This is a genomic window from Aliiroseovarius marinus (assembly GCF_004360145.1).
Taxonomy (GTDB): Bacteria; Pseudomonadota; Alphaproteobacteria; order Rhodobacterales; family Rhodobacteraceae; genus Aliiroseovarius; species Aliiroseovarius marinus.
Genome location: NZ_SAIT01000011.1, coordinates 111,494 through 167,965, shown reverse-complemented (window position 1 = coordinate 167,965; position 56,472 = coordinate 111,494). Strand labels below are relative to the sequence as shown.

The window sequence follows — 56,472 nt, the reverse complement described above, 5'->3', positions numbered from 1 at the left end:
TGATTGCCGCCCTGTTCGAAAGCGCCGGTGCGCTTTTGGCGGGGGGCGACGTGGTCTCGACCATCTCGAAGGGGATTATCGACCCGTCGGGCTTTGACCACTCGCGCACCTTTGTCTGGGCGATGATGGCGGCGCTGATCTCGTCCGCGCTGTGGGTGAACCTTGCCACGTGGGTTGGCGCTCCGGTCTCGACCACACACTCGGTCGTGGGCGGCGTCATGGGCGCGGGCATCGCGGCGGCTGGTTTTGCTGCGGTCAGCTGGCCCACCATGGGTAAGATTGCCGCCAGCTGGGTGATCTCGCCGGTTCTGGGTGGCGTGATTGCGGCCTGTTTCCTTGCCCTGATCAAACACAAGATCGTCTATCAGGAAGACAAGATTGCTGCTGCAAAACGCTGGGTGCCGATCCTGATCGGGATCATGGCTGCAGCTTTCGGTGCCTATCTGTCGATCAAAGGCTTGAAGAAGATCATCAAGATTGACCTTGGCACTGCCCTGCTGATCGGTGCCGCCGTGGGTGGCGCGGCATATGTCATCACCGCCCCGCTGATCGCCCGTCAGGCCGAAGGGCTTGAGAACCGCACCAAATCGCTGAAGACGTTGTTTGCCCTGCCGCTGATTTTCTCGGCCGCGCTTCTGTCCTTCGCACACGGCGCCAACGACGTGGCGAACGCGGTTGGCCCGCTGGCCGCCATCGTACACGTGGAAAGCGTGGGCGACTTCGCCGCGAAAGTCTCGATCCCCACATGGGTCATGGTGATCGGCGCGTTCGGCATCAGCTTTGGCTTGATGCTGTTCGGCCCGAAGCTGATCCGCATGGTCGGCAGCCAGATCACCAAGCTGAACCCGATGCGCGCCTATTGCGTAGCACTGTCCGCCGCGATCACTGTGATCGTCGCCAGCTGGCTGGGCCTGCCCGTAAGCTCAACCCACATCGCTGTGGGGGGCGTCTTCGGCGTGGGCTTCTATCGCGAGTTCCACATGGAGCGCCGCCTGCGCAAATCGCGCGAAGCACGCCCTGCAGCAAAACGCATCGCCCCCGAGGAACGCCGCCGCCGCAAACTGGTGCGCCGTTCGCATTTCATGACCATCGTTGCTGCGTGGGTGATCACCGTGCCTGCCGCTGCGATGATGTCGGCTGTGATTTTCTTCCTGCTGAACTCCATCGTGGCGTGATCCACAGGACAGTCGAACCAAAAAGGGCGCCCAGTGAGGCGCCCTTTTCTATTGGATGATCGTCAGGCTTACTTGCCCAAACACCAGCGCATGACGGCCTTCTGGGCATGCAGGCGGTTTTCGGCCTCGTCAAAGATCACCGATTGCGGGCCGTCCATGACCGAGTTCGTCACTTCCTCTTCCCGGTGTGCGGGCAGGCAGTGCATGAACAGCGCGTCGGGTTTGGCGTGCGCCATCAGCTCGTCATTGATCTGATAGGGACGCAGCAGGTTGTGGCGACGCTCGCGGGCCGAGGGCGCATCATGCATCGACACCCAGGTATCGGCGACCAAAAGATCCGCACCTTCCACGGCCTTCACCGGATCGCGCACGATCTCGACATTCACGCCTTTGGCGCGGGCTTCCTCGACAAAGGCCATTTCCGGGTCCAGAGGTTCCGGACCGGTGAATGTCAGGTCAAAGCCGAACTGGCCTGCGGCGTGCAGGAACGAGGCGCAGACATTGTTGCCGTCACCCGCCCAGACCACTTTCTTGCCCTCGATCGAGCCGCGATGTTCCTCATACGTCAGGATGTCGGCCATGATCTGGCAGGGGTGCGAGCGGTTGGTCAGCCCGTTGATCACCGGCACGTCGGCATATTCTGCCATCTCGAGCAGGGTCGCTTCTTCGAAGGTCCGGATCATGATCATGTCAACATAGCGGGACAGCACCTTGGCGGTGTCGGCAACAGTTTCACCATGACCCAGCTGCATTTCAGAGCCGGACAGAACCATGGTTTCACCGCCCATTTGGCGTACACCCACGTCAAAGCTGACGCGCGTCCGGGTCGAGGGCTTTTCGAAAATCAGCGCGACCATGTGGCCGTCCAGCGGCTTTTCGTCGTCCAGGGCGCCTTTGGGGCGGCCCGCACGCGCGGCTTTGATCCGGTGCGCTTCCGAGATGATGTTTTTCAGCTCGCCCGTTTCCGTGGCGTTGATGTCGAGGAAATGTTTCATGTGCTCTGGCCCTCCACGGCCTTGGCAGCGGTTTCAAGGCGGGTGATCGCCTCGGCAATATCTTCGTCTTCGATGGTCAGCGCGGGCAGGATACGCAGCACGTTGTCGCCTGCAGGCACGCAGAGCAGCTGCGCGTCATAGCATTTCGCCAAAACATCCATATTGGTCGCTTTGCATTTCAGGCCCAGCATCAGACCCGACCCACGCACGCCTTCAAAGACGTCCGGGTGCGCGGCGACAAGGCCCTCCAGCTTCTGACGGAACAGACCGGCCTTGCGGCTGACCTCGGCCAGAAATTCGGGATCGGCGACGATCTCGGTCACTTTCGAACCGACGGCACAAGCCAGCGGGTTGCCGCCATAGGTGGACCCATGGGTGCCCGCGACCATGCCGCTGGCGGCCTCTTCAGTTGCCAGAACAGCACCCAGCGGGAAGCCCCCGCCGATGCCTTTGGCGACCATCATGATATCCGGCGTGACGCCCGAGAACTCGTGCGCGAAGAGCTTGCCGGTCCGGCCCATGCCGCATTGCACTTCGTCAAAGATCAGAAGCGCACCTGCGTTGTCACAGGCAGCGCGGATGGCTTTCAGCTCGTCATCGGGGACGGGGCGGATGCCACCCTCGCCCTGTACGGGTTCGATGATCACGGCGGCGACGTCGCCTTCGGCCAACTCGTTGGTCAGACCGTCGAGGTCGCCAAAGGGCAGGTGGGTGAAACCGGGCAGCAGCGGGCCGAAGCCAGCAGTCAGCTTTTCGCCACCCGCGGCGGCGATGCCTGCGGACGACCGTCCGTGGAACGAGCCCTCAAAGCCGATGATCCGCGCGCGGTCTTCGCCTTTGTCCGACCAGTACTTCCGCGCCATCTTCACCGCCAGCTCGCAGGCTTCGGTGCCCGAGTTCGTAAAGAACACCGTGTCAGCAAAGGTCAAGTCGACCAGCTGATCGGCCAGCGTCTGTTGCTGCGGGATCTTATAGAGGTTCGACACATGCCACAGCTTCGCGCCCTGCTCGGTCAGAGCCTCGACCAGTGCAGGATGGGCATGGCCCAGCGCGTTCACCGCGATGCCCGCGCCCAGATCCAGGTATCGCTCGCCCCCATCCGTGACAAGCCAGCTGCCCTGACCACGCTCAAACGCAAGGTCAACACGGTTATAGGTCGGCAAAAGCGACGGGATCATGGTGGTATCCTCTTCAAAAAGAAGCCTTTGGGTGCCGGATGGCGGGCCTCAAGTCAACAATTTCCAGATGGTTTTGGATGGGTTTGCGCAAACGTTGCGCAGGAACAAACGAACGGGACGTCAGGCGCGGGTGCGTCGGCGTCGGGTTTCAGCGATATGCAGGCGTTTGTTCATGGGGGCGGGATAGGGGATCGCGCCTGTTCTGTCCAGCCTTTTCAATCGGGATGCGCGCGCGTAGAGGGAAAGGATGGAAACGCGCAACTCTCCCCTCGCTGCTGTTGGCTTCATGCTGGTGGCCACCGTGTTCATCGCGGGCACGACGCTGATGGCGAAGCTGGCGGGGAAGGATCTTCTGGGCGATCCCCTACACCCGTTTCAGATCACCCACGGGCGGTTTACCTTCGCTTTTCTGGCGATCGGCAGCTTCGCGCTGTTTCGACGGCTGCGCATCACGCGCCCCAACCTGAAACTCCACGCCGCGCGGTCTGCTGCTGGGTTTGCGGGTGTGACGCTGATGTTTGCCGCCGCCACGCTGATCCCACTGGCGGATGCCACGGCAATCTCGTTCCTGAACCCTGTCTTCGCCATGCTGCTAGCGATCCCTCTGCTGGGCGAACGGGTTGGCCCGTGGCGCTGGCTATCGGTCGCGATGGCACTGACCGGTGCGCTGATCCTGATCCGCCCGGGTGCCTCCAGCTTCGACCCGGCGGCGCTGCTCGCCCTTGGGGCCGCAGCAATCTTGGGGCTCGAAACCATCTTCATTAAACGACTGGCAGGGCGCGAGGCACCCCTGCAGATCCTCGTCATCAACAATGCGATCGGCCTAACCATTGCCTCTTGTGCGGTGCTGTTCGTGTGGCAAGCCCCCACCCCCGCGCAATGGGCCGTGCTGGCAGCGCTTGGCTTCATGATGGCCGCGGCGCAGGCGTGCTATGTGCAGGCGATCCGGCGCGCGGATGCCAGCTTTGTCGTGCCGTTTTCCTACGCCACACTGATCTTCGCCGCCCTCTATGATTTCGGCCTGTTCGGCGTGGCACCGGGCTGGGTCAGCGCGCTTGGCGCGGCCATTATCGTGGCGGGCGGCGCCATTCTGGCGTGGCGCGAAGGACGACAGGCCAAGTAAAGCGGCTTCTTGGCTTGTATCCCCCGCGCGGGTGACTAGTATAGGGGCTTGTGAATTCAAAGGGGCCCTGACCGGATCCGGCCACCCCCAAGCAGACGGGAAGTAAGCATGTCCTGGACCGACGAGCGCGTAGAAATCCTGAAAAAGATGTGGGGCGAGGGTCAATCGGCCTCGGTCATCGCAAAGGAACTTGGTGGTGTGACCCGCAATGCGGTCATCGGTAAGGTGCATCGTCTGGGCCTGTCCAACCGCTCGGCAGGCGGCACCAAAGCGCCTGCTGCGGACAAGGCCAAGGCAGCCGCCAAACCCAAACCCGCCGCCAAGCCCAAGGCAGCGCCGAAGAAGGCCGCCGAACCCGCGCCGAAAGTCGAAGAGGCTCCTGCCGCGGAAGCCAAGCCCGCAACGCCCGCACGCAAGGCGATCATTCCGGCAGGCCAACCCCTGCCCCCGCAACCCTCGGCCAATGAAATCAGCCCCGAGGCCCTGGCCAAGGTCAGTGAAGTGGAAAAAGGCGCCAAGCGTCTGAACCTGATGGAGCTGACCGAGAAGACCTGCAAATGGCCCGTGGGCGACCCGGCCACCGATGACTTCTGGTTCTGCGGTCTGGCCGTGCAGCAAGGCAAGCCCTATTGCGAAGCCCACGTGGGCGTGGCGTTCCAGCCGATGTCCTCGCGTCGCGACCGCAAGCGGTAAGCATCCGCGACACAGCATTTCGAAAGCGCGTCCCACCGGGCGCGCTTTTGCATTCCGGCCCCGCGCCCTTCCCATAACGTCCAGCTTTAGCTATACGGCCCGCCATGACAGATCCTGTAAATCCGCCCAACCTGCGTCCCGACCTTGCCCCCAAGGCCCGCTTTTCCGAGCCTGCCCGCGATGGCCAGCCCACCGTGGGCATGGTCAGCCTTGGCTGCCCGAAAGCGCTGGTCGACAGCGAACGCATCCTGACGCGCCTGCGTGCCGAAGGCTATGCGATCAGCCCGGACTATTCCGGCGCGGATGCTGTGATCGTGAACACCTGCGGGTTTCTGGATTCAGCGAAGGCCGAAAGCCTTGAAGCGATCGGGGAAGCCCTGAACGAAAACGGCAAAGTGATCGTCACCGGCTGTCTAGGCGCGGAAGAGGACTATATCCGCGGCACCCATCCCAGCGTCTTGGCCGTCACTGGCCCGCATCAATACGAGCAGGTGCTGGACGCCGTGCACGGCGCCGTACCACCCAGCCCCGATCCCTTCATCGACCTGCTGCCCGCCACCGGCGTCAGCCTGACCCCGCGCCACTACAGCTATCTGAAGATTTCCGAGGGCTGTAACCACAAGTGCAAATTCTGCATCATTCCCGACATGCGCGGGAAGCTCGCCAGCCGTCCGGCCCACGCGGTGATCCGCGAGGCCGGGAAACTGGTGGATGCCGGCGTGAAAGAGCTGTTGGTAATCTCGCAAGACACCTCGGCCTATGGCGTCGACATCAAACACGCCGAGGAACGCGGCCACCGCGCCCACATCACCGATCTGGCGCGTGACCTTGGGGCGCTCGGCGCGGGCAAGGACCTGTGGGTGCGCCTGCACTATGTCTATCCCTATCCGCATGTGCGCAATCTGATCCCGCTGATGGCCGAAGGGCTGATCCTGCCTTATCTGGACATCCCGTTTCAGCACGCCCACCCGGACACGCTGAAGCGCATGGCCCGCCCGGCGGCAGCCTCGAAAACGCTCGACGAAATCGCCGCGTGGCGCGCGGACTGCCCCGACATCACCCTGCGCTCAACCTTCATCGTCGGCTACCCCGGCGAGACCGAGGAAGAATTCCAAACCCTTCTGGACTGGATGGACGAGGCGCAACTGGATCGCGTTGGCTGCTTCCAATACGAAAACGTCGATGGCGCACGCTCCAACGACCTGCCCGATCACGTCCCCGCCGAGGTCAAACAAGACCGCTGGGAACGCTTCATGGAAAAGGCGCAGGCGATTTCCGAAGCCAAACTGGCCGCTAAGGTCGGTCAGGTAATGGACGTGATCGTCGACGACATCGACGAAGACGGCATCGCCACCTGCCGCACCAAAGCCGACGCGCCCGAGATCGACGGCAACCTGTTCATCGACGACGGCACCGAGGGGCTGTCGGTCGGGGATATCGTGTCCGTCGAGGTCGACGAGGCGGGGGAATATGATCTGTGGGGACAGCTCAAGTCATAATCCAAGACTTGCCCCTGCCATCCCCTCGGCTAAATTGATGCCGGACTTATCGGGAGCATTTGCACATGAAGCTACGTATCGGAATGGCGTTCGCCTTTACTCTGGCCGCATTGGCGGGGTGCAAGTCCACCGGTGGGCTGGAAAGCCAGTTTATGCTTAGAACCTCCACCGCGACAGCATGTGGTCCAATGGCGGCGGCGCGGGTCGAGCAAGAGCTGGCGGCGGTTGAAACGTTGCGCCGTGGCTATGACCGGTTCCAGATTCTGCGCAACACCGTAGCCAACAGCACCCGCGCGACCGTAACGGGGCCGACCCATGCGAACCCCTATGCCACTGCCGACACCTCCAGCCCCTCGGCCAATGGGAACGTCACATATTTCGGCAATCAGCGGGTCGCCATGTCCGGCGCGCATGAGGCCATGATGTATGTCCAAATGTTCAAGCCACGCGACAAAGGCTATAAGACCGCGATCGACGCCCGTGAAGTTCTGGGCCCAGATTGGAAAGCGATCGTCGCGCGCGGCATCTATTCCTGCAACTGATCCAAACCGCACCTCGCACCGTAATCGTCTTCGTAAAGGAGGTGATACACATGAGGTTTCCGACATCTCTTCTGCTGGGTTTGGCGCTGATGCTGACCCCAGCCTACGCACAGGATCAAAGCATCGAGGATGTGATCTCGTCCCAGATCGACGCGTTCGGGGCGCAGGATACGGACAAGGCGTTTTCTTATGCGTCGCCCAACATCCAGAACCTGTTCGGCACGCCTGAAAACTTCGGCATGATGGTGCAAAACGGCTATCCGATGGTGCAAAATCCGGCCGAGCTGGAATATGTCGATCAGATCACCAATGGCAGCTACACGCTTCAACGTCTGCGCATTCAGGACCAGTCCGGCAAGGACCATTGGTTCGCCTACGAAATGATCGTCATTGACGGCAAATGGCGGATCAACGGCGTCTATCGGATCGAGCCAATCGGGCTGAGCGCCTGAGCTTTGGTGCACTCTCGCCAAACGAGAGTTCCCCACATATTCCAGAATTCGCTTGATATGTTGACCCGATAGTCTATCGGAATGGCCTACCACCACAAAAGTAGGCCCATGACAGAGCTCTCAAACATTCCGCTGCCGAACGACGAAGACCTTACAGCCCGTGATTGGGTCAGAACGCTGGCAAAGTATCGCGAACCCAGCACGCTGCGCAGCTCGTTCGAGCTGGTCGTCAGCGCGGTTCCGTTTCTGCTTCTTTGGGCGCTTGCGTGGTATTGCCTGTCGATTAGCCCGTGGCTGAGCCTTGGCATCGCGCTATTCAACGCGGCCTTCCTTCTGCGCCTGTTCGCCATCCAGCATGACTGCGGACATGGCTCGGTCTTCAAAAACCGCACGGTGAGCGATTGGGTTGGCCGCGTGATCGGCGTCGTCACCCTGACGCCCTATGATGTCTGGAAGCGCACGCATTCGATCCACCACAACTCGGCCGGCAATCTGGGCAAGCGTGGGATTGGCGACATCATGACCCTGACTGTGGACGAGTACAACGCGCTGTCGCCGCTGCGCAAATTCCAGTACCGGCTCTATCGCAACCCGATCACGCTGTTCGGCTTTGCGCCCGGATACCTGTTCCTGCTGCAAAACCGCCTGCCCTTCGGGTTGATGAATGCCGCGAAGTATTGGGTCAGTGCGATGGCGACGAACATCGTGATTGTCGCGGCGCTTGTGTTGATCTGGTATTTCGGCGGGCTGATGCCCGTCCTGCTGATCTTCCTGCCCACCACGTTGCTGGCCGCCACCGCGGGCATGTGGCTGTTCTATATCCAGCACCAGTTTGAAGAAACGCACTGGAAGGCCGAGGAAGACTGGCAGCTGCACGACGCGGCCCTGCATGGCAGCTCGCACTACGTGATGCCCGCGATCCTGCAATGGTTCAGTGCGAATATCGGCATTCACCACGTGCATCACCTGCACAGCCGTATCCCGTTCTATCGCCTGACCGAAGTGCTGAAAGACCACGAGTATCTGTCGACGGTGAACCGCATGACGATCCGCGAGAGCCTTGCCAGCGTGCGCCTGCATCTGTGGGACGAGAAAAGCAAGAAGCTGATGTCGTTCACGCAGGCGCAGCAGCTGTACGGTTAAGACCCACTGGGAACGCTGAACAGAACCCAGCCGTCAATCCGCGCGACCTCGATGCCGCCGGTATCCACTTGGAACACGCCCAGACCTTCATAGTCTGCCGGGCAGCCGACCAAGGTGGCCGTGTGGTCCAGATAGTTGATGGTCAGCTCGTTCTCGCCCAGCTTTTCGCATTCATCCGCAGGGCTGCGATACCCGCCCATCAGCGGAAGGTCCGTGACGTTGGTGGTGGGCGTGGTGGTTGGTTGCATCGCCTGACATCCGGACAGAAGGCCGACAAGTGCGACGGGCAAGATCATGGGGGCAAAGGGTTTCATCACTGCTCTCCTTCTTGTTGAGGAAAGCATAGCACAGCCCACGCAAATCGAACGAGATTTTCACCCAGCCACGAAAAAGGGCGCGGAATTGCCGCGCCCTTTGTTCTGTCTGTGCTGAGGGACTTACGCCTCTTGCAGCGCTTTCACCGTGATCTCGCGTTCGCCGCGGGTCTTCATGGCGCGGGCAGCGGCGTGGCTGCCGGCCAGCGTGGTGAAGTAGGGGATCTTGTCCATCAGGGCGACGTTGCGCATTTCGCGGCTGTCGCTGACGGATTGCGCGCCCTCGGTCGTGTTCATGACCAGATGCACTTCGCCATCTTTCATGATGTCGATGATCATGCGGCCCGGTTCATAGGCTTTCGCAACCACATCCGCCTCGACCGCGTTTTCAGCCAAGAACTTGGCCGTGCCCGAGGTCGCGATGATGCGGAAGCCTTGCTCGATCAGCATCTGAGCGGTTTCGACCAGCTGCGGGGTCTTGTCGCCATCCTTGATCGACAGGAACACAGTGCCTTCGGTCGGCAGCATGGTGCCTGCGCCCAGCTGTGCCTTCAGGAAGGCCATGGCGAAGTCCTTGTCTGCGCCCATAACCTCGCCGGTGGAACGCATCTCCGGGCCAAGGATCGTGTCCACACCGGGGAAGCGGGCGAAGGGCAGAACCGCCTCTTTCACTGCGTAGGTGTCGATGTTCGGATCAACCAGATCGAACGCATCCAGCTTCTCGCCCGCCATGACGCGTGCTGCGATCGAGGCGATGGGCGACAAAACCGCCTTGGCCACGAACGGCACGGTGCGCGAGGCACGCGGGTTCACTTCGATCAGATAGATCTCGCCATCTTTCACGGCGAACTGCACGTTCATCAGGCCAACCACGTTCAGGGCCAGCGCAAGCTCGCGCGACTGGCGGCGCAGTTCGGCAATGATGTCTTCCGACAGGCTGTAGGGCGGCAGCGAGCAGCCCGAGTCGCCCGAGTGGACGCCAGCTTCTTCGATGTGCTGCATGATGCCAGCAACGTGGACCTTCTCGCCGTCACACAGCGCGTCCACGTCAACCTCGATCGCGCCGGCCAGATAGCTGTCCAGCAGAACCGGGCTGTCGCCCGACACCACAACGGCCTCGGCGATGTAGCGCTTCAACTGGCCCATGTCGCGCACGATCTCCATCGCGCGGCCACCCAGAACGTAAGACGGGCGAATGACCAGCGGGAAGCCGATTTCCTCGGCGATTTCCAGCGCCTGTTCGTCGGTCGAGGCGATGCCGTTTTTCGGCTGCTTCAGGCCCAGCTTGTTGACCAGATCCTGGAACCGCTCGCGGTCTTCGGCCAGATCGATCGCATCCGGGGTGGTGCCCAGGATCGGAATGCCCTCGGCTTCCAGCGCGTTGGCCAGCTTCAGCGGGGTTTGACCGCCGAACTGAACGATCACGCCGTGCAGCGTGCCGTTGTCTTGCTCGACACGCAGGATTTCCATCACGTGTTCGAAGGTCAGCGGCTCGAAATACAGACGATCCGAGGTGTCATAGTCGGTCGACACGGTTTCAGGGTTACAGTTGACCATGATGGTCTCGTAACCCGCGTCGGTCAGCGCGAAACAGGCGTGACAGCAGCAGTAATCGAACTCGATCCCCTGCCCGATGCGGTTCGGACCACCGCCCAGAATGACGACCTTTTTGCGGTCGGACGGGCGGGCCTCACACTCTACTTCGCCCATCATCGGGGCTTCATAGGTCGAGTACATATAGGGCGTCTGCGCTTCGAATTCCGCCGCGCAGGTGTCGATGCGCTTGAACACTGCGTTCACACCAGCGTTCCGGCGTACATCGCGCACGTCTTTTTCGGTGCGGCCCGACAAATTGGCCAGGCGGGCATCGGTGAAGCCCAGCATCTTCAGCTTGCGCAAACCGGCTTCGTCCAGCGGCAGGCCGTTTTCACGCACAACGTTTTCAGCATCCACGATCTCGCGGATACGGTCCAGGAACCACGGGTCAAACGCGGTCACACGCTGGATGTCAGAGTTCGACATGCCAAGGCGCATGGCCTGCGCGATCTGCAAGATGCGGTCGGGGCGCTGTTCCGAGAGGGCCTTGATGATAGCAGCCTCTTCCGGGGCGCCTTCGATCTCGACCTCGTCAAATCCGGTCAGGCCCGATTCCATCGACGCCAGAGCCTTCTGCATCGATTCGTGGATGGTGCGGCCAATCGACATCGCCTCGCCCACGGATTTCATCGCGGTGGTCAGTTCGGGCTTGGAGCCGGGGAACTTCTCGAACGCGAATTTCGGGATCTTGGTGACGACATAGTCGATGGTCGGCTCGAACGAGGCGGGGGTGACCTTGGTGATGTCGTTGTCCAGCTCGTCCAGCGTATAGCCCACGGCCAGCTTCGCCGCGATCTTGGCGATCGGGAAACCGGTCGCTTTCGAGGCCAGCGCCGAGGAGCGCGACACGCGCGGGTTCATTTCGATGACGACCATACGGCCATCGGCGGGGTTCACGGCCCACTGTACGTTCGATCCGCCGGTTTCCACGCCGATCTCGCGCAGCACGTTGATCGAGTGCGTGCGCATCAGCTGGTATTCCTTGTCGGTCAGCGTCAGCGCGGGCGCGACGGTGATCGAGTCGCCGGTGTGTACACCCATCGGATCCACGTTTTCGATGGAACAGACGATGATGGCGTTGTCGGCAGTGTCGCGCACAACCTCCATCTCGTATTCTTTCCAACCCAGCAGGCTTTCATCCACAAGGATCTGGTTCACCGGCGAGGCATCCATGCCGGTGCGGCAGTAATGTTCGTATTCTTCGCGGTTATACGCCACACCACCGCCGGTGCCGCCCAAGGTAAAGGCGGGGCGGATGATCGCGGGCAGACCGATTTCGTCCAGCGTCTCGAGCGCCATCTTCACGCCAGCGTCCAGATCCGCGTGACCCTTTTCGTTGGTCGGTGCGGTGACGATGGTTGCGCGGGGGTTTTCGATGCCCAGACGGTCCATCGCTTCGCGGAACAGTTTGCGGTCTTCTGCCATCTCGATGGCGTCGCGCTTGGCGCCGATCAGTTCCACGTTGAACTTGTCCAGAACACCCAGATCGTCCAGTTCCAGCGCGGTGTTCAGACCGGTCTGACCACCCATGGTGGGTAGCAACGCATCGGGGCGCTCTTTCTCGATGATTTTGGCGACGACTTCGGCGGTGATCGGCTCGATATATGTCGCGTCGGCCAGACCGGGGTCGGTCATGATCGTCGCCGGGTTCGAGTTCACCAGAATGACGCGGTAGCCTTCTTCGCGCAGCGCCTTACAAGCTTGGGCACCCGAGTAGTCAAACTCGCAGGCTTGCCCAATAATGATGGGCCCCGCGCCGATGATCATGATCGAGTTGATATCGGTTCTTTTAGGCATGGTATCCCCCATCGGCAGACTGAACGCGCGCGGGAATCCCTGCCGCACGCAAATTGTCGTGGGTTATAGACACCAGCGGGGTTTCTGCAAGCCCTGTTTGCGCATTCATATACGATGTTTTCGCGCTGCCTGCAAAAGCGCCAGCGCTGTGGCCATAATTAAGGCCAAATGCAGATAGACTTCACCGTAGCCAGCAAGCGGCGTGTCCAGCAGCCACAGGTAGACCGGCAAGCAGGTAAGAACGGCGCCGCCCAGCAAAACAAGGCGCACGCCGCGGCCGGGGGCAAGGCTTGCCGCGACCAGCGCCAAAAGCGCGGGCAAGACCAGATAGTGAAGCCATGACAGCGACGCGGTTGTGACGACCAGCAGAAAGATCAGCGTGAACCGGACCCACAGGCGGACGGGTGGAAGCACCGCACAGGTGCTGGACCAAATCGCAAGCAGGCCAGCGATAAGAAGGGCACGGGTGCTGATGCCCAGCCATGCGGGTTTCTCTATCAATTCAGGGCGTTCGATCTGCCATTGGCCATCACCCGTTGCCACCTGCCCGAAATGATAAAGCACGGTCTCGATCCCGATCCCCAGCCGACTGATCGAGATTTGCGACGTCAGGTGCCCAATCCGCTCGAGCAAGGCCTGATGCATTGGCCACCCGGCCACAATAACAGACATTCCGGCCAACAGCGCCCCCGCCACGACGAAGGCCCCCAACGCCCGCCAACGGCGCTCCATGATGAACAGCACCACCAGTATCGCGGGCATCAGTTTGATCGCCGCCGCGAAAGCCAACACGACACCCGCCGACAGATCGTTGTTGCAGCTAAGCAGATACAGGCACAGCATCAGCAGGAACGAGACCAATATCTGCGGTTGCCCCAATTGAAAAGAAAGCGAGCCGTAGGACGTAGACCCGGCCAGAAAGGCACCGATCAGGCAAAAGAGCGCAAAGGGAATCAGGGGCGTGCCTGCGGCCTCTGCAATCCGGCGGGCCATTTGGTAGGTCATCAGGATCATTCCGATGATCGCCCCCAGAAAGACCAAAAGGAACGTATTCGCAAAGCTGGTGAAACTCACGACGCTGGCCCACGGCCCCAAGACCGCCGCCCATAGCGGAGGATAGACATAGGCCGGAAGCAGGGTCGCCTCGTACCCCTGTGATCGCGCCAGCGCGCGCCACTCTGGATAGGCCTGATCCCAGAACGCCTGACCGTCGGGCGCATAGACCAGCTCATAGGCGCCCGCATCAAAGAAGTAAGCCGCGAAGTACAGCGCCGACAGGTCGACCGGCCAATTGCCCCAATAGCTGTGCAGCATCAGGCCAAGGAAACCCCCAAGGATGAAGATGCCCAGAGCCTTGTCCATGCGATCTGTCATGGGGCCAGCCTTTCAAGGCGGCCCATTCCGGCGGATCTATTCCCGTGATCAAATTGCCCGACCATTCGGTCTTTGCCTCGAAACCTCTGCCCACCTGCTGGTGGGGATGAATAGGAGTTTTCTAGCCAGCGCTGCGCCCCACGCCAAGAAAATTGCACCTTGTGGCGGCTCTTTTGCGCCATTGGTGCCACTGCGCCTTGACTTTGCCCGCCAAGGCAGGTGTATCGGCCCGAGACTTAAATCCGCTCGTGGGAGCCTGACATGCACGCCTATCGCAGCCACACCTGTGCTGAACTGAACAAATCCAACGTCGGTGAGACCGTCCGCCTGTCGGGCTGGGTCCATCGTGTCCGCGACCATGGCGGCATCCTGTTCATCGACCTGCGCGACCATTACGGCGTGACGCAGGTTCTGTGTGACCCCGACAGCCCCGTCTTTGCCGAGATGGAGAAGGTGCGCTCGGAATGGTGTATCCGCATCGACGGCAACGTAAAAGCGCGCGACGAAGACCTGATCAACGAAAAGATCCCGACCGGTGAAGTCGAAGTCTTCGTCCGTGATCTGGAGGTTCTGGGCGCCGCTGACGAACTGCCGCTGATGGTGTTCGGCGATCAGGAATACCCGGAAGAAACCCGTCTGAAGTACCGCTTCCTGGACCTGCGTCGTGAGGTGATGCAGGAAAACATGAAGCTGCGTTCGGACGTTGTGGCCTCGATGCGCAAGCGTATGTGGGATCAGGGCTTCCGCGAATACCAGACCCCGATCATCACAGCCTCGTCGCCGGAAGGTGCGCGTGACTTCCTTGTGCCGTCGCGTCTGCACCCGGGCAAGTTCTATGCGCTGCCACAGGCCCCGCAGCAGTTCAAACAGCTGATGATGGTTGCTGGCTTCGACAAGTATTTCCAGATCGCGCCGTGCTTCCGCGACGAAGACCCGCGTGCCGACCGCTCGCCCACCGACTTCTATCAGTTGGACATGGAGATGAGCTTCGTCACCCAGCAGGACGTGTTCGACACGATCGAGCCGGTTCTGCGCGGCATCTTCGAAGAATTCGGCAAAGGCCGCAAAGTCGACCAGACATGGGAGCAGATCTCGTACGCAGATTCCGCCCTGTGGTATGGCACCGACAAGCCGGACCTGCGCAACCCGATCAAAATGCAGATCGTCTCGGACCACTTCCGTGGCTCGGGCTTCGCGATCTTCGCCAAGCTGCTGGAACAGGACGGTACTGAAATCCGCGCCATCCCGGCCCCCAAAGGTGGCTCGCGCAAGTTCTGCGACCGCATGAACAAATTCGCGCAGCAAGAAGGTCTGCCCGGCATGGGCTATATCTTCTGGCGCGAGAAGACCGCAGATGCCGTGGCGCAAGAGCTGGGCATCACCGTGAAAGAAGCCCAAGCCAAGCTGAAATCCGGCGAAGTCGAAGGCGGCATGGAAGCGGCCGGTCCGCTGGCCAAGAACATCGGCCCCGAGCGCACCGAAGCCATCCGCCAACAACTGGGTCTGGACATCGGCGACGCGGCCTTCTTCCTGGGCGGCAAGCCGAAAGCCTTCGAAGGCGTCGCGGGCCGCGCCCGTACCGTCATCGGTGACGAGCTTGGCCTGACCGACAAGGACCGTTTCGCCTTTGCTTGGATCGTCGACTTCCCGATCTTCCAGCTGGACGAAGAAAACGGTGGTCTGGACTTCGACCACAACCCGTTCTCGATGCCGCAAGGCGGTCTGGACGCGCTGCTGGGCGATCCGCTGCACGTCAAAGGCTTCCAGTATGACTTGGCCTGTAACGGCTACGAACTAGTGTCGGGCGCGATCCGGAACCACCAGCCTGAGATCATGTTCAAGGCCTTCGAACTGGCCGGCTATGGTAAAAGCGAAGTGATCAAACGCTTCGGCGGTATGGTCAACGCGTTCCAGTACGGCGCACCCCCGCACGGTGGCTGTGCTGCTGGTGTCGACCGCATCGTCATGCTGCTGGCCGATCAGGAAAACATCCGCGAAGTGATGATGTTCCCGATGAACCAGCGCGCCGAAGACCTGATGATGAACGCCCCTTCCGAACCGCAGAACGAACAGCTGCGCGAACTGCACCTGCGGGTCATTCCGCAAGAGTGATCTCGTCACTGTCATCGTATATCAATAATTCCCCTGGCACACTCTGACTTGCCCGCACATGCTGTGCGCGCCAGTCTGGTGCCAGGAGAACAGAATGTCATTCGACCCACGCATTGCACAAAACCGGTTTGGGTATGGGCCGGGGCCGGGCTTTGAGCCGCCGCGCTCGGTCCAGCACATGTTGGCTCGTCTGGCCGGGCCAGACACGCAGGCCACCCGCTTTCCGATCTCGGGCTTCGTTGATGTGTTCGGCGATCTTCAAGAAATCCGCGACCTCACCGCCGCCTTTCGCAAGGCGCGCAACAAAGGTGGGGACGCGGTCGAAACCACCAAAGCCGCCCGCAAAGAAAAATATCGCGAGATGAACCGCAAGCGGGACGCATGGTTTCTGGCCACCGTCGCGCGCTGCGCCACGGCTGAGGATGCGTTTCGCGAGCGCTTGGTGCGCTTCTGGGCTGACCATTTTACGGTCGTCGGCAAGGGGCCGCTTTTCCAAAGCGTGGTTGCGACTTTTCCCGAGGATGTCGTGCGTCCCCACATCACCGGCCGTTTCGCCGATATGCTGCGCGCCAGCACCACCCATCCGGTGATGCTGCACTATCTGGACCAGTTCGCCTCGGCCGGGGAAGGCAGCAAGCTGGCAATGAAAGGCAAGCGCAGCCTGAACGAAAACTTGGCACGCGAAATCTTGGAACTGCACACGTTGGGGGTGGACGGCAGCTATACCCAGACCGATGTGCGCGCCTTTGCCAATCTTCTGGCCGGATTCGCCCCGGGGAAAGAAGGCCGTGCCGCCTATCGCCCGAACTGGGGTAATCCGGGGCCAGAAGTCGTTCTGGGCAAGTCCTATGGCGGTCAGAAACCTCGGGTCGAAGATGTCTTCGAGGCGCTGGACGACATTGCCCGCCACCCGGACACCGCACGCCATATTGCCCGCAAACTGGCCACGCATTTCGTGTCGGATGACCCTGACCCCGATTTGATCGATGCCCTGAGCACCAGCTTCACCGATAGCGATGGAGACCTGATGGCGCTCTATGGCGCGCTGCTAAACCACCCCGCTGCGTGGGCACCGGCGCAGAAGAAGATCAAGCAACCCTTCGACTACATTGCATCCGCCGTGCGGGCCTTGGACGTGTCGGTTGACACGCTGGCATCCCTGAAACGCAAGGATCGTAATCTCTTGTTCTTCGGGCCGCTGAAGCTGATGGGGCAACCGTGGGAACGTCCCAGCGGCCCTGATGGCTGGCCCGAGGACGCTGCACATTGGATCACACCTCAAGGACTGGCCGCACGCATTCAGTGGGCGGTCTCGGCCCCGTCAGCTTTGAACGCCAAGCTGCCCGACCCACGCAACTTTGTTCAGACGGCGCTGGCCGGTCAAGCGTCTGAGGCAACCCAATTCGCAGCCCGCGCCGCAGAAACCCGCTGGGAGGGGATCGGCATCATCCTGTCCTCGCCCGAGTTTCAGCGCCGCTAGGAAGGAGATCGCCATGACGAAACACAGTTCCCTTTCCCGACGCTCGTTTCTGAAGAACGCAGGCGTTCTGGGCTGCTCGCTCGCCGCAAGCCCGCTGGTCACACCGGTCAGTCTGGCCGCCGCCCCCGGCGATCACCGGTTGGTGGTGATTGTCTTGCGCGGTGGCATGGATGGGCTGGACCTTGTGCGCCCGGTCGGCGATCCCCTGTTTGCCGGTCTCAGGCCGAACCTGTCTTCGGCGGACCCGAAACTTCCCCTGACGGACTTCTATGCCCTGCACCCAGAGGCGGACAAACTGCACGCTCTTTGGATGGCGGGCGAGCTGGCGTTTGGTCAAGCGGTCTCGACCCCCTATCGCGACAAGCGCAGCCATTTCGACGGGCAGGATATACTCGAGGCCGGTGTCGGTGCGGGCGGTGCAATCCGGGATGGATGGCTGAACCGGTTGGTGCAGACCATGCCCGACACTCAGCTGCGCACCGCGCTGGCGGTGGGACGCGAAGATCTGCTTATTCTCAGTGGGGATGCTACCACGTCCGGATGGTCGCCGGATGTGACCCTCCCCCTGTCCGAGGCGTCCCGGCTGTTGATGGCACGGGTGTATGACGGTGACCCGCTGTTCTCTTCCGCCTTGGGCGAAGCGATGGACCTGACCGATGTGCTGCGCCCGGAGCTTCTGCGGAACGCGGATGACGCCCCGAACGATCCGTCTGAAGTCATGTCAGACGCCATGATGATGGCCAAAGCGCACCGCGGAACGACAGGCATCGCCACGTTCACTGCCGAGATGTTGAAACAGGACACCCGCATTGCGTCCTTCTCGATCGGCGGATGGGACACGCATGTGGGGCAGACGTCGGGCTTCAAACGGCCACTGAAAAACCTGCAAGACGCGATCATGACCCTGAAAACCGAGCTTGGTCCGATCTGGGGCAAGACCACTGTGCTGGCCATGACCGAATTCGGGCGCACGGTCCGTCAGAACGGCAGCAAGGGGACGGATCACGGAACCGGTGGCACCGTGATCGTCGCGGGTGGTGCGATTCGCGGCGGCAAGATTTACGGAGACTGGCCCGGACTGGCGGAAGAGGATCTGTACAACCGCCGTGACCTAATGCCGACGGCTGACATCCGCCTTTATGCGGCGGCAGCGATGCAGGGACTGTTCAACGCCACCGCGTCGCAGATTGAAGGCACCATTTTCCCGGGGTTGGATCTGTCACCCGGGCTTCCCGGGATCATTGCCTGATGGGTGAAATAGAATAGGGCGCGCTTCTAAGGCGCGCCCGATACTCATAACAGCAGAACGTTTACAATAAGGTCAGGTCAACCCGCCAAGGGCTGCACTTCAATGATATAGCCCGACGCCTCGCTCACCGGCGCATTGGGTTCGACCACCGCAAGAACCACCGCAGTTACCATCATGACCGCGCCCGCAATCAATACGGTCCAGTCAATTACGGCATTGCCCAGCTCTTCATCAGCAAATTTCTTGATCAGGTCTTTCACGACATCAACCTCGCAAATTGATTCAAATACCTTTCCTCATTCTTAAGAGTGCCCCCGAAAAAGGGCGGAAATGAGGAGGGCCGAGGTTTATTTCGTGCCGGATTTCTCTGACGTCGCAGCTTAAAGTTGTCGTCTTTCCCTTAGCCGATCTTCCACCAGATGCGCCACATGGGCCATGTCAGCCCCCGTGGATCGACCGGCATCCCGGGCGGCGGCAAGCCGTTTGGCTGCAGCCGCAAGCCCCTGATCATGGGCCGACAAGGCCAATCCCCCCAGAAACTGCGCGATATAGTCTTGTGTCGCGCCATCGTCCCCGTCACGCATGATCTGGGCCAGGTGCGACAGGTCGTCCTGCAGCGCCAAAGCATCCGGAGCAACCACATCTTTCGACAGCGAACGTGGGGTCAACGGTCCTTCTTGGTTTGGCAGCACACTCAGGATCGCCTGCTGGAATGCGGCGAGGCTTTCAACGGGTTTTTCCAGAAACCCATCTGCTCCGGCCTCAAGCGCAGCATCACATGTGCCGGCGTCCCCGCTCATCCCAAGGATCACGGGCACGCGGATGGCATCGCCTGTAAGCTCCTGGATCAAATCCGCACCGAACCCATCTGGAAGCCCCATATCCACAATGACGACCGACGGGCGGTAAACACGAAGATGTCGATGCGCGGCGGCCAGATTGTCGGCCCGCCGGATCCGCGCGCCGGATCGTAAACACAGAAGGCGAATGGCCTCGGACGCAAATCGGCTGTCTTCGACCACCAAAACGGTCATCCCGTTTAGGGGGCGCTCGGCGGTTGGGGGTTGGGTCATCATGAAGGCTTCCAGTTCATCGCTCATCTTCATGCTCCTTTCGGGATCAGCTTGGCGCAAAACTGCCTAACAACCGGTTAACCCCAGAAACGCAACGGCATTCAGGGCCTGTGGCACAGTGCCGCTTGCCCTGAAGGGGCCGCTTATGCATAAGCAGCACAGCATTTGAATTGGGAGAGACAAGATGATCGGACGCCTGAACCACGTAGCCATCGCCGTACCGGACCTTGAGGCCGCTGCCGCGCAATACCGCGACACGCTGGGTGCCAAAGTGAACGCACCGCAGGACGAACCCGATCACGGCGTGACCGTCGTGTTCATCGAACTTCCCAACACCAAGATCGAACTGCTCTACCCGCTGGGGGACAACTCGCCCATCGCCGGCTTCCTGGAAAAGAACCCGTCGGGTGGCATCCACCACATCTGCTATGAAGTCGACGACATTCTGGCTGCACGTGACCAGCTGCAAGCCTCGGGCGCCCGCGTTCTGGGCACAGGCGAACCGAAGATCGGCGCGCACGGCAAGCCGGTTCTGTTCCTGCACCCGAAAGACTTCACCGGCACTCTGGTGGAACTGGAACAAGTCTGATGTCGATCACCGCCGCCGCCGTCCTTTATGTGGTGATCTGGTTCGTGACCATGTTCGTGGTCCTTCCGATCCGTTTGCGTACCCAAGGCGACGAGGGCGAGATCGTGCCCGGCACCCATGCAGGCGCCCCGGCCAATTTCAAACTGGGACGTACGCTTTTGATCGTGACCATCGCGGGCACGATCGTCTGGGCGATTATCGCGGGTATCATCATCTCGGGCTGGATCGGTGTCGAGGATATCGACTGGTTCGACCGCTACGATGACACCAGCGGATAAGAAAAGGGCGCCCAGCGGGCGCCCTGTTTCGTTCTAACGTCCTGCAAGACGGTGGAACATATGTGTGAAGCTCGCGGCCCCTAGGATGGGGATCAGCAGGTTCACCAACGGCACCGACAACGGCACCGCCATCAAGCACCCGGCAAACCAGATCTGTGCGTTGTGACGCCGCCGCAGCGCGTGCGCGTCTGCGCGGGACATCCGGCGCATGGCGGCCATGGTGAAGTATTCACGGCCCAGCAGGTATCCGTTCACCGCGTAGAACAGGATTGGGGCGAGCGGACCCACGAAGAAAAACAGGATCAAGGCGATCAGGTTCACCCCGACAATCACGCCGAAAAAGCCAAGGCTTTCGCGGACGTCGTTCAGAAGTGACGTCTCGGGGTTGGGCGGCAGGTGGGGATAGTGCTTTGCCTCGACCGCATCGGCGACCTCATCCAGAAACAGACCGGTAAAGGCACCCGCGACGGGCACCATCAGGATGACCGACAGCACCAACATCAGCAGGACCGAGGCCCAAAGCGCCAGCCCGTTGACCCACGAGATCTCGCCCACGAAGGGCAGCGACAGGGTGTCGGGAACCAGAAAGCCGACAAGCCATGTCATCGCGATGGTGATTGCAGCCAGAAGGCCGACGGTCAGGCCAAGCCCCTTCAGCAGCACGTTACGAAAGCGCGGATCGCCAAGCTGGCCGAGGGCGCGGAAGAAATCGTCAAACATTAGCTCTCAATCCAAGTGGTGATGGCGTCCAGATCCGGGCGCGGACGCTCGGGCGGGGCTACGGTTTCGGTGCCGATATGGATGATCCCTGCAACGCTTTCGTGACTGTTCACGCCAAACGCATCGTGGGTGAAATCCGCGTCAAAGCTGGCCCAGCCAGACAGCCAGTTCGCCCCCCAGCCCGAGGCCAAGGCGGCGTTCAAGAGCGCCAGGCAGACGGCACCGGCAGAATAGGTCTGCTCGATCGCCGGCACCTTCTCGCTGTCGACAGGGCTTTCCACGACGACGACGGCCAGAGGGCTCCGTTCATAAGCGATTTGTTCTTTCTCGATCTTTGCAGGGTCAAGACCTAGCGCAGCACCGCGCTCGGCCACCAGCGCGTGGGCGCGCATCAGGGCAGGCTTCTCCAGCACCACAAAGCGCCACGGCTCTAGCTTGCCGTGATCCGGCGTGCGGGCGGCGGCTGTCAGGATGGTTGTCAGCGTGTCGCGATCCGGGCCGGGACCGGTCAGAGTTTTGGCGGGGCGGGACCGGCGGGTCAGAAGAAAATCAAGCGCCGCTTGGTTGCGTTCAGGCATCGTTTTGTCCTTGGTCAGAGCAATATCTTGCTTGGCCGCGGGACGCGGCTGGCTTGGGGGATATGTCGGGTCTGCGCAGCCCAACGTCAAGATGTTAAGTCACTTTACATTGAAGAAATCGGACAGGTCGCCCAGTTGGTCCGAAAAGAACGCTTCCGCCTTGGCGTTGGGCTGCCGGATCGCGAAGGCCTCGGCCAGAGGATCAGCGGCGTGAATGCCCGAACCCGACATCTCTTCCAGCACGGCATGGCCGCAGAAAGGGACGTAGACCTCGGAGTATCCGCCCTCATGCGCCATCATCACACGGCCATCACAGATGTCATCGGCCAACGCCATCACCATGCGGGTCATCTGGCGGAACGTGTCTGCGGTCGCCAACATGCAGGACAGGGGATCAATCACCGCCGCGTCATAGCCGTTGGCGACCACGATCACCTCGGGCTCGTGCGCGCGGATGGCGGGCAGGATGATCCGCTCCATCGCTTCCAGATAGGTCGCATGCCCCGCGCCCGGCGGCAGAGGCAGATTCATATTGGCGCCCTGCCCTTTCCCCTCGCCGCGCACATCTGCGTCGCCGGTATCCAGCGGATAGTTCCGTTCTTGGTGGATCGAGATGGTCAGCACGTCAGGATCATCTAAAAAGATCGCCTCGGTTCCGTTGCCGTGATGCACGTCCCAATCCAACACGACAAAGCGCTTGGCGAGGCCCTTCGCCTGCGCATTGCGGATCGCGATGCCGAGGTTGGCGAGCAGACAGAAGCCGTTGGGGAAATCCGGCAAACAGTGATGCCCCGGCGGGCGCGACAAAGCATATGCGTTGTCGACATCGCCCCGCAGAACAGCCTCCAACGCAGCGACGGACAGGCCCGCCGACAGCGCGGCAATCTCGAACCCGCCTTGGCCGAAGGGGGTGCGCAGGCCCAGCTCGCCCCCGCCCGTGTCCGAGGCGGCTTTGAAGTCTGACAGGAAGGATGCGGGGTGAACCCGGGCCAGCGTCTCGATATCCGCCGCAACCGCCGTGCGCAGGTCAAGCGCGCCGGACAGGCCGGTCACATCCATCAGGTTTTTCAAGCGCCGCTTGGTCTCGGGGCTTTCGGGCAATCCACCGGCGGCCAAGGGCTGCACCAGCCCGCCCACAGGCAAGGTGCCCGCATAGTTGCCGCCCGAATGCCAAAAGCACTTCTCGTCCCAGAAAAACCCTGTCTCGCGCATGCCGCCCTCCGTCATTACCAGCACAGTGACCCACAGCCCTTGCGCCGTCCAGCCCTGCGCGGCACTCTGCGCCCATGAAGAAGGGCGAGCTGTCATATCTGGCTAAGGAAGGCGCGCGGATCGCGGTGCGGGTCACTCCGAAGGCCTCGCGCAACGAGGTCAGCCTTCGCGACGGGCAAATCCGCGTGCAGACCACCACCGCACCCGAGAACGGCAAGGCCAACAAGGCGGTTGGAAAGCTGCTGGCCGACGCGCTTGGCATAGCAAAATCGCGCCTTGAACTGGTCCAAGGCGCGACATCGAAGGATAAGGTGTTTCAGATCACCGGGTGATCAGTCACCGACATTCGGGATCGACGACGGCGCATAGTCGCTGTCATCGTAATCAGCCGGACCATCGCCGAACGGATCGTTACCAAACTGGTTCGGGCCTTGGGTGCCGGGCTGGCACATCCAATAGATCAGAACGATCCAGCCAACGATCGGGATCAGGATCAGCAGCATCCACCACGCCGATTTGTCGATATCGTGCAGACGGCGCGACGTGACAGCCAAGCTGGGCAAAATGGTCGCCAGCGAGAACAGGTCGCTCAGCGGCGAGAACATGCTTTCCCAACCAAAGAAAATGCTGTCCACAATTCCCAGAGCGATCGACGCAAGGACGAGGAACAGGGAAAACCACCAATATTCACTTCGGATCGCGCGGCCTGAGAAGGTTACGTATTTCTGAAAGCAGATTCTAACTGATGTCTGAAAATCCATCGAGACTATTCCTTGTTACGTGCGGCGCTACTTGCGCCCAATCCGCGGCTCTTCGCCCGCGATGATACGCGTGATATTCGCGCTGTGGCGGTAGAAAATCAAGGCAGCCAATGCAACTGAAATAAGAAAAAGGCTGTTCCAGCCAAACACCAACGCGATGACCGGCGACAGGGCTGCCGCGACCAAGGCGGCAAGCGAGGAAATGCGGAAGACCAGCGCGGTCACAAGCCATGTGGCACACGCGGCCAATCCCAGCGGGAAGGCCAAGGCCAGCATCGTGCCCAACCATGTGGCAACACCTTTGCCACCCTTGAAGCCCAGAAAGACTGGGAAACAGTGGCCAAGGAAGGCCGCGAAGCCCGCCAGTTGGGCGGCGTCTTCGGCAAAGAGCGCACGGGCCAGCAGAACGGCGGCTCCGCCTTTGCCGGCGTCTCCGATCAGGGTCAGGAAAGCGGCGAGTTTGTTGCCGGTGCGCAGCACGTTGGTCGCGCCGATATTACCCGATCCGATCTGTCGCAGATCGCCCAGACCAAACAGGCGCGCCATGACGATGCCAAAGGGGATCGAACCCAGAAGATAGCCTGCGATGGCCACGCCGACCAGCAGCGGAAACGAGGTGACGAGATCAGGCATCATTGCCTCCAAACACGCGCTCGCCCGCGACCCATGTGCCCAGCACTTTACCCTCCATCCGCGCACCATCGAAGGGCGTGTTTTTGGATTTCGAGTTCAGCTTGAAGCGATCCAGGACGAAGGGCGCATCGGGATCAAACAGGACCAGATCGGCGGGGGCACCCACGGTCAGCTCACCGCCCGGCAGGTTAAACCGGCGGGCGGGGTTCAACGACAGCGCGCGCCAGAGCGTCGGCAGGTCGATCAGACCCGCATGGACCAAACGCATCGCGGCGGGCAGTAGCGTTTCCAGCGCCACCGCGCCCGAGGCCGCTTCCTCGAACGGAAGGCGTTTGCTTTCTTCATCCTGTGGGGTGTGCATGGACGAGATGATGTCGATCAGGCCCGAGGCGACAGCCTCGACCATCGCCAAACGGTCGTCTTCGCTACGCAGAGGCGGCTTGACCTTAAAGAAGGTGCGATAGTCGCCCACGTCCAGCTCGTTCAGGGTCAGGTGATGAATGTTCACGCCGGCGGACACGTCAACGCCCGCGGCTTTGGCGCGCTCCAACGCAGGCAGCGATTTCGCGGTCGACAGGCTGTCGGCGTGATAGGCGACGCCCGTCATCTCGGCCAGAGCCAGATCGCGTTCCAGCCCCATGCGCTCGGCCAGAGGGTTCACAGCAGGCAACCCGCGCAAGGACGCAAACTTGCCCGAGGTCACAGCCGCCCCTTTCGACAGCTGCGGATCCTGCGGGTGGCCGATGATCAGCGCGCGCAGCGAGCGGGCATAGGTCATGGCGCGGGAATAGACCTTGTTGTCGGTCACCACGTGGTCGCAATCGGTAAAGGCGATCGCGCCGGCATCCAGCATAAAGCCCATCTCGACCATCTCGCGGCCCTCACGGCCTTTGGTCAGCGCGCCCATCGAATGCACGTTCACCGGCGTCACCTGCCCAGCGCGACGAGTGACAAAGGACAACGTCTCGGGCGTATCAACAGCAGGGGTGGTGTCGGGGCGGATGACCATGGTGGTCACGCCACCCGCCGCAGCCGCCAGACCGGCGGTGCGGAAGCTTTCCTTGTGCCGTTCGCCCGGTTCGCCGATCTTCACGCCGATATCCACGATGCCGGGAGCCAGACATTTGCCGCCGCAATCGATGACCTCGCCCGCCTCGCCCGCGTTCACACCCGTGATCAGCCCACCCTCGATGGTCAGGCTGCCAATCTCGTCCGTGCCGGTTTCCGGGTTAATCAGGCGGGCATTGGTGAAGGTGGTGGTCATGTCAGTCTCCTTACGCGCCTCGCGCACGATCAATCGCGGCTTGGGTGGCCTTGGCGTCGGCCTGATATTTCAGCATGTATTTGTCGCCCGTCAGGGTCACCATCTGCGCGGCGGTGAAAATCACGTTCACCTTGTCGATTGAGGTCAACAAGATGGTGCGCCCATCCGGGCCGATCAGGCGACGGTTGGTCAGGTGCCATGTGAAACCCAGCTGTTCCTTGGCGACATACAGCCCGCGCACCCCGATGGCGGCGACCGATCCGACGACACCCGTCCAGGCGTGGGGATTACCCATCGCCATCAACGCGCCCGAGATCACAACCGCGCCCAGCGCAGCCAACATCACGTGCTCTTTCACATAGGTTTTCGTGTTGCCCGAGAAGCTCTCGATCAGCTTTTCGCCGGGTTCCAGATCAAGTGCGCGTTCAGACATTTCAGACATAGACACCCTCGGTCCGGTTTTCGCGTTCCGCTTTCAGGTTGCGCGCAAGTAGGTCCATCGCGGCCATGCGGACGGCGACGCCCATTTCCACCTGTTCCTGAATGACGGATCGGTTGATGTCGTCGGCAATGGTGCCGTCGATCTCGACCCCGCGGTTCATCGGGCCGGGGTGCATGACGATGGCGTCGTCCTTGGCGTGGGCCAGCTTTTCGGCATCCAGACCGTAACGGTGATAGTATTCGCGTTCCGAGGGGATAAAGCCGCCATCCATACGCTCGCGTTGAAGGCGCAGCATCATGACGACGTCAGCGTCTTTCAGACCTTCTTCCATGTCGTCATAGACCTCGACCCCGAATTGGTCGATCTGGCTGGGCATCAGGGTCGGCGGGCCGACAAGGCGCACGCGGTTTTCCATCTTGCCCAACAGGATCAGGTTCGAGCGGGCGACGCGGCTGTGTGCGATGTCGCCACAGATCGCGACGGTTAGGCGATGAAGCCGCCCCTTCTCGCGTCGGATGGTCAGCGCATCCAAAAGCGCCTGCGTGGGGTGTTCGTGTTTGCCGTCGCCAGCATTCAAGACGGCGCAATTCACCTTCTCAGCCAGCAGGTTCACCGCGCCGGAATGCGGGTGGCGCACGACCAGCAGATCCGGGTGCATGGCGTTCAGCGTCAGCGCAGTGTCGATCAGCGTCTCGCCCTTCTTAATGGACGACGCCTGCATCGCCATGTTCATCACATCCGCACCCAGACGCTTGCCGGCGATCTCGAACGAGGCCTGCGTGCGGGTAGAGTTCTCGAAGAACATGTTGATCTGGGTCAGCCCGGCCAAAGCATCGGAATGCTTGACGGACGAGCGGTTCATCTCGGCATAGCTGTCGGCAAGATCGAGAACGGTTTTGATCTCTTCCGGGTGAAGCTGTTCGATCCCAAGAAGATGTCGTTGGCGGAATGTCATACGGGCCTCCGTCCTGTGTTCCACGCGCTTATATGTGCGGGGCGCGTGTTCGTCTATCCCTTGTATGCATGTGACGGCACCGTTGCGTCTTGAACGCAGGCGGCGCCCGAGCCTGGGTGGGTGTGAAGCGCCCTCCCATGGGGGAGGGTCGGGCGCTGCCTACCTATCGGCAGGCGAGAGGGTAATTCCTATCGCCTTGAGTGCGTTTACCTTCCTTCGCGGCCCCCGTAAGCTGCGCACATGGAATCGGCACAAGACTGGCACAGCGCAAAAGCGCTTTTGGAATGGCAGATCGAGCTGGGCGCGGTGGATGCAATTTCCGACGCCCCGGTGGATCGCTATGCCTTGGCCCCGTCCGAGCCGAAACCCGCCCCCAAAGCCCAAACATCCGCACCGGTCGAGCTGCCCAAACGGACCGCTCCGACACCGCCGCCTGCTGAGCCCAAGATCGACTATGTCGCGCTGGCCAAACAGGCCGCAGCAGGGGCGCAGGATTTGGACGGGCTGAAGGCCGCGATGAAGGCTTTTGATGGCTGCGAATTGAAGAAGGGCGCACGCAATACGGTGATCTCTGACGGCAACCCCGCCGCGCGCGTGATGATCATCGGCGAGGCTCCGGGCCGGGACGAGGATATCGAAGGCCGCCCCTTCGTGGGCCGCGCCGGGCAGCTTCTGAACAAGATGTTCGCCGCCATTGGCATGGGGCGCGACGTGCCTTTGTCCAAGGACGCCGTTTACATCACCAACGTCATGCCGTGGCGCCCGCCGCAAAACCGTGACCCAAGTCCCGAGGAAATGGCCATGATGGTCCCCTTCCTCGAACGCCACGTGCAACTGGTCGCACCCGAGCTGATCGTGCTGATGGGCAACACCCCCTGTCAGGCCGTCCTCGGCAAGCGCGGCATCACCCGCCTGCGCGGCCACTGGGACAGCCAGTGGGGAAAGCCGATCATGCCGATGTTCCACCCCGCCTATCTGCTGCGCAACCCCGCCGCCAAGCGCGAGGCATGGGCGGACCTTCTGGAAATCCAAGCGAAACTGAACGAGGGCGCATAGCCCGCCAAAACACAGGTCCCACCATGTCCAAAGTCCCCGCCGACAACCAACGCGAGTTCATTCCCACCCGCATCGCGGTTCTGACTGTCTCGGACAGCCGCTCGATGGACGAGGACCGCTCGGGCGATACGTTGGTCAAACGGTTGGAGGGGGCCGGGCATCTGCTGGCCGACCGCAAGATCATCCGAGACGAACGGGGTGAGATCGCAGACCAATTGCGCGCATGGTCACTGGACCCCGAAATTGACGTGGTCATCTCCACGGGCGGCACCGGTCTGACGGGCCGCGATGTCTCGGTCGAGGCGCATCGCGATGTCTATGAAAAGGAAATCGAAGCCTTCGCGACGGTCTTCACCATCGTCTCGATGAAAAAGATCGGCACCTCGGCGGTGCAAAGCCGCGCCACGGGGGGCGTCGCCAACGGCACTTATTTCTTCGCCCTGCCCGGCAGCCCCGGCGCGTGCAAGGACGCGTGGGACGAGATTTTGGTGCATCAGCTGGACTATCGCCACCACCCCTGCAACTTCGTCGAAATTTTTCCGCGTTTGGACGAACATAAGCGACGGAAGTAATCCGCTCATCCGTTTGATCCGTATGGATCATATGGGCCGACGCTATCGAACCTGTGACCACACGCCGCTTGCCCCGGCCTGTGGCGCGCGTCAGGATAGCAACGGATGAGACGGAGAGATTTATGCGATTTCTGGGACGCAGCCTGATTGGGCTTTTCCTGCTGGCTGCCACGATCGGCTTTTTGGCGATGGCCGGACTGATGGTGCAATCGGCCTTCAAGGCCCGCGCGGATCGCGATAACGCGGCCCCGTCGGGGCGCGAGCGGGTGTTTTCGGCCAATGTAGTCACGCTGGAGCCCACGACCATCACCCCCATCCTGTCCTCATTCGGGGAACTCGCCACACGCCGAGGCCTGGACATCCGCGCCCGTGCCTCGGGCACCGTGGTTGAAATGTCCGAGGCCTTCGTAAACGGCGGGCAGGTCGCGGAAGGCGCGCTTTTGCTGCGCATCGACCCGACCGACTACAAAGCCGCGCTGGACTTGGCCGAGACGGACCTGACCCAAGCCAAGGCCGAGCTGCGTGATGCAACCGCCGCCTTGGATCTGGCCCGCGATGATCTGGACAACGCCCGCCGTCAGGCTGATCTGCGCGACGCGGCTTTGGCGCGTCAGAACGATCTCGTTGCCCGCGGCGTCGGAACCGAAGCCGCGGTGGAAAACGCAGCGCTCGCGGCCTCCTCAGCCGCCCAAGCTGTGCTGGGCAAACGGCAGTCCGTGATCTCCGCCGAAGCCCGCGTCGCCACGGCCGAAGCCACCCTGTCGCGCCGCGAAATCGCCCGTGACGAGGCCCAGCGCCGTCTGGACGAAACCGAAATTCGCGCCGCATTCGCAGGCACATTGACCGACGTGACCGTGTTGCGTGGCGGGCTGGTCACCCCGAACGAAAAGCTGGCACGCTTGGTCGATCCCAACAAGCTCGAGGTCGGCTTCCGCGTCTCGACCGCGCAATATGCACGATTGCTTGCAGACAACGCTGCGCTTGCGGATCTGCCGGTCACGGTCCGGCTGGAAGCCACCGGCGTAGACCTAACCGCCACCGGCCGCGTCGACCGTGAAAACGCCGATGTGGGTGAAGGGCAAACGGGCCGGATGCTCTTTGCCAATCTGGACGCCACGCCGGGATTGCGCCCGGGGGATTTCGTGACGGTCGAACTGTCCGAACCGCCGCTGGACCAAGTGGTACGCCTGCCTGCAACCGCTCTGGATGCGTCCGGCAATATCCTCATTTTGGGCGAAGGTGACCGGCTGGAAAGCGCGCAGGTGACTCTTCTGCGTCGCCAAGGTGACGACGTTCTAGTCCGCGCCTCAGGCCTGAACGGGCGCGAGGCGATCACCAAGCGCAGCCCGGTTCTGGGCGAAGGCATTCGTGTGCGCCCCGTGCGCGATGGCAAGCTGGCCCCGGAAGCCAAGCCCGAAATGGTCGCGCTGGACCCCGCCCGCATTGCGCTGTTGAAAAGCTTCGTGGAAAGCAACACGCGGATGCCGGAAAGCGCCCGCGATCGCATCCTACGCCAGTTGGACGAGGGCGAATTGCCCGCCGACACTTTGGCGCGGCTTGAAAAGCGCATGGGGAACTAAGTCATGACCCCTGCCACCGGCATTCTGTCCTATTTCACCCGCCACGCCACGGTCGCCAATCTGCTGTTGGTGATCCTGATGGCGCTTGGCATCGCCAGCTATCCGCAAATGCGGGCACAGTTCTTCCCCGATGTCGTGGTCGAGACCGTCTCGGTCAACACCACATGGCAGGGCGCAGGCGCCGAGGATGTAGACACCGCAATCGTTCAAGTGCTGGAGCCTTCGCTTCTGGCCGTGGATGGCGTCTCTAGCGTCAGCTCGCGCGCCTTCGAAGGGCGGGCCAACATCACAATGGAGTTCGAGCCCGGCTGGAACGTCAATCAGGCCGCCGATGACATCCAGACTGCGGTAGACGAGATCACCGATCTGCCCGAAGACGCCGACACCCCCCAAGTCCGGCGCGGCGCGTGGCGTGACAGCGTGACAGACGTGGTGATCTCGGGCCCTGTGGCGATTGAACAGCTGGGGCGCTTTGCCGACGAAATGGTGATCCGCCTCTTTGAACGTGGCGTGACGCGCACCTCGATCCGAGGTTTTGCCGCGCCGCAAACCGTGATCGAAGTGACCTCACTCTCGTTGATCGAAAACGATGTGACCATGGCCGAAATCGCTCAGGTCATCGCAGGTGCGGTCAGTACGAACCCGGCGGGCAACGTCTCGTCCGGCGCAGCGCGGGTGCGTACGGGCGATCCAAAGCGGACCCCCGACGACATCGCCGCACTCGTCCTGCGCGCCAATCCCGACGGATCGAACCTGACCATCGGGGACATTGCGACCGTGCGCGTCGAGGGCGTAAACCGCAACCGCTCTTATTTCGTGGGCGACGATCCGGCGATGGCGCTAAACGTCTCGCGATCCGCCCAAGGGGACGCAATCGAGCTGCAAGAGATCGTCGAGGACATCCGCGCCGAGATGCTGGAAACCCTGCCCGAAGGGGTCGAGATCGAGCTGATGCGCACGCGGTCCGCTCTGATTTCCGCCCGCCTGAAAATGCTCACCGAAAACGGGCTGCAGGGGCTTGGGCTGGTGCTGCTTCTGCTGTTCCTGTTCCTGAACGCCCGCACCGCGTTCTGGGTCGCGGCGGGCATTCCCGTCGCCATGACCACTGCCGTTTTCCTGATGTATATGTCTGGGATCACGATTAACATGATCTCGCTTTTCTCGTTGATCATCACGTTGGGGATCGTGGTGGATGACGCCATCGTGGTGGGCGAACACGCGGATTTCCGGGCGCGACGGTTGGGCGAAGGCCCCTTCACCGCCGCCGAAAACGCCGCGCGACGCATGTTCCCGCCGGTCTTTTCCGCCACCCTAACCACAATCATCGCGTTCTTCGGCCTGACCTCGATTGGCGGGCGGTTCGGAGACCTCATTACCGATATCCCCTTCACCGTGATCGTGGTGCTGGCGGCATCGCTGATCGAATGCTTCCTGATCCTGCCGCACCACATGGCGCACGCGCTGACCCACACCGCCAAGGAACATTGGTACGACTGGCCGTCGCGGCAGGTGAATAAAGGCTTCCGCTGGGTGCGGGATAACCTGTTCCGTCCGTTCATGGCGCTGGTGATCAAGGCACGCTATCCGGTGATTGCGGCGACCATCGTGATTCTTGCCAGCCAAGCGTCAATCTTCATTCGCGGCGACCTGACCTTCCGCTTCTTCAGCGCACCCGAGCGTTCGTCGATCACCGCGAACTTCGCGATGGCCGAAGGTGCGACCCGCGCTGACACCCGTGCCATGTTGGACAATGTGCAGCGCGCCGTGGAGGCCACCACCGCCAAGTTCGAGGCGGAATATGGTGCTGACCCCGTCGCCCATGCACTGGCGCAAATCGGCGGCAATGCCGGGCGCGGCCTGTCGGGCGTCGACAACAAAGACGCCGACCTTTTGGGCTCGATCGTGGTCGAGCTGATTGATGCCGACCTGCGCCCCTACTCCACATTCGAGCTCATCTCGGCCCTGCAGGACGAGATCGTCAACCACCCGCTGCTTGAGGTTCTATCCTTCCGCGGCGGCAGATTCGGACCGGGCGGCGACAGCCTTGATGTCGACCTGTTTGGCGCAACGTCAGAGGCCCTGAAAGCCGCCGCTGAAGACCTGAAAACACAGTTGATCCAATACCCCGAGGTCTCGGCGCTGGAAGACAGCCTGAGCTACGATAAGGAAGAGTTGGTTCTGGACCTGACCGCGCAGGGCAAAGCGCTGGGGTTCACCATTGATGACCTCAGCCGCGTCTTGCGCAATCGCCTGAACGGGGTCGAGGCCGCAACCTATCCCGACGGCACGCGCTCGGCCGAAATCCGGGTGGAAATTCCGGACGGCGAACGCTCCGCCGATTTCCTTGAACGGATGCAGCTGCGCACGCAGACGGGCGCTTATGTCAGCCTGGCCGATCTGGTGTCTGTGCAGACGCGGCAAGGCTTTGCCACCGTCCAGCGCGAGAACGGCATTCGGATGGTCAATGTCTCGGGCGATATCAGCGAAGACAACGCGGCCCGCGCCGAAGAAATCCAACGCACGATTGAGACCGAAATCCTGCCCGCACTGGCCGAAACTCACTCGATCGAATACCGAATCGGCGGGCTGGCCGAGCAGCAGCGTGATTTCCTGTCGGATGCCCGCACCGGTCTGATCTTGGTGCTGCTGGGGATCTTCCTGACACTCGCGTGGATCTTCTCAAGCTGGACGCGGCCTTTGGTGGTGATGTCGATCATTCCATTTGGGCTGGTCGGGGCCATTTACGGGCATGTGCAATGGGGGGTTCCGCTGTCCATGTTCTCGGTCGTGGGGCTGATCGGGATGACAGGGATCATCATCAACGATTCCATCGTGCTGGTGACCACCATCGACGAATACGCGAAGGAACGAGGGATCATTCCGGCGATCATCGAGGGCACCGCCGACCGCCTGCGCGCGGTGATGCTGACCACCCTGACCACCGTGCTGGGGCTAATGCCGCTACTGTACGAGACCTCGCGGCAGGCGCAGTTCCTGAAACCCACGGTGATCACGCTGATCTATGGGCTTGGGTTCGGGATGGTTCTGGTGCTGCTGATCGTGCCGTCGCTGATCGCTATTCAAACCGACATCGGCAAGATGCTGGGAACGTTGCGGCGTCTTTGGCACGGGCGTGGACGTACGGCGGCGAAACCGGCAGTGCGCGTGACCGGGCTGGCGGCAGGTGCGATGCTGCTGGCCTTTGTCGGCTCCGTCGCAATCTGGGGCGCCACCAATGGCGCAATCCTGCGGGCGGTCATGATGTGCGGAGCCATCGCGGTAATCAGTATGGCGGCGGCCTATGCCAGCCAAAGGGGCGCTGCCCCTCGCGGCTGACGCCGCTCATCCCCAACCGGGGGACCGGCCGTCAGGCATGACACACGGGCGGGAGGGTTTAGTCGAACGTCCCGGTCACACGCCCCAGCAGCATGAAGGCCCGCGCGGTGCGGGTGTCGGCCATTGCCGCCAGATCCGCGTCCGAGGCGTTCTTTTCGAATTGCGCGAAGGTCTGGTCGAAGCGGCGCAGGAAATGGTGGGCAGTGTCACGGAACACCGGATCTTTGCGCATCCGTCCAGCTGTCAGGGCCAGGGACGAGCGGTCGCGGATCCCGCCCAAGGCGGCAATCTCTTTTCCGCGTTCGCCAGCGGCAAACTTGCGCCACACCTCGGGGCGGGCGCGGTCCGGGCGCAGGTCGTCCATGTAGATGCCGTCCTGCGACATCAGCGTGAGAATGTCCTGTGCTGCCTGCACCAGCCCCGCGACCTGACGATCTTCAAGGGCGCGGCGCAGGGCACGGAAGCCCTCGGCATCTTGGGCGTGTTCGGGGAAATGCATCGCGCGGATGAAATCCTCGATCGACAGGGGCGGGATCATATCTTCGGCCGGGGTGCCAAGCTCGAGCTTGGTTTGATCCACCGGATCTTTTGGCGCTTCCTCGGGACCCATAGCAGGCGCTACCGGGTCGGGGTGCGGGTTGGTCAGGCTGGGCATGCCGGGACGAATCGACACAAACGTGGCCAGCGCCGTTTCCGTCCGGCGCGAAACCTTGGCGATCTCTTCCAGCTTCTGTTCGACCTTCGACACCTGCGCACCGGGGCCACCAATGCTTTGTTGCTGCTGCAGATACGCGGTGCGCATCCCATCGATCGCTGCCTTCAGGCGCGTGCTTTCCTGCCGCATAATCCGCGCCGAGCGCATCGCGGCGACAGCCACCCAGATCATCGCGACAGGCATCGCGATCGCCACGACGACCATCACGAACCGCAGCGGGTCAAAGCCACCCTCAGACGGACCGGTGCCCAGCACCATGAAGAACATCGCGCAGGCCGCCAACCAGACGAAGGACAGGGCAAGGCCGATTACCTCGGCCATGGAAAGCGAGGACGCCTCGTCCAGCATCTCAAGAGGTGCGGTCCCTTTCAGCGGGAACCGCTTGGTGTCCTGTGTCTGGGGCTTGTCTGCCACGGTTAGATCCAGTCGATGCTCAGGATTTCATAAGCTTTCTCGCCGCCCGGCGTACGAACCTCGACGCTGTCGCCTTCTTCCTTGCCGATCAGGGCGCGGGCCAAGGGGGACTTGATGTTCAGCTTGCCGTTTTCGATATCGGCTTCGGGCTCGCCAACGATCTGATAGGTCTTCTCTTCGTCGGTGTCTTCGTCAACGATCGTGACGGTGGCCGAGAACTTGACGGTGCCAGACATGTTCGCCGGGTCGATCACCTCGGCCAGCGACAGGATGCCTTCCAGCTCTTTGATGCGGCCTTCGATGAATCCCTGCTTCTCACGGGCCGAGTGGTATTCGGCATTTTCTTTCAGGTCGCCAAGCTCGCGCGCGGTGGCAATCGCCTCGATAATCGCGGGGCGTTCCACAGTCTTCAACTGCTTCAACTCGTCATTCAGCGCGGTGTGCCCCGCGCGGGTCAAAGGTATTTTTTCCATCAAACCTGTTCATTTATTGTCGCTCGGCACGAAGGTGCCCGCCAGCGTGGTCTCATTTCGGCTCGGTCGGGTCGAAAATCTAGCAATCCGGCGCGATTTGCAACGCCCTTGTTTGCTTGCACGATTGGATCCGAAATGCAGCATTTCACCCCCACGCCGCTGGTGTCAGCGCAAACAAAGCCGTGGTTCGGCAAATTTGTCGGAAACACACCCTTGTAACGTCGTGTCCTGATTGACCCGCCCGGTGCGTCAAGCTAACGATCTTGCGAAACGGACCATCCGGGGAAAAGATTATGAGCGACATCGAACGCGAAAGCATGGAATACGACGTGGTCATCGTGGGCGCAGGCCCCGCAGGCCTGTCCGCCGCCATTCGTCTGAAACAACAAGACCCAGACCTTGAGGTCGTGGTGCTTGAGAAGGGCTCGGAAGTGGGCGCGCACATCCTGTCGGGTGCTGTGCTGGACACCTGCGGTCTGGACAAGCTGATCCCCGATTGGAAGGACAAAGGCGCGCCGATCAAGACGGAAGTGAAGAAAGACAACTTCCTTGTGCTTGGACCGGCAGGTCACCTGCGCGTGCCGAACTGGCCGATGCCGCCGCTGATGAACAACCACGGCAAGTACATCGTCTCGATGGCGAATGTTTGCCGCTGGATGGCCGAACAAGCTGAAGAGCTGGGCGTGGAAATCTTCCCGGGCATGGCCGCATCGGAACTGGTCTATGGCGACAATGGCGAAGTGAAGGGCGTCGTTGCGGGTGTCTTCGGTCTGGAAGCCGACGGATCCTATGGCCCCAACACCGAGCCGGGCATGGAGCTGCACGGTAAATACGTCTTCATCTCGGAAGGTGTGCGTGGCTCGCTGGCGAAAGAGATCATCGCCAAATACGACCTGCAGGCTGGCCGCGACGTTCAGAAATTCGGCGTCGGCATGAAAGAAATCTGGGAGATCGACCCCGCCAAGCACCGCGAAGGCACCGTGACCCACACGATGGGCTGGCCGCTGGGCAAGAACGCAGGCGGTGGCTCGTTCATCTATCACCTGGAAAATAATCAGGTGTTTGTCGGCTTCGTGGTTCACCTGAACTACAAGAACCCGCACCTGTATCCTTACATGGAATTCCAGCGCTTCAAGCATCACCCTGAAATCGCCAAGCTTCTGGAAGGCGGCAAGCGCGTTGCGTACGGCGCGCGTGCGATCTCGGAAGGTGGCTATCAGTCGATGCCGAAAGCCTCGTTCCCCGGTGGCGCACTCTTGGGCTGCTCGGTCGGTCTGGTGAACGTGCCGCGCATCAAGGGCAACCACAACGCCATGCTGTCGGGCATCGCGGCGGCTGATGCGGCTGTAAAAGCCATCAAGGCAGGCCGTTCCAGCGACGAGCTGAACGATTACGAAGAAGAACTGCGCACCGGCGACGTCGCGAAAGACCTGAAGAAGGTCCGCAACGTCAAGCCGCTATGGTCGAAATACGGCCTGACCGCATCGCTGATGCTGGGCGGTCTGGACATGTGGGTTCAGTCGATCTTCAAGTTCTCGCCCTTCGGCACCGTGAAGCACGGCAAGTCCGATGCGGAAGCCACCGGCAAGGCCAAGGACTACCCGGAAATCGACTATCCGAAACCCGATGGCACGCTGTCCTTTGACCGCCTGACCAACGTATCCTTCGCGGCCACCAACCACGAAGAAAGCCAGCCTTGCCACCTGAAGCTGGCAAACCCGGATCTGCCGATCTCGGTCAACCTGCCCGAGTTCGCAGAACCCGCGCAGCGTTACTGCCCGGCCGGTGTGTACGAAGTCGTCGAAGAAGACGGCAAAGACCCGCGCTTTGTCGTGAACTTCCAGAACTGCGTGCACTGCAAGACCTGCGACATCAAGGACCCCAGCCAGAACATCACCTGGACGGTTCCGCAGGGCGGCGACGGACCGAACTATCCGAACATGTGATCGCAAGCGATCAAAAAAGCGACAATGAGGGGCGGCCATGTGCTGCCCCTCATTGTTTTCAACTGGAAGGCACATTAGGTTTTGCAGACGTAACCCTGCTGCGACTTAAGGAATTTCTGCCCTTGTTCCGCCTGACATCTACGGCCCTGCGCCGCCTTGCCCTTCCGACCCTTCTGGCCGCGCACTGCGCTGTGGGAACTGCTGCCTACGCGGATAATGTGGCGGGCGCTTATCTTGCCGCACGCCACGCTGATCTGTCGCGCAGCTTCTCGGAAATGGTGGAATACGGCACCCGCGCCATTGCGCAGGACCCGCAAAATCTGGACGTTCTGGAAGGGCTGATCGTCGCCCAGATCGCGCTTGGCAAGCTGGATGATGCGCTGCCTTATGCACGCAGGCTGGCCTCGGTCAGTGAAAACAACCAGATCGCCGCGCTGGTCCTGTTGGGCGATGCGCTGAAGAAAGGCGATTGGGGCACAGCGACCGCGCTGGTGGGCACGAAGGTGTCGATCGCCCCGGTGATTGATCAGATGATTCAGGCCTGGATCCGCATTGGAAAAGGCAAGATGTCAGAGGCACTGGCGATCTTCGACACGCTTGGGGAAGACAATGCCAGCCACGGCTTTACCCTGTACCAGAAGGCACTGACATTGGCCTATGTTGGGGACTTCGAGGGCGCGGCCCGCATTCTGGGGGGTGAGGACGGAGCGCTGCAACTGAACCGCTCGGGCGTCTTCGCCCACGCCCAGTCGCTCAGCCAAAGCGACCGCCCCGAGGAAGCGCTTGAGCTGATGAAGGCGGCCCAGTCAGGCATGACCGACGCCGAAGTCGAACAAATGATCGCGGATCTTGAGGCTGGCAAAACGCTGGACTTCACCATCATCCGCGCCCCGCAGGACGGAATTGCCGAACTGTTGTTTGCCGTGGCCGAATCGGTGGGCCCCGAAGGCGATCAGACCGGCATCCTTCTTTACAACCGCGTGGCCGAGCATCTTGCCCCGGACCATGCCGGTGCACTGGTCCTATCGGCCCAGATCCTTGAAGACATGGGCCATCATGATCTGGCGATCGAGACCTATGGCCGGGTGCCGCAAGACAGCTTTGCCTATCAGCACGCCGCCCTTGGCCGTACTGATGTGCTGCGCCGCGCTGGCCGGTTGGACGAAGCGACCGGAGAGCTGCGCACCTTGGCCGAAACCTTCCCGGACACGCTGCGCTTTCGCGTGGCGCTCGGGGATACGTTGATGCAGCAAGACCGCTTCGCCGAAGCCCGCGACGCCTATGACCTTGCCATCTCTCGGTTCGAGGCAGACCTGGCCACCCAATGGCCCACCTATTTCCAGCGCGCCATTGCCGCCCACAAGCTGGGCGACTGGCCCGCTGCCGAAGCCGATTTCCGTAAGGCACTGGAGCTGAGTCCCGAGCAGCCCACCGTCCTGAACTATCTTGGCTACTCGTTGGTGGAACGCCGCGAGAAACTGGACGAGGCGCTGGACATGATCGAACGCGCCGTCGCGGCCCGCCCGGATCGCGGCTATATCGTCGACAGTCTGGGCTGGGTTCTGTACCGCCTTGGCCGCTATGACGAAGCCGTCGTGCAAATGGAGCGCGCAGTCGAGCTGGAGCCGGTGGAACCGATCCTGAACGACCATCTGGGCGACACCTATTGGGCCGTTGGCCGCAAGCGTGAGGCCGAGTTCCAATGGAGCCGCGCGCTGAGCTTCATCACCGACGACACCGACCTGACCGAGCTTGACCCCGACCGCATTCGCCGCAAGCTCGAGGTCGGATTGGACGTGGTTTTGGAAGAAGAAGGGGCCGATCCCCTGCACGCGTCCGAATGAGCATCACCAAGGTATTCGCCCCCGCCAAGGTGAACCTGACCCTACATGTGACCGGGCAGCGGCGTGACGGCTACCACTTGCTGGACAGCCTTGTGGTTTTTGCAGATGTGGGCGATCGGATCACGGTGATGCCCGCCGAACAAAACCGGCTGGAGGTGATTGGCCCGAAAGCGACGGGCGTGCCAACCGATGGCTCAAACCTTGTTGCCCGCGCGGCGGACCTGTTTGGCGTGCCGGTCCATATCGTTCTGTCGAAACACCTACCGGCTGCCGCAGGGATCGGAGGCGGAAGCTCGGACGCGGCGGCGACCATTCTGGCTCTGTCGGACCTGTTGGGCGACACGCGCCTGCCCGAGGGCGTGGCCGAACTGGGCGCAGACGTGCGTGTCTCCCTGATGCGGCAAGCCGCCCGCATGCGCGGGATAGGCGAAGACGTCGCCCCCTGCCCCGGCCTACCTCCCCTGTTTGCGGTTCTGGCAAATCCGGGTGTGGACGTACCAACCCCTGAGGTCTTCAAAGCGCTGGAGAGCAAACAAAACCAGCCCATGCCCAAACGGATCCCGCAGGGCATGAAAACGGGTGCGTTCATCGACTGGCTGGCAACCCAACGCAATGATTTGGAAGCCCCGGCGATTGCGCGATCCCCGGTCATTCAGGACGTGTTGGACGCGTTGGAGGATCTGCCCGGCGCGCGACTGACGCGGATGTCAGGGTCCGGGGCAACGTGCTTTGCGTTGTTTGAAACCGAGGATGCGGCGCACGCGGGGGCTGCCGCGCTGGCATCGGCACAGCCTGACTGGTGGGTAGAAGCGGCGAAACTGGCCTAGGGCTGTCGGCGGGCTGTCGGTGGCTCACTTCGTGAGCCTAGGGGGCGCTGCCCCCGCGCTGCGCGCTCCCCCGAGGTATTTAACGCAAGAGGAAGTTTAGTTCAGGCGCGCGACCACGTAGTCTGCGATGTCATGCAGCATGTGGCGGATCGGGGCGTCGGGCAGTGCGGTCAGGGCGGCTTTGGCTTTGTCTGCCCAGGCGATGGCCTCGGCCCGGGTGTCTTCCAGCGCGCCGTGTTTGTTCAGCAGCTTCAGAGCGTGCTCCAGATCGCCCTCTTCCTGACGGCCTTTTTCGATCGTGCGCGTCCAGAAGGCACGTTCTTCGTCGTCGGCCTTGGCCACAGCCTTGATCAGCGGCAGGGTCAGTTTGCGTTCGCGGAAATCGTCGCCGATGTTCTTGCCGGTGGCGTCGCCACCCCCATAGTCCAGCAGATCGTCCACGATCTGGAAGGAAATGCCGAGCGCGTCGCCATAGTCGAACAGCGCCTTCACCTGATCTTCGGGTGCACCCGCAATGACACCGCCCACCTCGGTCGCAGCCGAGAACAGCGCGGCGGTTTTGCCGCGGACAACCTGACGGTAGATCTCTTCATCCGTCGACAGATCCTGCGCGGCGGTCAGCTGCAGAACTTCGCCTTCGGCAATCGTGGCAGAGGCGTTGGACAGGATGCGCAGCACATCCAGCGAACCGGTGTCGGTCATCAGCTGGAACGAGCGCGAGAAGAGGTAGTCGCCCACCAACACGCTGGACTTGTTGTCCCACAGCAAATTCGCGGTGGGGCGCCCACGACGTTGGGCGCTTTCGTCCACCACGTCATCATGCAGAAGCGTCGCGGTGTGAATGAACTCGACCGTCGCGGCCAAATGGATGTGATAGGGGCCGTCATAGCCACACAGACGCGCGGCGGCCAAAGTCAGCATCGGGCGCAGACGTTTGCCGCCTGCATCGACCAGATGCGCAGTCACTTCGGGAATACGCGGCGCATGTTTCGAGGCCATCCGCTCGCGAATCAGCGTGTTCACGGCCTCCATATCCTCGGCCAAATGCTGGCCCAGACGCTCATGCGGTTTATGTGCAGCTTCGATCAGCATCTTCACCTTCCCGTCAACCGGCTCGACAAATGGGCGGGGATGCCCTTATCTCCGAAAGCATGAAAGAGCTTCTGAGAACCACGGATCCAACCATGATCCCCTTCGTCACCGCCCTTCTTACAGGCGAGGATATAGCTTGCTTTGCGATGGACGTCCATATGAGTGCGCTGGAAGGAAGCATTGGCATTTTGCCGCGCCGATTGATGGTGAGGGACGAGGATTTGTTCATGGCGCAAGCCATCTTGCGCGACCACGACATCGCCTTTGAAAGCTAAGGGCCATGATGCATTCCGACGATCTGACACAGGATGATTTTCTGGGTGGGCAGCTTGTGCTGACGCAACCCAGAACCGGCTATCGCGCTGGGGTCGATCCGGTGTTTCTGGCCAGCGCCGTAACTGCGAAGACTGGTGAATCTGTGCTGGAGCTGGGCTGTGGCGTTGGGGCGGCATCGCTGTGTCTGGGGCGGCGGGTATCAGGGATAACACTGCACGGGATCGAACGACAGGCGGATCACGCGGCACTGGCGCGCAAGAATGCGGAAGATAACGGAATTTCCTTGACCGTGCATGACGGCGATCTGGCGCGGATGCCGGATGCGCTACGCGCCCTAAGCTTTGATCATGTGATCATGAACCCGCCCTATTTCGACCGCGCGCGCGGCAGCATGTCGCCACACGACGCCCGCGAGCAGGCGATGGGGGAAGAGACCCCCTTGGCGGTCTGGATGGATCAAGCCACGCGCCGCTTGAAACCCCGCGGCATGCTGACGATGATCAACGCAGCCGAGCGGTTGCCGGACATTCTGTCGGCGCTAGATGATCGGCTGGGCTCGGTGGTGGTGCAACCGCTGTGTCCGCGTACCGGGCGCGCCGCGAAACTGCTTCTGTTGCAGGCCCGCAAAGGCGGGCGCGCGGCGTTCCGTCTGGCCGCGCCGATTGTTCTGCATGAAGGCGCCGCGCATACTACGGACCGTGAACACTATACGCCCGAGATACAGGCCATCTTGCGCGAGGGGGCTGCGCTGGACTGGCGATAGGCCACTCCTGAACGAAACAGATCTGCGGTGCGACAATTATCCGCGAAAGATTTGCAACGATTCCGTGACAAGCCGGAAATTATGTGTTGCACTCGGTACGTTCTATAAATCAACAGGAGGATCGCCATGAGCATGAGTTCGCATCTTGAAGAGCTGCGCAGGAAACACGAGGTCCTCTCGGAAAAAGTCGAAGAGATCCAGCGCGCGCCCGGCAGTACAGATGCCGAGATTACCGAACTAAAAAAGCAAAAGCTCCAGCTCAAGGAAGAAATTGAACGACTGACGACGGCTACGGCCTGACGGTTTTAGGCCCGGGTCAGTTCTGTTCAGACGAACCAGCACTGGCCCGTGCCGCCATCAGAGCACCCGCAGTGATCAACACCCCCGCGATCAGCAGAGATGGGTGAGGCTGCGCGACTCCCGCCAAAATCAACACAAGCGTAGACAGCAAAGGCGCGCCATAGCTTGCGACGCCTAGAAGTTGAATGTCTCCGCGTTTGACCCCCACATCCCAGACATAGAAGGCCAGTCCGACTGGCCCTAACCCAAGCCCCGCGACGGACGCCCAGCCAAGTGTTCCGCTGGGCCAGATCGTGTCCTCCCACAAGAAATGCGCACCGGTGGACAGGATGGCGGTGGCCAGACAGAACACCACGACCGAAGCCGTGGGCGTATTCCCAAGCCGGCGCGACAGAACCGAATAGCCCGACCATGTCAGCGCGCAGAGGAAGGCCAGCACAAACCCCGGCAGCGCGGCTGCGTCAAAGCCGGTGGCACCGCCCAGCACGATCAAGGCCGCACCGGCAAAGGACACCAACGCGCCGATCACATGCATTGGGCGCAAGCTTTCGCCGGGCAGCAGCCCGGAAAACAACACGATGAAGAGAGGCCACAGATAGGCGATCAATCCGGCTTCGGCCGCGGGTGCCATGCGCAGGGCCGAGAAATACAGCGCGTGATAGCCAAACAGCCCCAGCGTCCCGAACGCATAGACCCGCCAGCTGACCGTGCGCAATACGCCCAACCCCTCGGTCGTAGCGATCCAGATCACGCCCAACGTTCCGCCGACCAGGAAGGTCATCGCCGCCAGCTGGAACGGCGGCACCGGAGCTGTGCCCACGGTGAACAGCGCCAAAAGCGACCACAGCAGCACAGCGGTGAACCCGATGAAGGTGGCAGTTTTCCGCGTCACGCCAAATCCTCGACCGAAACAATTTTCAAACCGTCCGTCACATGCGTGTTTTTTGCGATCTCGGCAAGCACCCAATCGCGGAACGCGGCAATCGCTGGTCGGTTTTCCTGCCCCAGACGGCACAGGAACCTAAATCGCGCCTTGGTCGACAACGCCAATCCATAGGGTGCGACCAGGCGCCCCTCGGCCAGATATTTGACCACAAAGGCGCGCCGACCTAACACCACACCCACCCCTGCCATCGCCGCATCCAGCGCGTGGTCGGGTTGGGAAAACACCGACGTGATCCGGGGCGTCCCATGAACGCCAGCCGCGCGTAACCACGCGGGCCAGTCACAGGGTGGGTTCAAGAAATCATCTGATGTGTTGTGGATCAGAGGCGCCGACAACAGGTCTCTCGGCTCTGGATATCTCTCGGCCAACGCGGGCAACATCACTGGGGTCAGCCATTCGTTCGCCAGCGGATGAGAATACAGCCCGTCGTCGGGGCCGTAGCCAAACCGGATGGCGACGTCGACTTCGTCTCGGTTCAGGTCCACAAACTTCAAACCCGCAGCAAAGCGCAGCTCGATCTCGGGATGATCGTGGGCGAAGTCATACAGCCGAGGCGCAAGCCATTTCGACGTAAACGCCGGCCCCGCCGTCACAGTCAGCGTATTGCTGTCCAAGCTTCGCCGCGCATTCCGCCAAGCGCTGGTCAGCATTTCAAACCCATCCGCCGCGCCGGGCGCCAGAAGACGGCCTGCCTCGGTCAGCTCGACTGCGCGGTTCAGACGGTGAAACAGCGGCGCGCCAAAATGCTCCTCAAGCGATTTGATCTGAAAGGACAGAGCCGCAGGTGTCACATTCAGTTCGGCTGCTGCTTTCTGAAACGACATATGGCGGGCGGCGGCATCAAAGGCGCGCAGGGCGGTTAAGGGGGGCAGACGGTCACTCATTTCAGTTAAGTATCACTTATCTGAAGCCTTTGAAAGTCTCGTTTGTCGCCAGCATTTCAACGCCCCATATTAGGATCACTCAAAGATGACTTAAGAGGACCAGGACCATGTTGGAGACCGCGACAAACCAGATCGAGCTTCATGCCGCCTATAAGCGCGCACATGCAGAGCGCGCCTTGGTCTTTCGGAATATTGGCCGCTGGATGTCGGCGCGTCTAGCGTCGCTGACGCCTCAGTTGCCAACAAAAAGGGCCGGCCAAACAGGCCAGCCCCTGAATTGTGATTGTCCTGCGTAATTAAACGAAGAACTGCGCACCGTTGGCCGAGATGGTCGAGCCGTTGATGAAGCCAGCGTCGTCCGATGCCAGGAAGGTCACGCAGCGCGCGATTTCTTCCGGTTCACCCAGACGGCCTGCCGGGATGCCCGCAACGATCGAGTCGCGTACTTTTTCCGGGATTGCCATAACCATTTCGGTCGCGATGTAGCCGGGGCAGATGGCGTTGGCGGTGATGCCTGCGCGTGCGCCTTCTTGGGCCAGCGACTTAACGATACCCAGATCGCCTGCCTTGGTCGCAGCATAGTTCACCTGAGCGAACTGACCTTTCTGGCCGTTGATCGAGCTGATCACGATGATGCGGCCGAACTTGCGCTCGCGCATGCCGGGCCAGATCGGGTGAACAGTGTTGAACACGCCGGTCAGGTTGGTGTCGATGACTTCCTGCCACTGCTGCGGGGTCATCTTGTGGAACGGTGCGTCGCGGGTGATGCCAGCGTTGGCAACAACCACGTCGATCGGGCCAAGGTCAGCTTCGACCTGAGCGATACCGGCGGCGCTTTCTTCATAGCTGCCAACGTTCCACTTGTACGTCTTGATGCCGGTCTCGGCAGTGAAGGCGGCAGCTTTCTCTTCGTTGCCAGCAAAGGTCGCGGCGACCTCGTATCCTTCAGCTTTCAGCGCTTTTGAAATTGATGCGCCAATACCGCGCGAACCACCGGTGACAAGTGCAACTCGGGCCATGTTTATCTCCACTTCGAATCTTGAGCCTGAAACTCTGTTACATTTTCAATTTAACTTGCGCAATATTATTGCGCAAACATTTTGCCGCAATGCAGAGTTTATTTTGCGGTTGCGACAAGAGCGCGACAAAACATTTAACAAAAAAGGCGCCCGAAGGCGCCTTTTCTATCGTTCATGTCGACCTTACGGACGCTCGAGGCACATGGCCACGCCCATGCCGCCACCGATGCAGAGGGTCGCCAGACCCTTCTTGGCGTCGCGGCGCTTCATTTCGAACAGCAGCGTGTTCAGGATACGGCAGCCCGAGGCGCCGATCGGGTGACCGATGGCGATGGCGCCGCCGTTTACGTTCACCACGTCTGGGTTCCAATCCATGTCTTTGTTCACAGCACAGGCCTGTGCGGCGAAGGCTTCGTTGGCTTCAACCAGATCCAGATCCTGAGCTTTCCAGCCCGCCTTATCCAGCGCCTTGCCCGACGCGTGGATCGGGCCAACGCCCATGATCGACGGGTCCAGACCGGCAGTTGCGTAAGACGCAATACGTGCCAGCGGCTCCAGACCACGCTTCTCGGCCTCATCTGCCGACATCAGCAGAACCGCAGCGGCACCGTCGTTGATGCCCGATGCGTTTGCAGCGGTGACCGAACCGTCTTTGGTGAAGGCCGGACGCAGTTTTTGCATGGCTTCGATGGTGGCGCCGTGACGGATGTATTCGTCTTGGTCCACAATGATGTCGCCCTTGCGGGTTTTCACGGTGAAGGGCACGATCTCGTCAGCGAATTTGCCGGCTTTCTGAGCAGCTTCCGCCTTGTTTTGCGAGGCAACGGCGAACTCGTCCTGCATTTCGCGGGTAATCTGCCACTGCTGGGCCACGTTCTCAGCGGTCTGGCCCATGTGGTAGCCGTTGAACGCATCCCACAGACCATCTTTGATCATGCAGTCGATGAATTTCATGTCGCCCATTTTGTGCCCGGCGCGCAGATGCGCGACGTGGGGGCTGAGGGTCATGTTCTCTTGGCCACCTGCGGCCACGATGGCAGCGTCGCCCAGCTGTACATGCTGCGCGCCCAGCGCAACGGTGCGCAGACCCGAACCACAGACCTGGTTGATGCCCCAAGCCGATGCCTCTTTCGCGAAACCAGCGTTGATGTGCGCCTGACGTGCCGGGTTCTGACCCTGACCGGCCTGAAGCACCTGACCCAGAATGGTCTCGCTGACCTCGGACGGGTCAATCCCTGCGCGGGCGACGATCTCGGCCAGAACGGCTGCGCCGAGGTCATGGGCGGGCGTATTCGCGAACGAACCCGAGAAACTGCCCACGGCGGTGCGCGCGGCCGATACGATTACGACATTGGTCATGATGCTTCCTTTTCCTCCAGACTTACGATCAAAAAGCCGCCGCGCATTTCAGAAATTTCCAAAACACACGCCGTCATGCACGATCATTGCTGAGCGCATCCTGTGCTGCATTGCAGAGAAAATCAAGCGGCGTGAACGTGGTAGCGTTATCACGCCCATCTAGGCCGCGTTGCGCCAATAGGGATCCAAGGTCGGCACGCCGAAATAATACCCTTGCATGCAGTCCACGCCGATCTGGGTCAGAAAGGCCGCATCTTCGGCCGTTTCGACGCTTTCGGCCACGGTGAACATATCAAAATGCCGCGCGACCGAGACCATCGCCTGAGTGAGGATCTGATTGTCCGGGTCGCTGTGGATCCCGCGGATGAACTCGCCATCAATCTTGATGATGTCGAAATAGAAATCCTTGAGGTATTTGAACGAGGTATAGCCTGCCCCAAAGTCATCCAGCGCAAAGCTGATGCCATGCCCCTGCATCTCGGCCATGAAGACGCGGACAAGTTCGGGCATTGTGATTGCAGTGCGTTCGGTGATCTCAAGGATCAGACGTTCACCCAGATGCGGGTCGTCTTCCAGTCCACGCTCCAACACCTTCTTCCAGCCCGGATACCCGATCGACCGCGCGGACATGTTAATAGACAAACGCAAGCTTGGTTCAGCCTGCAGCGCCTCCAACCCTTTTTCCAGCGCAAGCGCATCCAGTTTGCGTCCCATCTCTTTATCTTCGACCGAGTCGATGAAGTCCTTTGCGGGAATCACCCGCCCGTTTGGGTCCAGAACGCGGATCAGCCCTTCGAAAAACGCACGGCGATCTGGCTTGGTCGATTGCACGACGGGCTGAAAGGCCAGCCGGACGCGTTTTTTGCGCAAGGCCTCGCGCACAAGGTTGATTGCGTCCTTGTCCCGCATCCCGATGGCCGAGCTGAGCGGATCGCCCACCGGCCCATCCACAGGGTCTTGCATCTGCGTGTCCGGGGATGTCTTACTTCCGAAGTTGAACATGGTGTCACCTGTGCTGCCGTACGACCATAAGTGGCAATTCAGTGCTAACGAGACGTAAATCAGATAGTTTGTCTAAAAGTGTAATGGATCCGAGAACATGACCGACTCCCACGCGCAAACCACTGACTTGATCCGCTGTTCTTGGTGTGGGAGCGAGCCGATTTATCAGGAATATCATGACCTTGAGTGGGGCGTGCCGGAATGGGACGGACGCGCGCTTTGGGAAAAATTAATCCTTGATGGCTTTCAGGCCGGGCTCAGCTGGATCACGATCCTTAAAAAGCGAGATAATTTTCGCACGGCGTTTGAAGGGTTCGATCCCGAGCGCATCGCCACGTGGGGCGAACCCGAGATCGAGCGTCTTTTACAGGACAAAGGCATCATCCGGCATCGCGGCAAGATCGCAGCGACCATCACAAACGCGCAGGCCTATCTGGATCTGGGTGGCGCGGATGCGTTTCGGGATATGATGTGGGGCTATGTGGACGGAAAACCGCTGAACGGGCGTTACAAGACGCTGGACGAGGTGCCGACCTCATCCCCGCTGTCGACACAGATCTCGAAAGACCTGAAGAAAGCCGGGTTCAAGTTCTGTGGTCCGACAATTGTATATGCATGGATGGAGGCCTGCGGGCTGTTCAACAACCATCTGGTCAGCTGCCATCGGCACGATCAGGTCTAGCTGAGACTCGCCAAAAGCTGGGTACTGGGCACGCCGGTCACGGGCATGCCGCGCGACGCTTCATAGGCGCGGATGGCTGCGCGACCTTTCTCGCCGATCACACCATCAGGGCGCCCGGCTTGAAACCCCAGATCGTTCAGACGGTTCTGTAGCGCCTGACGTTCGGCGGTACTCATCCCCCAAGGCTTCTTGGGATAGCTGGCCCGGATCGCACCGCCCCCCGCCAGACGGTCGGACAGGTGACCGACACCGATCACATAGCTGTCGGCATAGTTATAGGTCTTCAGAACGTGGAAATTCTGGAAGATCATAAAGACGGGACCCGTCGGGCCAGCTGGCAGAATCAGTGCGCCGCTCGCGGCACCGGTCAGCGGATGCCCAGCGACATTCGTCACACCCAACTTCCCCCAATCGCGCAGGCGACGTGGGTAGATCCGCCCGGTCAGGGCCAGATCAAACCCTTTGGGCAAGCGGACCTCGATCGCCCAGGGCTGGCCTTTCACCCACCCCTTGGCGCGCAGATAAGCCGCCGTTGACGCCAGCGCATCCGTCGGATCATCCGACCAGATATCGCGCGCGCCGTCGCGATTGAAGTCCTCGGCATGGGCCAGATACGAGCTGGGCATGAATTGTGTGTGCCCCATCGCCCCTGCGTAGGACCCTTTCATTCGAGACGCTGAAACATCGCCAGCAGTCAGGATTTGCAGGGCGGCCAGCAGCTCGGCCTCGAAAAGATCGCGACGGCGGCCTTCATAAGCCAGCGTGGCCAGCGTCGACAGGACCGAGGCCGATCCGCGCACCGCGCCAAAGCTGCTTTCCATACCCCAGATCGCGACGATGACCTCTTTCGGGACACCATATTTCCGCTCGATCTTCTTCAGAAGCGTCGGATAGCGCGACAGTGCCCTCTGCCCGCCCTTGATCCGCTGGGGCGAGGCCGCCGACGAAATATAGTCCTGTAAGCTGCGCGCGGTTTCCGCCGGTCGGCGGTCCGACTTGATGACCGAGGGCAGGTACTCCGCCCGTCCAAGCGCCTTCAGCGCCGTGTCACTGACCCCCGCCGAACGTGCGTGGGATGAAAACCCCGATAGCCACCCCGCAAACCCGCTATCAGCCAGCACGCGCCCCGGCATCACTGCCGCAGCGCTCAGCGTGGCCATCGCCATTCGGCGACTCAGAGACGGGGAATGTCGGGTCATAGGGGATCCTGTTGGCAGCAGCGTGTCCGGCCACTTTAGGGACAGACCATGACGACACAAAGGCAATCCGGCCCGATCGGCAAAAGCGTGCCATGAACAAGCAGAGCTACAGCAATTGCACCTACCCGCCTTGCCGCGTATAGCATGCAGTCAGCAGAAATATGTCCTGAAAGGCAGATCATGAGCGACGACACGAAATCCGCGAATGAAATGTGGGGCGGCCGGTTCTCGGCAGGGCCCGACGCGATCATGGAGGCGATCAACGCCTCGATCGGCTATGACCAGCGCATGGCGCGACAGGACATCGAAGGTTCGCGCGCACACGCCGCGATGCTGGCCGCGACCGGCGTGATCACCGAAGACGACGCCAAAGTCATCCGCGAGGGCCTGCTGACCGTGCTGGCCGAGATCGAGGCGGGCAATTTCGCCTTCTCGACCGCGCTGGAAGACATCCACATGAATGTGGAAGCACGCCTGAAAGAAATCGTCGGCGAACCGGCGGGTCGCCTACACACCGCACGCTCGCGCAACGACCAAGTGGCCACCGATTTCAAACTCTGGGTCCGCGACCAGATGGACGCCGCGATTGATGGGCTCGAAGCCCTGATCCGCGCGCTTTTGGGTCAGGCCGAAGCGGGTGCCGACTGGGTCATGCCCGGCTTCACGCACCTGCAAACCGCACAGCCTGTGACATGGGGCCACCACATGATGGCCTATGTCGAAATGTTCGGCCGCGACATGTCCCGCTTCCGTGACGCGCGTGCGCGGATGAACGAAAGCCCGCTGGGATCTGCCGCACTTGCTGGCACGTCCTTCCCCATCAACCGCCACATGACGGCCGAGGCGCTTGGCTTTGACCGCCCAACCGCGAACTCGCTGGACGCTGTGGCGGATCGTGATTTCGCGCTGGAGTTCCTGTCCTCGGCCACCATCTGCGCCATGCACCTGTCGCGCTTCGCTGAAGAGCTGGTGATCTGGTCCTCGGCCCAGTTCCGCTTTGTGCGCATGTCGGACAAATGGTCGACCGGCTCGTCGATCATGCCGCAGAAACGCAACCCCGACGCCGCCGAACTGATCCGCGCCAAAATTGGCCGCATCATGGGCGCCAACATCGGGCTTATGACCGTGATGAAGGGGCTGCCGCTGGCCTATTCCAAGGACATGCAGGAAGACAAAGAGCAGGTTTTCGACGCCGCCGACAACCTGATGCTGGCGCTCGCCGCGATGACCGGGATGGTCTCGGACATGACCGCCAACACCGAAAGCCTTGAGGCTGCGGCCTCGTCCGGGTTCTCGACCGCGACCGATCTGGCCGACTGGTGCGTGCGCGCGCTGAACATGCCGTTCCGCGATGCCCACCACGTGACGGGTTCACTGGTGGCGATGGCCGAGGATCGCGGCTGCGACCTGCCCGACCTGTCGCTGGAAGACATGCAGTCGGTCAACGCGCAGATCACCGAAGAAGTCTTTGGCGTTCTGGGTGTCCACAACTCGGTCGCGTCGCGCACCAGCTATGGCGGCACCGCGCCGTCGGAAGTGCGCAAGCAGATCGCACGCTGGAAAGAGGTTCTGGCATGATCCGCGCGCTTCTGATCACCGCCCTTTTGGGGCTGGCGGCCTGCGGCGCGGATGGCGAGCCCATCCGCCCGGGATCGCCCGAGGATACCCAAGCAGAGTAGCTTCAAACGCCGGTCCACGTGGCCGGCGTTTGCTTATGCGAGGCTCTGCCTCGCGCTCCGGGATATTTATAGCAAGAAAAAGAGAAGCCCCGGAGGGTTGAGCGGCAGGCGCAGTTCCGCTAGGGCAGTCAGGAAGCGCAGACAGACGAGGCCCAAGATGGACCATTTCCTTTATCGCGATGGCGTGTTGCACGCCGAAGACGTATCGATTGAAGAGATCGCTGCCGAAGTTGGCACGCCCTTCTATGTCTATTCCGCGGCCACGTTGAAACGTCACATCGGACTGTTCAATGAAGCGCTAGACTGGGCCGATCATCTGGTCTGCTTCGCCGTGAAATCGAACTCGAACCTGGCTGTGTTGAAGCTGCTGGGCGAGATGGGCGCGGGGATGGATGTCGTCTCGGGCGGGGAATACCGCCGTGCGATTGCAGCGGGTGTGCCGGGGGACCGGATCGTGTTCTCGGGCGTTGGCAAAACCCGCGATGAAATGCGTCTGGCGCTGACGAACGGCATCCGCCAGTTCAATCTGGAAAGCGAACCGGAAATGCGCGTGCTGTCCGAAGTGGCCAGTGAAATGGGCGTCGTCGCCCCCGTCACCGTGCGCGTGAACCCGGATGTGGACGCGAAGACCCACGCCAAGATCTCGACCGGGAAATCGGAGAACAAGTTTGGCATCCCAATTGCCCGCGCGCGCGAGGTGTATGCCGAGATTGCATCGCTGCCCGGCCTGAAGGCTGTGGGCATCGACGTGCATATCGGCTCGCAGCTGACCGAGTTGGAACCGTTCCGTCAGGCCTATCAGAAAGTGGCCGAACTGACCGAGGCGCTGCGTACCGACGGCCACGACATCACGCGTCTGGATCTGGGCGGCGGTCTGGGCATTCCCTATGAACGCTCGAACGAGGCACCGCCTCTGCCGATCGAATACGGACAGATGGTGAAGGAAACCGTGGGGCATCTGGGGTGCGAGATCGAGATCGAGCCGGGGCGTCTGGTCTCGGGCAATGCCGGGATCATGGTCACATCCGTCATCTATGTGAAAGAGGGCGAAGGGCAAGATTTCCTGATCGTGGACGCTGCGATGAACGATCTTGTACGTCCCGCCATGTATGAGGCGCATCACGACATCATCCCCGTGGTGGAGGCCGCCCCCGGCGAGGACAAGTCGCGCTATGACATTGTCGGTCCGATTTGCGAAACCGGCGACACCTTCGCCAAAGGCCGTGATCTGGACAGTCTGAAGCCTGACGATTTGATCGCCTTCCGCTCGGCAGGCGCATATGGTGCGGTGATGGCGTCCGAGTACAACTCGCGCCCCTTGATCCCCGAAGTGCTGGTGATGGACGATCAATATGCCGTCATCCGCGCACGTCCCACCTATGAAGAAATGCTGGGACGCGATACCATTCCAGAATGGCTGTGATGTTCCCACGGGTCCGGTGACCCGGCCCGACCTGTCCCAGAAGGTGCAAAAGCGCCTTCGTTGGCCCTTGGCGTTGACAAGGGGCGGGATGGTTTTGGAACGGCTCTGGCAGGTCGGATGGCCTTTGGCGAGTGTCATCTTGGTCACGATTGCGTTGGCAGGCTTCGGTGGGTTGCGGGGCTGGGCGGTGCCTATGGTGCTTGTCCTCGCCGCGCTGATCTTCCTTATCCGCGCCACGCGCCGCTTTGTCTGGCCAACGTCAGGCCATGCGCTCCGGCGTTTGGATGACAACCTGACCGGCCACCCGATTGCTGCAGTTCAAGATGATCAGGCGACCGGTGTAGGCGACGCGGCCTCGGCCCAGTTGTGGCAGGCGCATCAGGATCGAATGCTGGCACGTCTGGACGAGGTGCAGGCGGCCCCGCCCGATCTGCGAGTGGCGGGAAAAGACCCCTATGCGTTGCGGCTGATTGCGGCGACCGGGGCGGTCATGGCGATTGGGTTCGGCCCGTGGAACAGCACAACGCCCACAGGCACACAAGGCGCGGCGGCGCAGGTTGCCGCCAGTTGGGAAGGTTGGATCGAGCCGCCATCCTATACCGGGCAACCCAGCCTCTATCTTGATGACCAACCCGATGGCGCGTTGACCATCCCGAAGGACAGCCGTCTGACCCTGCGCCGCTATGGCGACCCTCTGGCCTTGGCTTTCACCGGATCAGTTCTGGACAGTGAAGCGGGCGCGGCCTCGAGCCTCAGCCAACGGATCACCCGCAGCGGTACGTTGTCCATCGATGGCCCAACGGCGCGCAGTTGGACGCTGACTGCGCTACAGGATACGCCCCCGACCATCCGCCCAAGCGGACCGCTGACCCGGCAATTGAACGGGGATTTCACGCTCAATTTCGTGGCCACCGATGACTATGGCATCACCGGGGGCGCCGTCATCATCACCCTGTCGCTGGACGATGTCACACGCGCGCATGGGCTGTCCATCGACCCGGAACCCCGGCCTGAGGTCGCTGTCGACCTGCCCCTGCCCTATCGCGGGGCGCGCAAATTGATCGAAGGCACGCTTCAGGAAAATCTGGTCGAACATCCCTTCGCAGGCCTTCCCGTGACGCTCACCTTTGTCGCACAGGACGGGGCGGATCAGGAGGGTGACAGCCAGCCCTACCCGATGATTCTGCCCGCCCGCCGCTTTCTGAATCCGATGGCCAAGGCGCTGATCGAACAGCGCCGCGACCTTATGTGGAACCGCGCCAACGCTCGACGCGTCTCGCAAGTACTGCGTGCGACGCTGTTCCACCCCGAAGACCTGTCCCTGCCTGAAGGCATTTATCTGCAACTGCGCGGCGCGATCCGGCGGCTCGAGGCGGGGCTGGCCTTTTCCGATGTGGCAGGCGGTGTCCCCGGCGACCTGCGGGACGAGGTGGCGCAGGTCCTGTGGGATGTAGCGGTCGAGCTGGAAGACGGTCAGCTGGACGACGCCCGCGCCCGCATGGAAGAGGCGCAGCGGCGTCTGGAACAAGCCATGCGCGACGGCGCCACGCCCGAAGAACTGGCCGAGCTGATGGACGAATACCGCGACGCGATGCGGGATTATATGGATCAACTGGCGCAGCAAGCCCCCGAAGGCGACCCCAACGCGCCGCAGCCTGATAATGCGATCGAACTCAGCCAATCCGACCTGGACGCGATGATGGACCGGATCGAAGAGCTGATGCGCGAAGGCCGTACCGAGGAAGCGATGGAGCTGCTCGATCAGATGCGCCGGATGATGGAGAACATGCAGGCCCAGCGCGGCGGCGAAAGTCAGCGCCCCGGCGAAGCCGCGCGCGACGAGCTGCGCGAGACCATGCGCCAGCAGCAGGGCCTGTCGGACCGGGCCTTCCGCGACCTTCAGGAACAGGGGCAAGGGTCTCAGGCCGGTGAGAATCAGGAAAACGAAGGGCGAGACGGTGGTCAGGGACGCGGGCAAAGCCACGAGGGTTCGGGCGGCGAGCAGGGTCAGGATGGACAGGGCGGCGCGCAGGAAGGTCAAGACAGCCAAGGCCGTGGCGGCGATCCCGGCACCAGCCTTGCGGATCGGCAGCGTGCCCTTCAAGACCAGCTAGACGCCCAAAGACGCAACCTGCCCGGCGCGGGTGATCCCGCAGGACAAGCCGCCCGTGACGCGCTGGACGAAGCGGGCCGCGCGATGGGGCAGGCCGCCGATGCGCTGGAACAAGGCGACATCCCCGAGGCGCTGAACCAACAAGCCGACGCAATGGAAGCGATGCGCGAGGGTCTGCGCCAGTTTGATCAGGCGATGGCCAATCAACAGGCGCGCGAAAACGGTCAGCAGGGTGAAAACCCGGGCGAAAGTAATCAGGCCTCTGATCAGGATCCGCTAGGACGTAGCGCATCAGGACGCGGCGGCGCGACCTCGACCGACAGTCCTTTGGGCGACACGGACGAAATCTATCGCCGGGCCGAAGAGTTGATGCAGGAATTGCGCAAACGCTCGGGCGAGTCAGACCGCCCGCAATTGGAACGCGATTATTTGGAACGTCTGCTGGATCAGTTCTAAGCCGCAGTTACATCCGCTTGCGTGCAGACAACGCGGCCGAGATCGTACCCTCGTCCAGATAATCCAGCTCGCCCCCGATGGGCACACCTTGGGCCAGCGACGAGACCAGACAGCAGCCCTCAAGCTCGTCAGCAATATAATGCGCAGTGGTCTGACCATCGACGGTGGCGTTCAGGGCCAAGATGACCTCGCTGATGTTGTCATCAACAACACGTTGCACCAGACGCGGAATGCCCAGATCCTCGGGGCCGACGGCATCCAGCGCTGACAACGTTCCGCCCAGCACGTGATATCGGCCCTTGAACAGACCTGCGCGCTCCATCGCCCACAGGTCGGCCACATCCTCGACCACGCAAATCTCGCCGGTGGCACGCTTTTCAGACACGCAGATGTCGCAGCGATCCGAGGTCGAGACATTGCCGCAGGTCACGCATTCCCGCGCGGTTTCCGCCACCGCCTGCATCGCATCCGCCAAGGGCGTCAGCACCAGCGCACGTTTGCGGATCAGGTAAAGCACCGCCCGACGGGCAGAACGCGGACCGAGCCCCGGCAGCTTCGCCATCAGCTCGATCAGGTTCTCGATATCGCGCGGTGCTTCTGACATTTAGAACGGCAGGTTCATGTCTTTGGGCAGGCCCAGCTCTTCCGTCAGACGCGACATTTCGCTTTCCGAACGCTGCGCCGCCTTGGCCTGAGCATCCTTGATCGCGGCAAGGATCAGATCCTCGACCACTTCTTTTTCATCGGGGTTGAAAATGGTGGGATCGATGTCCAGACCGGTCAGCACACCTTTGGCCGTGGCGGTCGCTTTGACCAGACCCGCGCCGCTTTCACCCACGACGGTCATCGTCTCGAGGTTCTCTTGCAGCTCGGCCATCTTGGCCTGCATTTCCTGCGCTTTCTTCATCATCCCGGCCATATCGCCGAGACCGCCCAGTCCTTTGAACATGTGATGCTCCTGTTATGTCACGTGAGGATTAGATACGGGCGGCGCGCCTGTGATACAAGGTCGCGCTTAGTCTTCCTCGAACGGGTCCCATTCGTCTTCGACCTCGGCCAGGCCTTCTTCGGCGGCCTCCTGCACCATATCCTCGGCAGATCGGATTTCGGTGATGCGCGCCTTTGGGAAGGCGGCGATCACGGCCTGCACCAAGGGATGCGCCTTGGCCTCTTCCTCCAGCGCCAGCTTTTCGCCATCGCGGGTTTCGGTGATGGTCGGCGCCTCGCAGCCATTGACCAGCGTCACGCCCCAGCGCACACCAGTCCAGCCATGCAGGCGCTGCGCCAGA

54 protein-coding genes (2 of these 54 only partly in view) are annotated in these 56,472 nt (G+C 61.5%); 27 read left to right on the top strand and 27 right to left on the bottom strand.

Going from position 1 to position 56,472, the window contains the following annotated elements:
• Positions 1-1,175, top strand: partial view of an inorganic phosphate transporter gene (locus EOL43_RS12810; protein WP_133489213.1) — the 3' portion only. The gene continues 307 nt to the left of window position 1, outside the view; only the last 1,175 of its 1,482 coding nucleotides appear in the window; the start codon falls outside the window, past its left edge; its stop codon occupies positions 1,173-1,175.
• Between the two features lie 68 nt (positions 1,176-1,243).
• On the opposite strand, the gene argF is transcribed toward EOL43_RS12810, so the two are convergent.
• Entirely contained in the window at positions 1,244-2,170 is a 927-nt protein-coding gene (gene argF, locus EOL43_RS12805; RefSeq protein WP_133489211.1) for an ornithine carbamoyltransferase, read from the bottom strand.
• On the bottom strand, positions 2,167-3,348 hold the full coding sequence (locus EOL43_RS12800; RefSeq protein WP_133489209.1) for an aspartate aminotransferase family protein: 1,182 nt from the start codon (positions 3,346-3,348) through the stop codon (positions 2,167-2,169). The genes argF and EOL43_RS12800 overlap by 4 nt, the downstream gene beginning before the upstream one ends.
• Positions 3,349-3,595: 247 nt before the next feature.
• Here EOL43_RS12800 and EOL43_RS12795 point away from each other — a divergent pair, with 247 nt between their 5' ends.
• The 6 genes from EOL43_RS12795 (at position 3,596) to EOL43_RS12770 (ending at position 8,800) form a co-directional block, all read left to right on the top strand.
• Entirely contained in the window at positions 3,596-4,471 is an 876-nt protein-coding gene (locus EOL43_RS12795) for a DMT family transporter (protein ID WP_133489207.1), read from the top strand.
• A gap of 108 nt (positions 4,472-4,579) precedes the next feature.
• Positions 4,580-5,164, top strand: a complete 585-nt coding sequence (locus EOL43_RS12790) for a GcrA family cell cycle regulator (RefSeq protein WP_133489205.1) — start codon at positions 4,580-4,582, stop codon at positions 5,162-5,164.
• A gap of 104 nt (positions 5,165-5,268) precedes the next feature.
• Positions 5,269-6,663 carry a 30S ribosomal protein S12 methylthiotransferase RimO gene (gene rimO / locus EOL43_RS12785; protein WP_133489203.1) on the top strand — a complete coding sequence of 465 codons (1,395 nt, stop codon included), beginning with the start codon at positions 5,269-5,271 and terminating at the stop codon, positions 6,661-6,663.
• A 65-nt stretch (positions 6,664-6,728) separates the two neighbouring features.
• On the top strand, positions 6,729-7,205 hold the full coding sequence (locus tag EOL43_RS12780; protein WP_133489201.1) for a hypothetical protein: 477 nt from the start codon (positions 6,729-6,731) through the stop codon (positions 7,203-7,205).
• Positions 7,206-7,255: 50 nt separating this feature from the next.
• On the top strand, positions 7,256-7,657 hold the full coding sequence (locus tag EOL43_RS12775; RefSeq protein WP_133489199.1) for a DUF4864 domain-containing protein: 402 nt from the start codon (positions 7,256-7,258) through the stop codon (positions 7,655-7,657).
• Between the two features lie 108 nt (positions 7,658-7,765).
• Positions 7,766-8,800, top strand: a complete 1,035-nt coding sequence (locus EOL43_RS12770) for a fatty acid desaturase (protein WP_133489196.1) — start codon at positions 7,766-7,768, stop codon at positions 8,798-8,800.
• Here EOL43_RS12770 and EOL43_RS12765 read toward each other — a convergent pair.
• The 3 genes from EOL43_RS12765 to EOL43_RS12755 form a co-directional block, all read right to left on the bottom strand.
• Positions 8,797-9,114: a hypothetical protein gene (locus tag EOL43_RS12765; RefSeq protein ID WP_240686553.1), complete on the bottom strand. Its 318-nt coding sequence runs from the start codon at positions 9,112-9,114 to the stop codon at positions 8,797-8,799. The two genes, EOL43_RS12770 and EOL43_RS12765, sit on opposite strands and share 4 nt — an antisense overlap.
• Positions 9,115-9,237: 123 nt before the next feature.
• Positions 9,238-12,507: a carbamoyl-phosphate synthase large subunit gene (carB, locus tag EOL43_RS12760; protein WP_133489194.1), complete on the bottom strand. Its 3,270-nt coding sequence runs from the start codon at positions 12,505-12,507 to the stop codon at positions 9,238-9,240.
• A gap of 105 nt (positions 12,508-12,612) precedes the next feature.
• Positions 12,613-13,881, bottom strand: coding sequence for a glycosyltransferase family 87 protein (locus EOL43_RS12755; RefSeq protein WP_133489192.1), 1,269 nt, complete (start codon positions 13,879-13,881; stop codon positions 12,613-12,615).
• 261 nt (positions 13,882-14,142) lie between these two features.
• Between EOL43_RS12755 and aspS the strand changes: the two genes are divergently transcribed.
• The 3 genes from aspS to EOL43_RS12740 all read left to right on the top strand — a co-directional run bounded on the left by aspS (position 14,143) and on the right by EOL43_RS12740 (position 18,722).
• Complete coding sequence (gene aspS, locus EOL43_RS12750; protein ID WP_133489190.1) at positions 14,143-15,993, top strand: aspartate--tRNA ligase; 1,851 nt, start codon at positions 14,143-14,145, stop codon at positions 15,991-15,993.
• Between the two features lie 94 nt (positions 15,994-16,087).
• Entirely contained in the window at positions 16,088-17,473 is a 1,386-nt protein-coding gene (locus EOL43_RS12745; protein ID WP_133489187.1) for a DUF1800 domain-containing protein, read from the top strand.
• Between the two features lie 13 nt (positions 17,474-17,486).
• Positions 17,487-18,722, top strand: a complete 1,236-nt coding sequence (locus EOL43_RS12740; RefSeq protein ID WP_133489185.1) for a DUF1501 domain-containing protein — start codon at positions 17,487-17,489, stop codon at positions 18,720-18,722.
• Between the two features lie 77 nt (positions 18,723-18,799).
• Here EOL43_RS12740 and EOL43_RS12735 read toward each other — a convergent pair whose 3' ends face one another.
• Together EOL43_RS12735 and EOL43_RS12730 are read right to left on the bottom strand one after the other, a co-directional pair.
• Positions 18,800-18,982 (bottom strand): hypothetical protein, encoded by a 183-nt coding sequence (locus EOL43_RS12735; RefSeq protein WP_133489183.1) that lies wholly within the window; start codon positions 18,980-18,982, stop codon positions 18,800-18,802.
• Positions 18,983-19,102: 120 nt separating this feature from the next.
• A complete protein-coding gene (locus EOL43_RS12730; RefSeq protein ID WP_133489181.1) occupies positions 19,103-19,822 on the bottom strand; it encodes a response regulator in 720 nt (239 codons plus the stop codon).
• A 157-nt stretch (positions 19,823-19,979) separates the two neighbouring features.
• On the opposite strand from EOL43_RS12730, the gene mce reads away from it, so the two are divergent.
• Complete coding sequence (gene mce / locus EOL43_RS12725; RefSeq protein WP_133489179.1) at positions 19,980-20,384, top strand: methylmalonyl-CoA epimerase; 405 nt, start codon at positions 19,980-19,982, stop codon at positions 20,382-20,384.
• The gene (locus tag EOL43_RS12720; RefSeq protein ID WP_133489177.1) at positions 20,384-20,662 is read left to right on the top strand and encodes a DUF1467 family protein; all 279 of its coding nucleotides are present in this window, start codon (positions 20,384-20,386) and stop codon (positions 20,660-20,662) included. The genes mce and EOL43_RS12720 overlap by 1 nt, the downstream gene beginning before the upstream one ends.
• A 33-nt stretch (positions 20,663-20,695) precedes the next feature.
• Here EOL43_RS12720 and EOL43_RS12715 read toward each other — a convergent pair whose 3' ends face one another.
• From EOL43_RS12715 to EOL43_RS12705, 3 genes are all read right to left on the bottom strand, one after another.
• Positions 20,696-21,382 (bottom strand): EI24 domain-containing protein, encoded by a 687-nt coding sequence (locus tag EOL43_RS12715; RefSeq protein WP_133489175.1) that lies wholly within the window; start codon positions 21,380-21,382, stop codon positions 20,696-20,698.
• Positions 21,382-21,960, bottom strand: coding sequence for a nitroreductase family protein (locus EOL43_RS12710; protein WP_133489173.1), 579 nt, complete (start codon positions 21,958-21,960; stop codon positions 21,382-21,384). Before EOL43_RS12710 ends, EOL43_RS12715 begins: the two co-directional genes overlap by 1 nt.
• Positions 21,961-22,059: 99 nt before the next feature.
• Positions 22,060-23,172 (bottom strand): class II histone deacetylase, encoded by a 1,113-nt coding sequence (locus EOL43_RS12705; protein WP_133489171.1) that lies wholly within the window; start codon positions 23,170-23,172, stop codon positions 22,060-22,062.
• 74 nt (positions 23,173-23,246) lie between these two features.
• Here EOL43_RS12705 and EOL43_RS12700 point away from each other — a divergent pair, with 74 nt between their 5' ends.
• Positions 23,247-23,504: a DUF167 domain-containing protein gene (locus EOL43_RS12700; RefSeq protein ID WP_133489169.1), complete on the top strand. Its 258-nt coding sequence runs from the start codon at positions 23,247-23,249 to the stop codon at positions 23,502-23,504.
• Here EOL43_RS12700 and EOL43_RS12695 read toward each other — a convergent pair whose 3' ends face one another.
• From EOL43_RS12695 to EOL43_RS12675, 5 genes are read right to left on the bottom strand one after another with little or no spacing between them, the layout of a single operon-like run.
• Entirely contained in the window at positions 23,505-23,933 is a 429-nt protein-coding gene (locus EOL43_RS12695; protein WP_133489167.1) for a DUF805 domain-containing protein, read from the bottom strand.
• 27 nt (positions 23,934-23,960) lie between these two features.
• Positions 23,961-24,569, bottom strand: coding sequence for a glycerol-3-phosphate 1-O-acyltransferase PlsY (gene plsY / locus EOL43_RS12690; RefSeq protein WP_133489165.1), 609 nt, complete (start codon positions 24,567-24,569; stop codon positions 23,961-23,963).
• The gene (pyrC, locus tag EOL43_RS12685) at positions 24,559-25,830 is read right to left on the bottom strand and encodes a dihydroorotase (protein WP_133489163.1); all 1,272 of its coding nucleotides are present in this window, start codon (positions 25,828-25,830) and stop codon (positions 24,559-24,561) included. Before pyrC ends, plsY begins: the two co-directional genes overlap by 11 nt.
• A gap of 10 nt (positions 25,831-25,840) precedes the next feature.
• Positions 25,841-26,272, bottom strand: coding sequence for a hypothetical protein (locus EOL43_RS12680; RefSeq protein ID WP_133489161.1), 432 nt, complete (start codon positions 26,270-26,272; stop codon positions 25,841-25,843).
• Complete coding sequence (locus EOL43_RS12675; protein WP_133489159.1) at positions 26,265-27,227, bottom strand: aspartate carbamoyltransferase catalytic subunit; 963 nt, start codon at positions 27,225-27,227, stop codon at positions 26,265-26,267. Before EOL43_RS12675 ends, EOL43_RS12680 begins: the two co-directional genes overlap by 8 nt.
• A gap of 240 nt (positions 27,228-27,467) precedes the next feature.
• Here EOL43_RS12675 and EOL43_RS12670 point away from each other — a divergent pair, with 240 nt between their 5' ends.
• The 4 genes from EOL43_RS12670 (at position 27,468) to EOL43_RS12655 (ending at position 33,771) form a co-directional block, all read left to right on the top strand.
• On the top strand, positions 27,468-28,283 hold the full coding sequence (locus EOL43_RS12670; protein ID WP_133489157.1) for a uracil-DNA glycosylase: 816 nt from the start codon (positions 27,468-27,470) through the stop codon (positions 28,281-28,283).
• A 23-nt stretch (positions 28,284-28,306) separates the two neighbouring features.
• On the top strand, positions 28,307-28,855 hold the full coding sequence (gene moaB / locus EOL43_RS12665) for a molybdenum cofactor biosynthesis protein B (RefSeq protein WP_133489155.1): 549 nt from the start codon (positions 28,307-28,309) through the stop codon (positions 28,853-28,855).
• A 122-nt stretch (positions 28,856-28,977) separates the two neighbouring features.
• A complete protein-coding gene (locus EOL43_RS12660; protein WP_133489153.1) occupies positions 28,978-30,435 on the top strand; it encodes an efflux RND transporter periplasmic adaptor subunit in 1,458 nt (485 codons plus the stop codon).
• A gap of 3 nt (positions 30,436-30,438) precedes the next feature.
• Positions 30,439-33,771: an efflux RND transporter permease subunit gene (locus EOL43_RS12655; protein WP_133489151.1), complete on the top strand. Its 3,333-nt coding sequence runs from the start codon at positions 30,439-30,441 to the stop codon at positions 33,769-33,771.
• Between the two features lie 58 nt (positions 33,772-33,829).
• On the opposite strand, the gene EOL43_RS12650 is transcribed toward EOL43_RS12655, so the two are convergent.
• A complete protein-coding gene (locus EOL43_RS12650) occupies positions 33,830-34,900 on the bottom strand; it encodes a hypothetical protein (protein ID WP_420867518.1) in 1,071 nt (356 codons plus the stop codon).
• 2 nt (positions 34,901-34,902) lie between these two features.
• A complete protein-coding gene (greA, locus tag EOL43_RS12645; RefSeq protein ID WP_133489149.1) occupies positions 34,903-35,373 on the bottom strand; it encodes a transcription elongation factor GreA in 471 nt (156 codons plus the stop codon).
• Positions 35,374-35,666: 293 nt separating this feature from the next.
• Here greA and EOL43_RS12640 point away from each other — a divergent pair, with 293 nt between their 5' ends.
• From EOL43_RS12640 to EOL43_RS12630, 3 genes are all read left to right on the top strand, one after another.
• The gene (locus EOL43_RS12640; protein ID WP_133489147.1) at positions 35,667-37,319 is read left to right on the top strand and encodes an electron transfer flavoprotein-ubiquinone oxidoreductase; all 1,653 of its coding nucleotides are present in this window, start codon (positions 35,667-35,669) and stop codon (positions 37,317-37,319) included.
• A 122-nt stretch (positions 37,320-37,441) separates the two neighbouring features.
• Positions 37,442-39,163 carry a tetratricopeptide repeat protein gene (locus EOL43_RS12635; RefSeq protein ID WP_133489145.1) on the top strand — a complete coding sequence of 574 codons (1,722 nt, stop codon included), beginning with the start codon at positions 37,442-37,444 and terminating at the stop codon, positions 39,161-39,163.
• On the top strand, positions 39,160-39,990 hold the full coding sequence (locus tag EOL43_RS12630; RefSeq protein ID WP_133489143.1) for a 4-(cytidine 5'-diphospho)-2-C-methyl-D-erythritol kinase: 831 nt from the start codon (positions 39,160-39,162) through the stop codon (positions 39,988-39,990). The genes EOL43_RS12635 and EOL43_RS12630 overlap by 4 nt, the downstream gene beginning before the upstream one ends.
• Before the next feature lie 96 nt (positions 39,991-40,086).
• Here the strand turns inward: EOL43_RS12630 and EOL43_RS12625 are convergent, their stop codons facing one another.
• Entirely contained in the window at positions 40,087-41,082 is a 996-nt protein-coding gene (locus EOL43_RS12625; protein WP_133489141.1) for a polyprenyl synthetase family protein, read from the bottom strand.
• A gap of 59 nt (positions 41,083-41,141) precedes the next feature.
• Between EOL43_RS12625 and EOL43_RS12620 the strand changes: the two genes are divergently transcribed.
• The 3 genes from EOL43_RS12620 (at position 41,142) to EOL43_RS12610 (ending at position 42,421) form a co-directional block, all read left to right on the top strand.
• Positions 41,142-41,357: a putative signal transducing protein gene (locus EOL43_RS12620; protein ID WP_133489139.1), complete on the top strand. Its 216-nt coding sequence runs from the start codon at positions 41,142-41,144 to the stop codon at positions 41,355-41,357.
• Between the two features lie 5 nt (positions 41,358-41,362).
• Positions 41,363-42,121, top strand: a complete 759-nt coding sequence (locus EOL43_RS12615) for a tRNA1(Val) (adenine(37)-N6)-methyltransferase (RefSeq protein WP_133489137.1) — start codon at positions 41,363-41,365, stop codon at positions 42,119-42,121.
• Positions 42,122-42,247: 126 nt separating this feature from the next.
• Entirely contained in the window at positions 42,248-42,421 is a 174-nt protein-coding gene (locus tag EOL43_RS12610) for a YdcH family protein (protein ID WP_133489135.1), read from the top strand.
• Positions 42,422-42,437: 16 nt separating this feature from the next.
• Here EOL43_RS12610 and yddG read toward each other — a convergent pair whose 3' ends face one another.
• The 5 genes from yddG to EOL43_RS12585 all read right to left on the bottom strand — a co-directional run bounded on the left by yddG (position 42,438) and on the right by EOL43_RS12585 (position 47,592).
• The gene (gene yddG, locus EOL43_RS12605) at positions 42,438-43,313 is read right to left on the bottom strand and encodes an aromatic amino acid exporter YddG (RefSeq protein WP_133489133.1); all 876 of its coding nucleotides are present in this window, start codon (positions 43,311-43,313) and stop codon (positions 42,438-42,440) included.
• The gene (locus tag EOL43_RS12600; RefSeq protein WP_133489131.1) at positions 43,310-44,251 is read right to left on the bottom strand and encodes a transcriptional regulator GcvA; all 942 of its coding nucleotides are present in this window, start codon (positions 44,249-44,251) and stop codon (positions 43,310-43,312) included. Before EOL43_RS12600 ends, yddG begins: the two co-directional genes overlap by 4 nt.
• A 296-nt stretch (positions 44,252-44,547) precedes the next feature.
• Positions 44,548-45,270: an acetoacetyl-CoA reductase gene (gene phbB, locus EOL43_RS12595; protein WP_133489129.1), complete on the bottom strand. Its 723-nt coding sequence runs from the start codon at positions 45,268-45,270 to the stop codon at positions 44,548-44,550.
• A gap of 183 nt (positions 45,271-45,453) precedes the next feature.
• A complete protein-coding gene (locus EOL43_RS12590) occupies positions 45,454-46,629 on the bottom strand; it encodes an acetyl-CoA C-acetyltransferase (RefSeq protein WP_133489127.1) in 1,176 nt (391 codons plus the stop codon).
• A 159-nt stretch (positions 46,630-46,788) separates the two neighbouring features.
• Positions 46,789-47,592, bottom strand: coding sequence for an EAL domain-containing protein (locus EOL43_RS12585; protein ID WP_133489125.1), 804 nt, complete (start codon positions 47,590-47,592; stop codon positions 46,789-46,791).
• A 136-nt stretch (positions 47,593-47,728) separates the two neighbouring features.
• Between EOL43_RS12585 and EOL43_RS12580 the strand changes: the two genes are divergently transcribed.
• A complete protein-coding gene (locus EOL43_RS12580) occupies positions 47,729-48,313 on the top strand; it encodes a DNA-3-methyladenine glycosylase I (protein WP_133489124.1) in 585 nt (194 codons plus the stop codon).
• Here EOL43_RS12580 and EOL43_RS12575 read toward each other — a convergent pair.
• Positions 48,310-49,512 carry a lytic murein transglycosylase gene (locus tag EOL43_RS12575; RefSeq protein ID WP_133489122.1) on the bottom strand — a complete coding sequence of 401 codons (1,203 nt, stop codon included), beginning with the start codon at positions 49,510-49,512 and terminating at the stop codon, positions 48,310-48,312. The genes EOL43_RS12580 and EOL43_RS12575 overlap by 4 nt on opposite strands.
• 180 nt (positions 49,513-49,692) lie before the next feature.
• On the opposite strand from EOL43_RS12575, the gene argH reads away from it, so the two are divergent.
• From argH to EOL43_RS12560, 3 genes are all read left to right on the top strand, one after another.
• The gene (argH, locus tag EOL43_RS12570) at positions 49,693-51,090 is read left to right on the top strand and encodes an argininosuccinate lyase (protein WP_133489120.1); all 1,398 of its coding nucleotides are present in this window, start codon (positions 49,693-49,695) and stop codon (positions 51,088-51,090) included.
• A 258-nt stretch (positions 51,091-51,348) separates the two neighbouring features.
• Positions 51,349-52,614, top strand: a complete 1,266-nt coding sequence (gene lysA, locus EOL43_RS12565; RefSeq protein ID WP_133489118.1) for a diaminopimelate decarboxylase — start codon at positions 51,349-51,351, stop codon at positions 52,612-52,614.
• Complete coding sequence (locus EOL43_RS12560; protein ID WP_133489116.1) at positions 52,544-55,183, top strand: TIGR02302 family protein; 2,640 nt, start codon at positions 52,544-52,546, stop codon at positions 55,181-55,183. Before lysA ends, EOL43_RS12560 begins: the two co-directional genes overlap by 71 nt.
• Positions 55,184-55,190: 7 nt before the next feature.
• On the opposite strand, the gene recR is transcribed toward EOL43_RS12560, so the two are convergent.
• The 3 genes from recR to EOL43_RS12545 all read right to left on the bottom strand — a co-directional run.
• Complete coding sequence (recR, locus tag EOL43_RS12555; RefSeq protein ID WP_133489114.1) at positions 55,191-55,787, bottom strand: recombination mediator RecR; 597 nt, start codon at positions 55,785-55,787, stop codon at positions 55,191-55,193.
• Positions 55,788-56,132 carry a YbaB/EbfC family nucleoid-associated protein gene (locus EOL43_RS12550; RefSeq protein ID WP_133489112.1) on the bottom strand — a complete coding sequence of 115 codons (345 nt, stop codon included), beginning with the start codon at positions 56,130-56,132 and terminating at the stop codon, positions 55,788-55,790. It abuts the gene before it with no gap.
• 66 nt (positions 56,133-56,198) lie between these two features.
• Positions 56,199-56,472, bottom strand: the 3' portion of a protein-coding gene (locus tag EOL43_RS12545) for a DNA polymerase III subunit gamma/tau (RefSeq protein WP_133489110.1). Its footprint extends 1,487 nt past the window's final position; 274 of the gene's 1,761 nt are visible here — the last part of the coding sequence; the start codon falls outside the window, past its right edge — the gene reads right to left on this strand; its stop codon occupies positions 56,199-56,201.

Excerpts from the sequence above, each read along its gene's own strand:
- argF (WP_133489211.1), bottom strand. The coding sequence starts at position 2,170 with ATGAAACATTTCCTCGACATCAACGCCACGGAAACGGGCGAGCTGAAA.
- EOL43_RS12800 (WP_133489209.1), bottom strand. The coding sequence starts at position 3,348 with ATGATCCCGTCGCTTTTGCCGACCTATAACCGTGTTGACCTTGCGTTT.
- EOL43_RS12795 (WP_133489207.1), top strand. The coding sequence starts at position 3,596 with ATGGAAACGCGCAACTCTCCCCTCGCTGCTGTTGGCTTCATGCTGGTG.
- EOL43_RS12790 (WP_133489205.1), top strand. The coding sequence starts at position 4,580 with ATGTCCTGGACCGACGAGCGCGTAGAAATCCTGAAAAAGATGTGGGGC.
- rimO (WP_133489203.1), top strand. The coding sequence starts at position 5,269 with ATGACAGATCCTGTAAATCCGCCCAACCTGCGTCCCGACCTTGCCCCC.
- EOL43_RS12780 (WP_133489201.1), top strand. The coding sequence starts at position 6,729 with ATGAAGCTACGTATCGGAATGGCGTTCGCCTTTACTCTGGCCGCATTG.
- EOL43_RS12775 (WP_133489199.1), top strand. The coding sequence starts at position 7,256 with ATGAGGTTTCCGACATCTCTTCTGCTGGGTTTGGCGCTGATGCTGACC.
- EOL43_RS12770 (WP_133489196.1), top strand. The coding sequence starts at position 7,766 with ATGACAGAGCTCTCAAACATTCCGCTGCCGAACGACGAAGACCTTACA.
- EOL43_RS12765 (WP_240686553.1), bottom strand. The coding sequence starts at position 9,114 with ATGAAACCCTTTGCCCCCATGATCTTGCCCGTCGCACTTGTCGGCCTT.
- carB (WP_133489194.1), bottom strand. The coding sequence starts at position 12,507 with ATGCCTAAAAGAACCGATATCAACTCGATCATGATCATCGGCGCGGGG.
- EOL43_RS12755 (WP_133489192.1), bottom strand. The coding sequence starts at position 13,881 with ATGACAGATCGCATGGACAAGGCTCTGGGCATCTTCATCCTTGGGGGT.
- aspS (WP_133489190.1), top strand. The coding sequence starts at position 14,143 with ATGCACGCCTATCGCAGCCACACCTGTGCTGAACTGAACAAATCCAAC.
- EOL43_RS12745 (WP_133489187.1), top strand. The coding sequence starts at position 16,088 with ATGTCATTCGACCCACGCATTGCACAAAACCGGTTTGGGTATGGGCCG.
- EOL43_RS12740 (WP_133489185.1), top strand. The coding sequence starts at position 17,487 with ATGACGAAACACAGTTCCCTTTCCCGACGCTCGTTTCTGAAGAACGCA.
- EOL43_RS12730 (WP_133489181.1), bottom strand. The coding sequence starts at position 19,822 with ATGAGCGATGAACTGGAAGCCTTCATGATGACCCAACCCCCAACCGCC.
- mce (WP_133489179.1), top strand. The coding sequence starts at position 19,980 with ATGATCGGACGCCTGAACCACGTAGCCATCGCCGTACCGGACCTTGAG.
- EOL43_RS12720 (WP_133489177.1), top strand. The coding sequence starts at position 20,384 with ATGTCGATCACCGCCGCCGCCGTCCTTTATGTGGTGATCTGGTTCGTG.
- EOL43_RS12715 (WP_133489175.1), bottom strand. The coding sequence starts at position 21,382 with ATGTTTGACGATTTCTTCCGCGCCCTCGGCCAGCTTGGCGATCCGCGC.
- EOL43_RS12710 (WP_133489173.1), bottom strand. The coding sequence starts at position 21,960 with ATGCCTGAACGCAACCAAGCGGCGCTTGATTTTCTTCTGACCCGCCGG.
- EOL43_RS12705 (WP_133489171.1), bottom strand. The coding sequence starts at position 23,172 with ATGCGCGAGACAGGGTTTTTCTGGGACGAGAAGTGCTTTTGGCATTCG.
- EOL43_RS12700 (WP_133489169.1), top strand. The coding sequence starts at position 23,247 with ATGAAGAAGGGCGAGCTGTCATATCTGGCTAAGGAAGGCGCGCGGATC.
- EOL43_RS12695 (WP_133489167.1), bottom strand. The coding sequence starts at position 23,933 with ATGGATTTTCAGACATCAGTTAGAATCTGCTTTCAGAAATACGTAACC.
- plsY (WP_133489165.1), bottom strand. The coding sequence starts at position 24,569 with ATGATGCCTGATCTCGTCACCTCGTTTCCGCTGCTGGTCGGCGTGGCC.
- pyrC (WP_133489163.1), bottom strand. The coding sequence starts at position 25,830 with ATGACCACCACCTTCACCAATGCCCGCCTGATTAACCCGGAAACCGGC.
- EOL43_RS12680 (WP_133489161.1), bottom strand. The coding sequence starts at position 26,272 with ATGTCTGAAATGTCTGAACGCGCACTTGATCTGGAACCCGGCGAAAAG.
- EOL43_RS12675 (WP_133489159.1), bottom strand. The coding sequence starts at position 27,227 with ATGACATTCCGCCAACGACATCTTCTTGGGATCGAACAGCTTCACCCG.
- EOL43_RS12670 (WP_133489157.1), top strand. The coding sequence starts at position 27,468 with ATGGAATCGGCACAAGACTGGCACAGCGCAAAAGCGCTTTTGGAATGG.
- moaB (WP_133489155.1), top strand. The coding sequence starts at position 28,307 with ATGTCCAAAGTCCCCGCCGACAACCAACGCGAGTTCATTCCCACCCGC.
- EOL43_RS12660 (WP_133489153.1), top strand. The coding sequence starts at position 28,978 with ATGCGATTTCTGGGACGCAGCCTGATTGGGCTTTTCCTGCTGGCTGCC.
- EOL43_RS12655 (WP_133489151.1), top strand. The coding sequence starts at position 30,439 with ATGACCCCTGCCACCGGCATTCTGTCCTATTTCACCCGCCACGCCACG.
- greA (WP_133489149.1), bottom strand. The coding sequence starts at position 35,373 with ATGGAAAAAATACCTTTGACCCGCGCGGGGCACACCGCGCTGAATGAC.
- EOL43_RS12640 (WP_133489147.1), top strand. The coding sequence starts at position 35,667 with ATGAGCGACATCGAACGCGAAAGCATGGAATACGACGTGGTCATCGTG.
- EOL43_RS12630 (WP_133489143.1), top strand. The coding sequence starts at position 39,160 with ATGAGCATCACCAAGGTATTCGCCCCCGCCAAGGTGAACCTGACCCTA.
- EOL43_RS12625 (WP_133489141.1), bottom strand. The coding sequence starts at position 41,082 with ATGCTGATCGAAGCTGCACATAAACCGCATGAGCGTCTGGGCCAGCAT.
- EOL43_RS12620 (WP_133489139.1), top strand. The coding sequence starts at position 41,142 with ATGAAAGAGCTTCTGAGAACCACGGATCCAACCATGATCCCCTTCGTC.
- EOL43_RS12615 (WP_133489137.1), top strand. The coding sequence starts at position 41,363 with ATGATGCATTCCGACGATCTGACACAGGATGATTTTCTGGGTGGGCAG.
- EOL43_RS12610 (WP_133489135.1), top strand. The coding sequence starts at position 42,248 with ATGAGCATGAGTTCGCATCTTGAAGAGCTGCGCAGGAAACACGAGGTC.
- EOL43_RS12600 (WP_133489131.1), bottom strand. The coding sequence starts at position 44,251 with ATGAGTGACCGTCTGCCCCCCTTAACCGCCCTGCGCGCCTTTGATGCC.
- phbB (WP_133489129.1), bottom strand. The coding sequence starts at position 45,270 with ATGGCCCGAGTTGCACTTGTCACCGGTGGTTCGCGCGGTATTGGCGCA.
- EOL43_RS12590 (WP_133489127.1), bottom strand. The coding sequence starts at position 46,629 with ATGACCAATGTCGTAATCGTATCGGCCGCGCGCACCGCCGTGGGCAGT.
- EOL43_RS12585 (WP_133489125.1), bottom strand. The coding sequence starts at position 47,592 with ATGCAAGACCCTGTGGATGGGCCGGTGGGCGATCCGCTCAGCTCGGCC.
- EOL43_RS12580 (WP_133489124.1), top strand. The coding sequence starts at position 47,729 with ATGACCGACTCCCACGCGCAAACCACTGACTTGATCCGCTGTTCTTGG.
- EOL43_RS12575 (WP_133489122.1), bottom strand. The coding sequence starts at position 49,512 with ATGACCCGACATTCCCCGTCTCTGAGTCGCCGAATGGCGATGGCCACG.
- argH (WP_133489120.1), top strand. The coding sequence starts at position 49,693 with ATGAGCGACGACACGAAATCCGCGAATGAAATGTGGGGCGGCCGGTTC.
- lysA (WP_133489118.1), top strand. The coding sequence starts at position 51,349 with ATGGACCATTTCCTTTATCGCGATGGCGTGTTGCACGCCGAAGACGTA.
- EOL43_RS12560 (WP_133489116.1), top strand. The coding sequence starts at position 52,544 with ATGCCGTCATCCGCGCACGTCCCACCTATGAAGAAATGCTGGGACGCG.
- recR (WP_133489114.1), bottom strand. The coding sequence starts at position 55,787 with ATGTCAGAAGCACCGCGCGATATCGAGAACCTGATCGAGCTGATGGCG.
- EOL43_RS12550 (WP_133489112.1), bottom strand. The coding sequence starts at position 56,132 with ATGTTCAAAGGACTGGGCGGTCTCGGCGATATGGCCGGGATGATGAAG.